Source organism: Pseudomonas sp. NFX98 (genome assembly GCF_047784845.1).
In the GTDB taxonomy this organism is placed as follows: Bacteria; Pseudomonadota; Gammaproteobacteria; order Pseudomonadales; family Pseudomonadaceae; genus Aquipseudomonas.
In genome coordinates this window covers 110,666-168,336 of record NZ_JBLNNF010000012.1, presented here as the reverse complement: position 1 = coordinate 168,336, position 57,671 = coordinate 110,666, and the positions used below count along the sequence as shown (strand labels likewise).

General features: G+C 57.3%; 54 protein-coding genes and 1 pseudogene (2 of these 55 running past the window's edge). 20 read left to right on the top strand and 35 right to left on the bottom strand.

Translation table 11 applies throughout. The features are described from left to right. From ACM110_RS17775 to ACM110_RS17750, 6 genes are all read left to right on the top strand, one after another. Positions 1 to 989, top strand: partial view of a YcaO-like family protein gene (locus tag ACM110_RS17775; RefSeq protein WP_416128787.1) — the 3' portion only. 229 nt of this gene lie to the left of the window's left edge; only the last 989 of its 1,218 coding nucleotides appear in the window; its start codon lies off the left edge, out of view; it ends in the stop codon at positions 987 to 989. Beyond that, positions 970 to 1,671 (top strand): TfuA-like protein, encoded by a 702-nt coding sequence (locus ACM110_RS17770; protein WP_416128786.1) that lies wholly within the window; start codon positions 970 to 972, stop codon positions 1,669 to 1,671. Before ACM110_RS17775 ends, ACM110_RS17770 begins: the two co-directional genes overlap by 20 nt. Further along, positions 1,646 to 2,416 carry a hypothetical protein gene (locus tag ACM110_RS17765; protein WP_416128785.1) on the top strand — a complete coding sequence of 257 codons (771 nt, stop codon included), beginning with the start codon at positions 1,646 to 1,648 and terminating at the stop codon, positions 2,414 to 2,416. The genes ACM110_RS17770 and ACM110_RS17765 overlap by 26 nt, the downstream gene beginning before the upstream one ends. Positions 2,417 to 2,693: 277 nt before the next feature. Next, positions 2,694 to 3,821 carry a molybdopterin-synthase adenylyltransferase MoeB gene (gene moeB, locus ACM110_RS17760; RefSeq protein ID WP_416128784.1) on the top strand — a complete coding sequence of 376 codons (1,128 nt, stop codon included), beginning with the start codon at positions 2,694 to 2,696 and terminating at the stop codon, positions 3,819 to 3,821. Between the two features lie 46 nt (positions 3,822 to 3,867). Continuing rightward, the gene (locus ACM110_RS17755) at positions 3,868 to 5,172 is read left to right on the top strand and encodes an MFS transporter (protein WP_416128783.1); all 1,305 of its coding nucleotides are present in this window, start codon (positions 3,868 to 3,870) and stop codon (positions 5,170 to 5,172) included. 44 nt (positions 5,173 to 5,216) lie between these two features. Further along, positions 5,217 to 6,386: a spermidine synthase gene (locus tag ACM110_RS17750; protein WP_416128782.1), complete on the top strand. Its 1,170-nt coding sequence runs from the start codon at positions 5,217 to 5,219 to the stop codon at positions 6,384 to 6,386. Positions 6,387 to 6,471: 85 nt separating this feature from the next. Here ACM110_RS17750 and glmS read toward each other — a convergent pair whose 3' ends face one another. The 21 genes from glmS to rpmH form a co-directional block, all read right to left on the bottom strand. Next, positions 6,472 to 8,304 carry a glutamine--fructose-6-phosphate transaminase (isomerizing) gene (gene glmS, locus ACM110_RS17745; RefSeq protein WP_416128781.1) on the bottom strand — a complete coding sequence of 611 codons (1,833 nt, stop codon included), beginning with the start codon at positions 8,302 to 8,304 and terminating at the stop codon, positions 6,472 to 6,474. A 1-nt stretch (position 8,305) separates the two neighbouring features. Beyond that, positions 8,306 to 9,082 (bottom strand): DeoR/GlpR family DNA-binding transcription regulator, encoded by a 777-nt coding sequence (locus tag ACM110_RS17740; protein WP_416128780.1) that lies wholly within the window; start codon positions 9,080 to 9,082, stop codon positions 8,306 to 8,308. A 201-nt stretch (positions 9,083 to 9,283) separates the two neighbouring features. Beyond that, complete coding sequence (gene glmU / locus ACM110_RS17735) at positions 9,284 to 10,651, bottom strand: bifunctional UDP-N-acetylglucosamine diphosphorylase/glucosamine-1-phosphate N-acetyltransferase GlmU (RefSeq protein ID WP_416128779.1); 1,368 nt, start codon at positions 10,649 to 10,651, stop codon at positions 9,284 to 9,286. Positions 10,652 to 10,765: 114 nt separating this feature from the next. Next, entirely contained in the window at positions 10,766 to 11,191 is a 426-nt protein-coding gene (locus ACM110_RS17730) for a F0F1 ATP synthase subunit epsilon (protein ID WP_007969909.1), read from the bottom strand. A 45-nt stretch (positions 11,192 to 11,236) separates the two neighbouring features. Continuing rightward, on the bottom strand, positions 11,237 to 12,616 hold the full coding sequence (gene atpD / locus ACM110_RS17725; protein WP_060540274.1) for a F0F1 ATP synthase subunit beta: 1,380 nt from the start codon (positions 12,614 to 12,616) through the stop codon (positions 11,237 to 11,239). A 27-nt stretch (positions 12,617 to 12,643) separates the two neighbouring features. Further along, positions 12,644 to 13,504, bottom strand: a complete 861-nt coding sequence (atpG, locus tag ACM110_RS17720) for a F0F1 ATP synthase subunit gamma (RefSeq protein WP_008045673.1) — start codon at positions 13,502 to 13,504, stop codon at positions 12,644 to 12,646. Positions 13,505 to 13,554: 50 nt separating this feature from the next. Next, entirely contained in the window at positions 13,555 to 15,099 is a 1,545-nt protein-coding gene (gene atpA, locus ACM110_RS17715; protein WP_030132553.1) for a F0F1 ATP synthase subunit alpha, read from the bottom strand. 21 nt (positions 15,100 to 15,120) lie between these two features. Next, entirely contained in the window at positions 15,121 to 15,657 is a 537-nt protein-coding gene (locus tag ACM110_RS17710; protein ID WP_008045680.1) for a F0F1 ATP synthase subunit delta, read from the bottom strand. Between the two features lie 12 nt (positions 15,658 to 15,669). Continuing rightward, positions 15,670 to 16,140 (bottom strand): F0F1 ATP synthase subunit B, encoded by a 471-nt coding sequence (locus tag ACM110_RS17705; RefSeq protein WP_008064601.1) that lies wholly within the window; start codon positions 16,138 to 16,140, stop codon positions 15,670 to 15,672. Positions 16,141 to 16,198: 58 nt separating this feature from the next. Then, positions 16,199 to 16,456 (bottom strand): F0F1 ATP synthase subunit C, encoded by a 258-nt coding sequence (atpE, locus tag ACM110_RS17700; protein WP_003097235.1) that lies wholly within the window; start codon positions 16,454 to 16,456, stop codon positions 16,199 to 16,201. A gap of 134 nt (positions 16,457 to 16,590) precedes the next feature. Beyond that, entirely contained in the window at positions 16,591 to 17,460 is an 870-nt protein-coding gene (gene atpB, locus ACM110_RS17695) for a F0F1 ATP synthase subunit A (protein ID WP_416128778.1), read from the bottom strand. Between the two features lie 16 nt (positions 17,461 to 17,476). Then, the gene (locus ACM110_RS17690) at positions 17,477 to 17,884 is read right to left on the bottom strand and encodes a F0F1 ATP synthase subunit I (protein WP_416128777.1); all 408 of its coding nucleotides are present in this window, start codon (positions 17,882 to 17,884) and stop codon (positions 17,477 to 17,479) included. 148 nt (positions 17,885 to 18,032) lie between these two features. Further along, a complete protein-coding gene (locus tag ACM110_RS17685; protein WP_075946952.1) occupies positions 18,033 to 18,905 on the bottom strand; it encodes a ParB/RepB/Spo0J family partition protein in 873 nt (290 codons plus the stop codon). Positions 18,906 to 18,914: 9 nt separating this feature from the next. Next, the gene (locus ACM110_RS17680) at positions 18,915 to 19,712 is read right to left on the bottom strand and encodes a ParA family protein (RefSeq protein WP_150702276.1); all 798 of its coding nucleotides are present in this window, start codon (positions 19,710 to 19,712) and stop codon (positions 18,915 to 18,917) included. Positions 19,713 to 19,730: 18 nt separating this feature from the next. Continuing rightward, positions 19,731 to 20,375, bottom strand: coding sequence for a 16S rRNA (guanine(527)-N(7))-methyltransferase RsmG (gene rsmG / locus ACM110_RS17675; RefSeq protein ID WP_416128776.1), 645 nt, complete (start codon positions 20,373 to 20,375; stop codon positions 19,731 to 19,733). Then, positions 20,372 to 22,270: a tRNA uridine-5-carboxymethylaminomethyl(34) synthesis enzyme MnmG gene (mnmG, locus tag ACM110_RS17670; RefSeq protein WP_416128775.1), complete on the bottom strand. Its 1,899-nt coding sequence runs from the start codon at positions 22,268 to 22,270 to the stop codon at positions 20,372 to 20,374. The genes rsmG and mnmG overlap by 4 nt, the downstream gene beginning before the upstream one ends. A 550-nt stretch (positions 22,271 to 22,820) precedes the next feature. Further along, on the bottom strand, positions 22,821 to 24,191 hold the full coding sequence (gene mnmE, locus ACM110_RS17665; RefSeq protein ID WP_416128774.1) for a tRNA uridine-5-carboxymethylaminomethyl(34) synthesis GTPase MnmE: 1,371 nt from the start codon (positions 24,189 to 24,191) through the stop codon (positions 22,821 to 22,823). 79 nt (positions 24,192 to 24,270) lie between these two features. Continuing rightward, positions 24,271 to 25,950, bottom strand: a complete 1,680-nt coding sequence (yidC, locus tag ACM110_RS17660) for a membrane protein insertase YidC (protein ID WP_338583961.1) — start codon at positions 25,948 to 25,950, stop codon at positions 24,271 to 24,273. Between the two features lie 2 nt (positions 25,951 to 25,952). Then, positions 25,953 to 26,198, bottom strand: a complete 246-nt coding sequence (gene yidD / locus ACM110_RS17655; RefSeq protein WP_010207715.1) for a membrane protein insertion efficiency factor YidD — start codon at positions 26,196 to 26,198, stop codon at positions 25,953 to 25,955. After that, positions 26,191 to 26,592: a ribonuclease P protein component gene (gene rnpA / locus ACM110_RS17650; protein WP_197677877.1), complete on the bottom strand. Its 402-nt coding sequence runs from the start codon at positions 26,590 to 26,592 to the stop codon at positions 26,191 to 26,193. The genes yidD and rnpA overlap by 8 nt, the downstream gene beginning before the upstream one ends. 16 nt (positions 26,593 to 26,608) lie before the next feature. Next, complete coding sequence (gene rpmH / locus ACM110_RS17645) at positions 26,609 to 26,743, bottom strand: 50S ribosomal protein L34 (protein WP_003213577.1); 135 nt, start codon at positions 26,741 to 26,743, stop codon at positions 26,609 to 26,611. 568 nt (positions 26,744 to 27,311) lie between these two features. On the opposite strand from rpmH, the gene dnaA reads away from it, so the two are divergent. The 4 genes from dnaA to gyrB are packed head-to-tail and all read left to right on the top strand — an operon-like array spanning position 27,312 to position 33,531. Then, entirely contained in the window at positions 27,312 to 28,841 is a 1,530-nt protein-coding gene (gene dnaA, locus ACM110_RS17640) for a chromosomal replication initiator protein DnaA (RefSeq protein WP_416128773.1), read from the top strand. Between the two features lie 39 nt (positions 28,842 to 28,880). Further along, positions 28,881 to 29,984 carry a DNA polymerase III subunit beta gene (dnaN, locus tag ACM110_RS17635; protein WP_338583963.1) on the top strand — a complete coding sequence of 368 codons (1,104 nt, stop codon included), beginning with the start codon at positions 28,881 to 28,883 and terminating at the stop codon, positions 29,982 to 29,984. A gap of 20 nt (positions 29,985 to 30,004) precedes the next feature. Next, entirely contained in the window at positions 30,005 to 31,108 is a 1,104-nt protein-coding gene (gene recF, locus ACM110_RS17630; protein ID WP_416128772.1) for a DNA replication/repair protein RecF, read from the top strand. Positions 31,109 to 31,113: 5 nt separating this feature from the next. Continuing rightward, positions 31,114 to 33,531: a DNA topoisomerase (ATP-hydrolyzing) subunit B gene (gene gyrB / locus ACM110_RS17625; RefSeq protein WP_223489412.1), complete on the top strand. Its 2,418-nt coding sequence runs from the start codon at positions 31,114 to 31,116 to the stop codon at positions 33,529 to 33,531. 80 nt (positions 33,532 to 33,611) lie between these two features. On the opposite strand, the gene ACM110_RS17620 is transcribed toward gyrB, so the two are convergent. After that, complete coding sequence (locus tag ACM110_RS17620; protein ID WP_416128771.1) at positions 33,612 to 34,331, bottom strand: response regulator transcription factor; 720 nt, start codon at positions 34,329 to 34,331, stop codon at positions 33,612 to 33,614. 175 nt (positions 34,332 to 34,506) lie between these two features. On the opposite strand from ACM110_RS17620, the gene ACM110_RS17615 reads away from it, so the two are divergent. Then, positions 34,507 to 36,039, top strand: a complete 1,533-nt coding sequence (locus tag ACM110_RS17615; protein WP_416128770.1) for an ATP-binding protein — start codon at positions 34,507 to 34,509, stop codon at positions 36,037 to 36,039. 179 nt (positions 36,040 to 36,218) lie between these two features. On the opposite strand, the gene ACM110_RS17610 is transcribed toward ACM110_RS17615, so the two are convergent. The 4 genes from ACM110_RS17610 to glyQ all read right to left on the bottom strand — a co-directional run bounded on the left by ACM110_RS17610 (position 36,219) and on the right by glyQ (position 40,610). Further along, entirely contained in the window at positions 36,219 to 36,998 is a 780-nt protein-coding gene (locus ACM110_RS17610; RefSeq protein ID WP_416128769.1) for a lysophospholipid acyltransferase family protein, read from the bottom strand. Between the two features lie 67 nt (positions 36,999 to 37,065). Then, entirely contained in the window at positions 37,066 to 37,599 is a 534-nt protein-coding gene (gmhB, locus tag ACM110_RS17605; RefSeq protein ID WP_416128768.1) for a D-glycero-beta-D-manno-heptose 1,7-bisphosphate 7-phosphatase, read from the bottom strand. A gap of 6 nt (positions 37,600 to 37,605) precedes the next feature. After that, positions 37,606 to 39,660: a glycine--tRNA ligase subunit beta gene (glyS, locus tag ACM110_RS17600; protein WP_338583969.1), complete on the bottom strand. Its 2,055-nt coding sequence runs from the start codon at positions 39,658 to 39,660 to the stop codon at positions 37,606 to 37,608. Continuing rightward, positions 39,657 to 40,610: a glycine--tRNA ligase subunit alpha gene (glyQ, locus tag ACM110_RS17595; RefSeq protein ID WP_003213601.1), complete on the bottom strand. Its 954-nt coding sequence runs from the start codon at positions 40,608 to 40,610 to the stop codon at positions 39,657 to 39,659. The genes glyS and glyQ overlap by 4 nt, the downstream gene beginning before the upstream one ends. 81 nt (positions 40,611 to 40,691) lie before the next feature. Here glyQ and tag point away from each other — a divergent pair, with 81 nt between their 5' ends. From tag to ACM110_RS17580, 3 genes are all read left to right on the top strand, one after another. After that, positions 40,692 to 41,249: a DNA-3-methyladenine glycosylase I gene (gene tag / locus ACM110_RS17590; RefSeq protein WP_416128767.1), complete on the top strand. Its 558-nt coding sequence runs from the start codon at positions 40,692 to 40,694 to the stop codon at positions 41,247 to 41,249. A 40-nt stretch (positions 41,250 to 41,289) separates the two neighbouring features. Further along, positions 41,290 to 42,177: a lysophospholipid acyltransferase gene (locus tag ACM110_RS17585; protein WP_338583971.1), complete on the top strand. Its 888-nt coding sequence runs from the start codon at positions 41,290 to 41,292 to the stop codon at positions 42,175 to 42,177. 71 nt (positions 42,178 to 42,248) lie between these two features. Next, positions 42,249 to 42,488, top strand: coding sequence for a PilZ domain-containing protein (locus ACM110_RS17580; RefSeq protein ID WP_416128766.1), 240 nt, complete (start codon positions 42,249 to 42,251; stop codon positions 42,486 to 42,488). Here the strand turns inward: ACM110_RS17580 and ACM110_RS17575 are convergent. The 5 genes from ACM110_RS17575 to def all read right to left on the bottom strand — a co-directional run bounded on the left by ACM110_RS17575 (position 42,479) and on the right by def (position 47,166). Next, entirely contained in the window at positions 42,479 to 42,799 is a 321-nt protein-coding gene (locus ACM110_RS17575) for a tetratricopeptide repeat protein (protein WP_416128822.1), read from the bottom strand. The two genes, ACM110_RS17580 and ACM110_RS17575, sit on opposite strands and share 10 nt — an antisense overlap. Positions 42,800 to 42,937: 138 nt before the next feature. Beyond that, entirely contained in the window at positions 42,938 to 44,314 is a 1,377-nt protein-coding gene (gene trkA, locus ACM110_RS17570; protein ID WP_338583973.1) for a Trk system potassium transporter TrkA, read from the bottom strand. A gap of 21 nt (positions 44,315 to 44,335) precedes the next feature. Continuing rightward, entirely contained in the window at positions 44,336 to 45,646 is a 1,311-nt protein-coding gene (rsmB, locus tag ACM110_RS17565; RefSeq protein ID WP_416128765.1) for a 16S rRNA (cytosine(967)-C(5))-methyltransferase RsmB, read from the bottom strand. After that, positions 45,643 to 46,602, bottom strand: coding sequence for a methionyl-tRNA formyltransferase (gene fmt, locus ACM110_RS17560; protein WP_416128764.1), 960 nt, complete (start codon positions 46,600 to 46,602; stop codon positions 45,643 to 45,645). The genes rsmB and fmt overlap by 4 nt, the downstream gene beginning before the upstream one ends. A 57-nt stretch (positions 46,603 to 46,659) precedes the next feature. Beyond that, on the bottom strand, positions 46,660 to 47,166 hold the full coding sequence (gene def / locus ACM110_RS17555; RefSeq protein ID WP_007969867.1) for a peptide deformylase: 507 nt from the start codon (positions 47,164 to 47,166) through the stop codon (positions 46,660 to 46,662). A 255-nt stretch (positions 47,167 to 47,421) separates the two neighbouring features. Here def and ACM110_RS17550 point away from each other — a divergent pair. From ACM110_RS17550 to ACM110_RS17540, 3 genes and pseudogenes are all read left to right on the top strand, one after another. Beyond that, positions 47,422 to 48,162, top strand: a pseudogene (locus tag ACM110_RS17550) (peptidoglycan-binding protein); the annotation flags it as partial. An 81-nt stretch (positions 48,163 to 48,243) separates the two neighbouring features. Then, positions 48,244 to 49,350, top strand: a complete 1,107-nt coding sequence (gene dprA / locus ACM110_RS17545; RefSeq protein WP_416128763.1) for a DNA-processing protein DprA — start codon at positions 48,244 to 48,246, stop codon at positions 49,348 to 49,350. 54 nt (positions 49,351 to 49,404) lie between these two features. Continuing rightward, complete coding sequence (locus tag ACM110_RS17540; protein ID WP_416128762.1) at positions 49,405 to 49,962, top strand: L-threonylcarbamoyladenylate synthase; 558 nt, start codon at positions 49,405 to 49,407, stop codon at positions 49,960 to 49,962. Positions 49,963 to 50,094: 132 nt separating this feature from the next. On the opposite strand, the gene ACM110_RS17535 is transcribed toward ACM110_RS17540, so the two are convergent. After that, on the bottom strand, positions 50,095 to 51,072 hold the full coding sequence (locus tag ACM110_RS17535; RefSeq protein ID WP_338583979.1) for an NADPH:quinone reductase: 978 nt from the start codon (positions 51,070 to 51,072) through the stop codon (positions 50,095 to 50,097). Between the two features lie 171 nt (positions 51,073 to 51,243). Here ACM110_RS17535 and hemF point away from each other — a divergent pair, with 171 nt between their 5' ends. Both hemF and aroE read left to right on the top strand, forming a co-directional pair. Continuing rightward, positions 51,244 to 52,158: an oxygen-dependent coproporphyrinogen oxidase gene (gene hemF, locus ACM110_RS17530; RefSeq protein ID WP_416128761.1), complete on the top strand. Its 915-nt coding sequence runs from the start codon at positions 51,244 to 51,246 to the stop codon at positions 52,156 to 52,158. Between the two features lie 11 nt (positions 52,159 to 52,169). Further along, positions 52,170 to 52,991: a shikimate dehydrogenase gene (gene aroE / locus ACM110_RS17525; protein ID WP_416128760.1), complete on the top strand. Its 822-nt coding sequence runs from the start codon at positions 52,170 to 52,172 to the stop codon at positions 52,989 to 52,991. Between the two features lie 81 nt (positions 52,992 to 53,072). Here the strand turns inward: aroE and ACM110_RS17520 are convergent, their stop codons facing one another. The 3 genes from ACM110_RS17520 to betC form a co-directional block, all read right to left on the bottom strand. Next, on the bottom strand, positions 53,073 to 54,641 hold the full coding sequence (locus tag ACM110_RS17520) for a SulP family inorganic anion transporter (RefSeq protein WP_416128759.1): 1,569 nt from the start codon (positions 54,639 to 54,641) through the stop codon (positions 53,073 to 53,075). Positions 54,642 to 54,712: 71 nt separating this feature from the next. Then, positions 54,713 to 55,630, bottom strand: coding sequence for a choline ABC transporter substrate-binding protein (gene choX, locus ACM110_RS17515; protein ID WP_416128758.1), 918 nt, complete (start codon positions 55,628 to 55,630; stop codon positions 54,713 to 54,715). 16 nt (positions 55,631 to 55,646) lie between these two features. Next, on the bottom strand, positions 55,647 to 57,161 hold the full coding sequence (gene betC, locus ACM110_RS17510) for a choline-sulfatase (RefSeq protein WP_416128757.1): 1,515 nt from the start codon (positions 57,159 to 57,161) through the stop codon (positions 55,647 to 55,649). A gap of 114 nt (positions 57,162 to 57,275) precedes the next feature. Here betC and ACM110_RS17505 point away from each other — a divergent pair, with 114 nt between their 5' ends. Then, positions 57,276 to 57,671 carry the beginning of a choline sulfate utilization transcriptional regulator gene (locus tag ACM110_RS17505; protein ID WP_416128756.1) on the top strand. 555 nt of this gene lie beyond the right edge of the window, so 396 of the gene's 951 nt are visible here — the first part of the coding sequence; it begins with the start codon at positions 57,276 to 57,278; its stop codon lies off the right edge, out of view.

Sequence of the window (57,671 nt, the reverse complement as noted above, 5' to 3'; positions counted from 1 at the left end):
ACATGGAGGCAATAGAATTCAGCCTTGCGCAATATAACACCGCACAACTTGAGCTATTAAAGACCACACCGAGACAACTCATAAAAAGCCATGCAGGACGAATAAACTTCAATCAGTTATGCATGTTGTATGGCTCCTCGGCCGACCCGGATTCGCTCATCATGGCAGTCGAAGTTCAGGATGTATTGCAAAATCAAAAAGTGCTTGCGCCTGCTGAGTTGGTATTCATCCCCTATCCCGAAAACCCCGGGCAACGACTCTTCGGAGAAAGCTCCAGTGGCTTGGCATCGGGCAATGACTTGGTGGAGGCATCTGTACACGCTATTTGCGAGCTCATGGAGCGCGACGTTCAAGCCTTTAATTTTTTGAATGATAGTTCCTGCCTGGTAAATCTGGACGATTTCAGCGCGGAAACCGAAGCCCTGATCAATAAAGTAAAAAACGCGAATTTGAACTTATCGGTGCGTTATACGGAGAACTGTTTTGGCCTAGCCTACTTTCAGGCTTTCATTATGGAAGAGTCCCCCCACGCACCTATCTCTGTGGCCACTGGCTCAGGTTTGCATCCTATAAAAGAAATTGCCTTGATCCGAGCTATCTGCGAGGCGGCTCAAAGCCGTTTAAGCCACATCCACGGAGGCCGGGACGACATCATCGAGCGCGTAAAATACTTCGAAAAAAAGGGCCGTTTGGTCGAGTTGCAGGCTGTATCACGCTTGCGTGCCGAAGCCACCTCACGGACTGAGATGATTGATTATTCCTCGATCAACTGCCAGGAAGTGGCGATTACCACGATCGAGTCGGCCTGGGAATTACTCATTGAGTGTTTGCGACATATAGGCCTTGGTACCGTGTTGAGAGTCTTACTCAGTAAACCAACTGACGACATCACTGTGGTCAGAATCATTATTCCGGGTCTTGAAACCTTTGAGCCCGGCTTGAAAAGGGTCGGCCCGAGGTTGCTTGCGTATGTCAAACAAAGCGCTTGAATTATGCACGCTGTTTGCGGGCCCTTCCCTACAAGGGATCGACAAAAAATTATTGTGCGTTAGCGGTCTGGTGTTATGCCCACCCATCAAACGCGGCGATATAGAACACCTAGTGGCGCATTCGGCACCGTCGAACCTAGCCATTGTCGATGGCGTGTTCCATGCGCATCCTGCCGTCGGCCACTCCGAAATTTTAGACGCCCTGAAAGCGGGTTGGCGTATTTGGGGATTGTCGTCCATGGGTGCTATTCGCGCATGCGAGATGGAAAAGCTGGGAATGAAAGGCTTTGGTGAAGTATATCGACTATTTGCGAGCGATCCGGAGCTGTCCGACGACGAAGTAACGCTGCTACACCAAGCCCAAGAGCCTTATTTGTCACTTAGCGAACCACTGATTCATATCAGGCAGTTTTTAAGACAGTGGACATCTGAACAAATCATTACGCAAACACAAGAAGAACACATACTTTGCTATCTAAAAAATATGTGGTATGGATATAGAACGTTAGATCTCTTGAAAAAATCGTTGTTGACACTCTCTATTGATGAAAAGCAAATAGACAGTGCTATAGCTAATTTTTCTGCCCACAGAATAAAAACTCGGGACCTGACAAATTTTCTTGTGCTGCAACCATGGACAAGGACGCTAAAAGAAAATGACGCCATTAAACATATTAGATGAAATAAACGGCCTGCCTTTTGTAAATCCCGATTTCAACAGTAAAAAACTTTTAACTCTCGTCGCTGTCGTACGCAAAAATATCTCTGGAGAAAATTTACATTTAACCGCTTATCTTCAGCCAGATTTCGCCACTGCTTTATATAACCGGAACGTCGAAGGCGCACCAGAACTACCACCTCATAAAAAACTCAGTAACGCTGAGAAATTCATGTTGACTGAAGCAACAAAAAATCTAAAATTCATGCTGCCAGAATGGGAGAGTTTGCTGGATATACCGGTCAACATACATAAAATTTTGAATCATCAGGTTAGCCTGACGAATCCCGTGCTTCCACAGCAAATGTTTTTAGGAGAAGCCGCATTTACCAGCATTACCGATCTTGAAGAGTTGCTCGTTCACGAACTATCCCATATCTGGTCAAGTTTAATCGCCGAGATTTACGACTTCCAGATCAAAGATAGTTCGAATGATTACATACTGCCGTCGGGGACCGGAGGTAAAAACCCTAGAGGCGTCTTGCTGGCTTGCCTGTTTGCGGTCAGCGCATTGAACTACCATCAGCGGCTGCTAACCACTGGCTCCATGAGAGCTCGTCCCGAGCGAATCGACTACTTAAATCAGTATTTCCTCAGAAGTCTGATAACTCTCAAGAATTCGACCGAACTGTCGGAAATCGGAAAACTGATCACCTCTAGGCTGGATGTGTTTTCTATCGACCTTACAACAAACGCTGTTCGAGGATGACCCATGGCAGTCGTACATTTTCCCCGGCAATTCATGCGCTATACCGAGCAACATAAAACATACCCTACAGAGGGCTCGTGTCTCAGCGATGTAATAAATAATCTGATCGTACGGTTTCCAGACCTGGTTGGGCCAGTCTTCACTGAGGACCTGCGCCCGCTGCCGTTCGTTGGGCTATTCGTCGACGGAAACCCTGTGACCAGTGAGCACGACCGCTGCCGTCCTCTGGAGAGCAACGCGCAATTGATTCTAATCAACGCAGTGGCGGGTGGCTGACATGCAATGCCATATAAAGATGGATACCTCTCGTTACACCCGTCAAATAATCCTCAACGAAGTTGGCGCCCAAGGGCAGCAGCGCCTCAAAGACAGTAAGGTGCTAGTGGTTGGCGCAGGTGGGCTTGGATGCCCAGTACTCCTATACCTGGCAGGTGCCGGTGTCGGGACGATCGGTATCGTTGATAACGACACCGTCGACTTGAGCAATCTGCACCGACAAATTCTCTATGCAAGTGCCGATATAGGCGACCTAAAAGTGTTGGCAGCTAAGCGCCGCATCAAAATGCTAAATCCGGACATTTTGGTTTATACCATTGCCACCACGCTAACCCCGGATAACGTCCTTTCGCTGCTGGCGGAATACGACATCATCGTCGACGCCACTGATAATTTCGACGCCAAATACCTCATCAGTGACGCCTGCATTGAATCCGAAAAGCCGATGGTCTACGCCTCGATTAGTCAGTTCGAGGGGCAGGTGTCGGTATTTAATTATTACAACCGGCACACCAACAAGCGAGGGCCGTGCTTCCGGGATCTATTTGAAACACCGCCCCCCCCGCACTTGACACAAAACTGCTCGGAAGCAGGCGTTCTTGGAGTTATACCCGGATTACTCGGTTGCTTTCAGGCAAATGAAGTACTCAAGCTCATCCTCCACGCCGGGGAGCCTTTGAGCGGACAATTGTTGTCTATCGATTGCCTCGACAACACTTTCCGCCTGTTGAACATCAACAAAAAAACACGTGCCCCCCTCATTGCTAAAACGCTCGGTGCTATGACGACATCTACATGGCATGACAATGATTGGCTCTCGCCTGACACACTGCATGAGTGGATAGCTACGAAGGAGCAGTTTCAATTGGTTGATGTACGCGACATCAGTGAACACCAACAAGATTCGCTAGGCGGCAAACTAATTCCGCTTAAAGACATCATCAAGCGCCAGGACGAACTCGATGCTTCCCTCCGTATAGTTTTTTATTGCAAATCCGGCGTCAGGAGCAAAGCTGCCCTGCTGACACTTCGCAGCCTCAACCAGAAAGCAGAACTGTATAGCCTTGAGGGCGGTATCGAGCGATATCGGACGATTTACCCTGATGAGCTTTATTCCTTCGTTTCTTGAACGCCTCTGGTTACGCAGTCATCTTATCTGTATTAAAGGAACGTCAATGAGTGCCCATTTTTCAGGTAATGCGTGGGGCTTCCCCGGCACCGATCGGCGTTTGCTGAAAGTACAATTCAGCTTTTTGCTAATGGTTCTTGGCGGGCGGTGCAATCAACTCGCGATAGCCTGGTGGACCTTACAGGAAACAGGCTCTGCGCTCTATTTTGCCAACATGATTGCCTGCTCCATCGCAACAGAGGTGTTAGCTAGACCCCTACTGGGATGGCTGGGAGACAAATATAACAAACTCCTGATCATCAAACTGGCGTCGTGTATCAGCTTGATGACTGCGTTTTTGATGGTGGTACTGTGCTCTACGGGGTTGTTCGATCCTTGGACAGTGGGCGCATTAATGATGATCAGCAGTGCGATTGTTGGTGTGCGCGACCCTCTCCAAGCGTCAATCATTCCTTTGTTTGCAGCCGATGATAAGGTCTCTTTGGCCTTTCGGACCAAAAGCGTAATGTCATCTTTTTCGATTCTGCTGGGGCCAGCACTGGCAAGCGGGTTGATTTACAGCTTTGGTGTTACGTTCGCCTTTGCCGCCGATTTTTTTGCGATTCTGATTGCCGGGGTGCTGATCACCAGCATCCCGACCCACATCGGTGCCACCGACCAAGGCGAAAAAATTTCAGGAGCCGGCGGCTTCACCATGATCTATTCCGGTTTCAAAGTAGTTTACGGGGTGAAGGTTGAATTCTATTTGGCCATCATCGCAATGCTGATCAACTTTGCCCTGTTTCCATTCTTCACCATCCTAATTCCGCTTTACGTTAAGGACGTCATCCAGTACCCCGTCACTTATATAGGGCTTCTGGATTCCTGTTTCGGGCTAGGCATTTTGGCGGGCAGTTATAAAATAATCGGCTGGTTATCTGACCGAGTACCCCGTGATATGTGTGTATCCGCCGGCTTTGCATTATTGGGATGCAATCTCTTGGCGGTTGGAACAATTTCATTCTCACTCATCATACCTATTGCCTTTTTCTGCGGTGGTATTGGCTTGATGTTGATCAACATCCCCACCTCGGCAGTAAGGTTGCTGGCGACACCGAAGCTCCACCGCAACCGGATATTTGCCACGGTTTCATTTCTGTCTGCCGCGGCCAGTCCGTTGGGCAGTTTTGCTATGAATACCCTGATCGCCTATTTGGGCGTCGCTATGACAATCACGCTTCTAGGCGCCATGGTCGTGATGTTGTCTCTGTTGGTCTTTCTGATTCCCGATTTCAGAATTTTCATGCGCTCCCAAGATACGCAGCTCAATGATGCTTACCTCAAAAAATACCCTGAAGCATTTGAGCATTGAAGTACTTGGCCGCGCCCTGCCTCTTACAAACGGAGTTGCCTTTCATGAAATTCGACTTCAAGGATCGACCTGAATCTGTACGAAACGAGCAGATTTTTTGCGGACAATATTATGACGACATGGGCTGTACAGGTTTCTTGGGGGATACTTCCAAGGATCGTATTTCGGTTCTGATGCTGGGTCTTTCGGATGGTGTGGCGCTGGCGCCGATCGGAGCCAGCACCAGAGTGAAAAGTCTGCTGGCCGTTGATCTGGACGAGACAGCTCTCGTGCGCAGCCTCGACAACCAGAAACGACTTTCAGACAGTATCGACTTCGAGAGTGTGGTCGCAGATGCTGCGGACTTCCTAGTTGTCACCCCCGATACATATGACGTCATTATTGTCGACCTTTATACCCGAAACGGTTACGCCCCGATCGTGTTCGAACATGGGTTCCACCAACTATTGAAGAGCCGGCTTACTCCCCTCGGTCATGTGGTGTTCAACGGTTTTGGCGTCCCCATGAATTTGGACCCGTTCAACGGCCCCACGCCCCAGGCTTGGCTCTCTCATTGCCTGAACGAAAGCTGGGGAGACATTCATTACCTACCCCACCGACGCAATGCCACGTTCATTATCGGCCCACCGCTGACAACCGCACTGGGCTCCGCTCCTACCAGGGAGTTTTTATGCGCCAGTGACCAGTGCTTTATGGACATCATGAACCTTCGCCTGCGCTGTCTGACACCCGCGGTTATCCGTAACGCATCGCTCGCGCCGCCAGCGCTGGACTTCGTCGGGATTGATTTGGAAGTAAGAAAACGATGGGGAGACTCTTTAGCAACCTTGTCTACATTGCTTCCGGCCTCGCTGAGGCTAAAGAAACCCAACGATCTTCGCGTATTACTTGATAACCCGGATGCTTGCCAGGCATTGCAAGAGCGATTGTTCAAGGAAAAGTCGCCACTGCGCACCACTTTGGCGCTGCTGATCGCAGGCGAAGTCAACTTCTCGGATCGAGATGTATCTTGGCTACCAGACTGGGTCGTATCGACACTGGAGAACAGTGTAGAGATCCACCCCCGTGAGTGGCTGGATGGTTTACTTCCTTACGCCTATGGCGTCATAACCCACAGAACCCGAGGAGATATTTCTAAAGTAAAAGGATTCCAACAGGCGCTAATTCGCTTGTCACAAAGCTTCTCCTCCACACAAGGCGACAAGATAATTTAATAGTCGACGCCAGCCGCCACGAGTCATTGAGCTGACGGTTTCGAAATACTTTTTCGAAGCATCAACTCAACGACCTGTGGATAACTTATTCCACAGTCACCGATTTCGCCAGGTTGCGTGGCTGGTCGACGTCAGTGCCTTTCAGCACAGCCACGTAATACGAGAGCAACTGCAGCGGGATGGTGTAGAGGATCGGCGACAGGATGTTGTGGATGTGCGGCATTTGCACAACGTGCGTGCCTTCACCGTTGGTCATGCCGGCTTTCTCGTCGGCGAAGACGACTAGCTGACCACCACGAGCGCGGACTTCCTGAAGGTTGGACTTCAGCTTCTCCAGCAGCTCGTTGTTTGGCGCCACAGTGACCACAGGCATGTCGTTATCCACAAGCGCCAGCGGGCCGTGTTTGAGTTCGCCGGCCGGGTAGGCTTCGGCGTGGATGTAGGAGATTTCCTTGAGCTTGAGCGCTCCTTCCATCGCCACCGGGAATTGCGCGCCACGGCCGAGGAACAGCGTGTGGTTCTTCTCGGCAAACAGCTCGGCGATTTTCTCGACGGTGCTGTCCATCGCCAGCGCTTCACCCAGGCGAGTCGGCAGGCGACGGAGTTCCTCGACCAGCGTGGCTTCGACACCAGCAGCCAACGTGCCGCGAACCTGACCCAGCGACAGGGTCAGCAACAGCAGGCCAACCAGTTGCGTGGTGAACGCTTTGGTCGAAGCCACGCCGATTTCGCGACCGGCCTGGGTCAGCAGGGTCAGGTCGGATTCACGCACCAGAGAACTGATGCCAACGTTGCAGATCGCCAGGCTGGCGAGGAAGCCCAGTTCCTTGGCGTTACGCAGCGCAGCCAGGGTGTCGGCGGTTTCGCCGGACTGGGAAATGGTGACGAACAGCGTGTCAGGCTGCACCACGACTTTGCGATAGCGGAACTCGCTGGCGACTTCGACCTGGCACGGGATGCCGGCCAGCTCTTCGAGCCAGTAACGGGCGACCATACCGGCGTGATAACTGGTGCCGCACGCGACGATTTGCACGTTGCGCACCTTGGCAAACAGCTCTGCAGCCTGTGGGCCGAACGCTTGCACCAGCACTTGGTTCTGGCTCAAGCGACCTTCCAGCGTGCGTTGCACCACAGACGGTTGCTCGTGGATTTCCTTGAGCATGTAGTGGCGGAATTCGCCTTTGTCGGCAGCTTCGGCGCCATCGCTGTACTGCACTGTCTGGCGCTCAACCGCTTGGCCGCTCACGTCCCAGATCTGCACGCTGTCGCGACGGATCTCGGCGATATCGCCTTCTTCCAGGTACATGAAGCGGTCGGTGACCTGACGCAGGGCCAACTGGTCGGACGCGAGGAAATTTTCCCCCAGGCCCAGGCCGATCACCAGCGGGCTACCGCTACGGGCTGCAACCAGGCGATCCGGTTGTTGCGCACTGATCACTGCCAGACCGTAAGCGCCATGCAGTTCTTTAACGGTTGCCTTGAGGGCCACGGTCAGGTCGCGCAGGTCTTTGAGCTTGTGATTGAGCAAGTGGGCGATGACTTCGGTGTCGGTGTCCGAGGTGAACACGTAACCCAAAGCCTTGAGCTGTTCGCGCAGAGCTTCGTGGTTTTCGATGATGCCGTTGTGCACCACCGCCAGATCACCGGAAAAATGCGGGTGCGCATTGCGCTCGCACGGTGCACCGTGAGTCGCCCAGCGGGTGTGGGCGATGCCCAGCCGACCGGCCAGCGCCTCTTCGGCCAGTGCCTGCTCCAATTCGCTGACCTTGCCCGGGCGACGCAGGCGCTCGAGCTTCTCGTCGTTGGTGTAGACCGCCACGCCGGCGCTGTCATACCCACGGTACTCCAGACGCTTCAGGCCTTCGACCAGGATGGCGGTGATATTACGTTCTGCAACTGCGCCGACAATTCCACACATGCTATTTCTCCTGACTGACGGCCGCGCAAATCAACGTGATGCCGCGGGCCTGAATCTGATCGCGAGCTTCAAGCGGCAGGCGATCATCGGTAATAAGGGTATGGACACTGCTCCAGGGCAGTTCCAGGTTGGGAATCTTGCGGCCAATCTTGTCGGCCTCCACCATCACGACCACTTCACGGGCGACTTCAGCCATGACGCGGCTCAGCCCGAGCAATTCATTGAAAGTGGTCGTACCGCGAACCAGATCGATGCCATCGGCACCGATGAACAATTGATCAAAGTCGTAAGAGCGTAGTACCTGCTCGGCAACCTGCCCCTGAAAGGACTCGGAATGCGGGTCCCACGTGCCACCCGTCATCAACAGCACGGGTTCGTGTTCGAGTTCGCTGAGCGCGTTGGCGACATGCAGCGAGTTGGTCATCACCACCAGACCCGGTTGTTGACCGAGTTCCGGAATCATCGAGGCGGTGGTACTGCCGCTGTCGATGATGATTCGCGCATGTTCGCGTATACGCGTGACTGCAGCGCGGGCGATGGCTTGCTTGTACTTGGATACCGGTTGACCGAGGTCAGCCACCAGTTCCTGAGGCATGGTGATCGCGCCGCCATAACGACGCAGCAACAGACCGTTGCTTTCCAGTGCCGCAAGATCCTTGCGAATCGTAACTTCCGATGTTTCGAAGCGCTTGGCCAGCTCGTCCACACTGACTTCGCCCTGCTCATTGAGCAAGGCGAGGATGTTGTGACGACGTTGAGGTGTGTTGCGCTTCGACATGGCGGGGTAAGTTTCGATTCGAAAGATAACGGAAGCAATCAAAACCTATTGGCGAAACTTCGTCAAGCGCGCAGCGATAAAAATATCTGTGGATAAACCAAAAAAGATCGCAGCCTGCGGCAGTTCCTACACGGGATTTGTGATCACTCTGTAGGAGCTGCCGAAGGATGCGATCTTTTGATTTTATGAACTGTGGATAACTCAGTCCTTCTTGATCTTCTCCGGCCGCTTCCAGCCATCGATGTTCTTCTGACGAGCACGACCTACCGCCAACTGGGCTTTATCCACAGTCGAAGTAATGGTCGATCCGGCCGCAGTCGTTGCACCGTCCAGGATATCCACAGGTGCCACCAACGAGTTGTTGGAGCCGATGAACACGTCTTCACCCAACACGGTTTTCCACTTATTGGCGCCGTCGTAATTGCAGGTGATGGTGCCAGCACCAATGTTGGTGCGTGCACCAATTTCGGCATCGCCTAGATAAGTCAGGTGACCTGCCTTGGCGCCTTCACCCAGGTGAGCATTTTTCAGCTCGACGAAGTTACCCACATGCGCCCGTGCTTCCAGCACGGTGCCTGGGCGCAAACGTGCGAACGGACCGGCATCGCTGCCTTCACCGAGAATCGCGCCTTCGATGTGGCTGCTCGCCTTGATCACCACGCCTTTGCGCAAGGTGCTGTCCTTGATCACACAATTCGGGCCGATCACCACGTCGTCTTCAATGACGACTTTGCCTTCGAGGATCACGTTGATATCAATCAGCACATCGCGGCCAACGGTGACTTCACCGCGCACATCGAAACGCGCCGGGTCGCGCAATGTCACGCCTTGTGCCATCAAGCGGCGACCAGCGCGCAGTTGATAGTGCCGCTCAAGCTCGGAAAGCTGCTTGCGGTCGTTGGCGCCCTGCACTTCCATCGCATCGTGAGGCTGTTCGGTGGCAACCACCAGACCATCGTTGACCGCCATTTCGATCACGTCGGTCAGGTAGTACTCGCCCTGCACGTTGTTGTTCGACAGACGCCCCGTCCAGTCGGCCAGGCGATCGGCCGGGACCGCGAGGATACCGGTGTTGCCTTCGTTGATGGCGCGTTGAGCTTCGGTCGCGTCCTTGTGCTCGACGATGGCAGCGACTTTGCCGTCGGTGCCGCGAACGATACGGCCATAACCGGTTGCGTCGTCCAGCTCCACGGTAAGCAGACCCATCTGCCCGGGCACGACCAGCTTGAGCAAGCGCTGCAGGGTTTCAACTTCGATCAATGGCACGTCACCGTAAAGAACCAACACGGTGTCGGCTTTGATGAACGGTACAGCCTGGGCAACGGCATGGCCGGTCCCCAGTTGTTTGTCCTGAAGGACGAAATTCAGATCGTCAGCGGCCAGACGCTCACGCACAGCATCGGCACCATGGCCGATCACCACGTGGATGCGCTGTGGATCAAGTTGTCGGGCGCTGTGGATAACATGGCCGAGCATGGAGTTGCCGGCAATCGGGTGCAGTACTTTCGGCAAAGCGGAACGCATGCGCGTGCCTTGGCCAGCAGCGAGAATAACGATTTCAAGAGACATGACTGGCTACCAATCCTGGGTGGTCAGCGGCTGCGACCATCGTGATGAATATCGGAAAAGAAAAAAGGGTAGCCGAGGCTACCCTTTTTAATCAATCACACAACAAGCTCAACCTTAGTGGCCAAACTTCTTGCGGATCTGCTGGACGGTGCGCAGCTGAGCTGCGGCCTCGGCCAGACGTGCGGCAGCAGAACCGTAATCGAATTCCGCGCCCCGCTCATGCAAGGCCTTCTCGGCAGCCTTAACGGCTTCCTGAGCGGAGGCTTCGTCCAGGTCGGCAGCACGTTGCACGGTGTCGGCAAGAACCTTGACCATGTTCGGCTGAACCTCGAGGAAACCACCGGAGATGTAATACACCTCCTCTTCCCCGCCCTGCTTGACCAGGCGGATCGGGCCCGGCTTGAGATTGGTGATCAGCGGCGCGTGACCCAGAGCGATACCAAGATCACCCAGTGCACCGTGCGCAATCACCATCTCGACCAGACCGGAAAAGATTTCCCCTTCCGCGCTGACGATATCGCAATGGACTGTCATAGCCATCTGATTGCCTCAACCTAAATTAGCGCCCGTTTCCGGGCGCCGGGATTACAGTTTCTTGGCTTTCTCGATCGCTTCTTCGATGCCGCCAACCATGTAGAACGCTTGTTCTGGCAGGTGGTCGTAGTCACCGTTGAGGATGCCTTTGAAGCCAGCAATGGTGTCTTTCAGGGAAACGTATTTACCCGAAGCACCGGTGAAGACTTCAGCCACGAAGAACGGCTGCGACAAGAAACGCTGGATCTTACGAGCACGGTTTACCAACTGCTTGTCGGCTTCCGACAGCTCGTCCATACCCAGGATCGCAATGATGTCCTTCAGTTCTTTGTAACGCTGCAGAACGTACTGAACGCCGCGAGCGGTGTCGTAGTGGTCCTGGCCGATTACGTTCGGGTCCAGCTGGCGCGAAGTCGAGTCGAGTGGATCGACCGCTGGGTAGATACCCAGGGAAGCGATGTCACGGGACAGAACGACGGTGGCGTCCAAGTGGGCGAAGGTGGTCGCTGGCGACGGGTCGGTCAAGTCATCCGCAGGTACGTATACCGCTTGGATCGAAGTGATCGAACCTTCCTTGGTCGAAGTGATACGTTCTTGCAGAACGCCCATCTCTTCAGCCAGGGTCGGCTGGTAACCTACTGCGGAAGGCATACGGCCCAGCAGTGCGGATACTTCAGTACCGGCCAGGGTGTAACGATAGATGTTGTCGACGAACAGCAGAACGTCGTTACCTTCGTCACGGAACTTCTCGGCCATGGTCAGGCCGGTCAGTGCTACGCGCAGACGGTTACCCGGCGGCTCGTTCATCTGACCGTAAACCAGTGCCACTTTGTCCAGAACGTTGGAATCCTTCATCTCGTGGTAGAAGTCGTTACCCTCACGAGTACGCTCACCCACACCGGCGAACACGGAATAACCGCTGTGCTCGATGGCGATGTTACGGATCAGTTCCATCATGTTTACGGTTTTGCCTACACCGGCACCACCGAACAGACCGACTTTACCGCCTTTGGCGAACGGGCAAACCAGGTCGATAACCTTGATGCCGGTTTCCAGCAGGTCGTTGCCGCCTGCTTGTTCGGCGAACGAAGGCGCTGGACGGTGAATGCCCCAACGCTCGTCGGTATCGATTGGACCTGCTTCGTCGATCGGGTTGCCCAGAACGTCCATGATCCGGCCCAGAGTTGCTTTACCAACCGGTACGGAGATGGCTGCGCCAGAGTCGACAACGTCCAGACCGCGCTTCAAGCCTTCGGTGGAACCCATCGCAATGGTACGAACCACGCCGTCGCCCAGCTGCTGCTGAACTTCCAGGGTGGTCCCGGCCGCGCTTTGTACAGTCAGCGCGTTGTAGATGCTCGGTACGCTGTCGCGTGGAAATTCCACGTCGATAACGGCGCCGATGATTTGAACGATACGTCCGCTACTCATAGCTGGATCCTCTGAATATTTGAACCGTTAAACCGCGGCAGCGCCGCCGACGATTTCCGAGATCTCTTGGGTGATCGCAGCCTGACGCGCCTTGTTGTAGACCAGCTGCAAATCGCTGATCAAATCACCGGCGTTGTCGGTAGCGTTCTTCATCGCGATCATCCGCGCAGCTTGTTCAGCCGCGTTGTTCTCGACCACGGCCTGGTAGACCTGCGACTCCACGTAACGGACCATCAAGCCGTCCAGCAGCTCCTTGGCATCCGGTTCGTAGAGATAGTCCCAGTGGTGCTTGAGGTCTTGATCCGGGGTTGCCACCAGTGGAATCAATTGCTCCACGGTAGGCTGTTGCGTCATGGTGTTGATGAACTTGTTGGACACCACGGACAGGCGGTCAATACGGCCGTCCAGGTAGGCATCCAGCATCACCTTGACGCTGCCGATCAGATCATTGATCGACGGCTCTTCACCCAGGTGGCTGATAGCTGCAACGACGTTACCGCCGAAGTTGCGGAAAAAGGCCGCACCCTTGCTACCAACGACACACAGATCGATCTCGACGCCGTTTTCGCGGTTTACCGCCATGTCCTTGACCAGGGCCTTGAACAGGTTGGTGTTCAAGCCGCCGCACAGACCACGGTCACTGCTCACTACGACATAACCGACACGCTTGATTTCACGGTCGATCATGAACGGGTGGCGGTATTCCGGGTTGGCGTTGGCCAGATGCCCAATTACCTGGCGGATACGCTCCGCATAAGGACGGCTAGCAGCCATGCGCATTTGTGCCTTGCGCATTTTGCTGACCGCCACTTTTTCCATGGCGCTGGTAATCTTTTGCGTGCTTTTGATGCTCGCAATCTTACTGCGAATCTCTTTTGCGCCTGCCATGTAACACCTATCAGGTTAGCAAGCGGGAGCCGCTAGGCTCCCGCTGCGGCTTACCAGGTTTGGGTGGCCTTGAACTTCTCGATACCGGCTTTCATGCCAGCATCGATTTCGTCATTGAAGTCACCCTTCACGTTGATCTTCGCCATCAAATCGGCGTGATCGCGGTTGAAGAAAGCAATCAGCGCTTGCTCGAAGCTGCCGATCTTGGCGATTTCAACGTCAGTCAGGAACCCACGCTCAGCGGCATACAGCGACAGCGCCATGTCAGCGATCGACATTGGAGCGTATTGCTTCTGCTTCATCAGCTCGGTAACGCGCTGACCATGCTCAAGTTGCTTACGGGTCGCTTCGTCCAGGTCAGAAGCGAACTGGGCGAATGCCGCCAGTTCACGGTACTGAGCCAGAGCGGTACGGATACCACCGGACAGCTTCTTGATGATCTTGGTCTGAGCGGCACCACCCACACGGGATACCGAAACACCGGCGTTCACTGCAGGGCGGATGCCCGAGTTGAACATGGCCGATTCCAGGAAGATCTGACCGTCGGTGATGGAAATCACGTTGGTCGGAACGAACGCGGAAACGTCGCCAGCCTGGGTTTCGATGATCGGCAGTGCGGTCAGGGAACCGGTTTTGCCGGTCACTGCGCCGTTGGTGAACTTCTCTACGTATTCTTCCGAAACGCGGGATGCGCGCTCCAGCAGACGGGAGTGGAGATAGAACACGTCGCCTGGGTAAGCTTCACGGCCTGGTGGACGGCGCAGCAACAGGGAAATCTGGCGGTAAGCCACTGCTTGCTTGGACAGATCGTCATAAACGATCAGCGCGTCTTCACCGCGGTCGCGGAAGAATTCACCCATGGTGCAACCGGAGTACGGTGCCAGGAATTGCAGCGCAGGAGATTCCGAAGCACTGGCAGCCACGATGATCGTGTTGGCCAGGGCGCCGTTTTCTTCCAGCTTGCGAACCACGTTGGCGATGGTCGATTGTTTCTGACCGATTGCTACGTAGACGCAGAAAATGCCGCTGTTCTTCTGGTTGATGATCGCGTCGATCGCCAGAGCGGTTTTACCGATCTGACGGTCACCGATGATCAGCTCACGCTGGCCACGGCCGACAGGAATCATGGCATCGACAGCCTTGTAGCCAGTCTGTACAGGCTGGTCTACCGACTTACGCCAGATCACGCCTGGAGCAACTTTCTCGACCGCGTCGGTCTCGGTGTTGCCCAGTGGACCTTTGCCGTCAACAGGGTTACCCAGTGCGTCGACTACGCGACCCAGCAGTTCCTTACCAACCGGAACTTCCAGGATGCGGCCGGTGCATTTGGCGCTCATGCCTTCAGCCAGAGACTGGTATGCGCCCAATACAACGGCACCTACGGAGTCTTGCTCCAGGTTGAGGGCCATACCGAAGACGCCGCCCGGAAACTCGATCATCTCGCCGTACATTACGTCGGCCAGACCGTGAATCCGCACGATACCGTCAGATACGCTGACGACAGTGCCTTCGTTACGGGCTTGGGAGGTCACATCGAGCTTGTCGATGCGGCCCTTGATAATTTCACTTATTTCGGAAGGATTGAGTTGCTGCATTGCTCTGCTGCCCCTTCAAACTCAAGATTTCAATGCTTCGGCAAGTTTCGCGATTTTGCCGCGAATCGAGCCATCGATAACCAGGTCGCCGGCGCGGATGACGACACCACCAATAAGGGCAGCGTCCTCCGCAACTTGCAGGCGCACTTCCCGGTTGAGTCGTGCACTGAGAACCTTGGCGAGTTTGTCTTGCTGTTCTTGGTTCAATGCGAAAGCACTGGTCACTTCTACGTCTACCGACTTCTCTTGTTCGGCCTTGTACAGGTCAAACAGAGCGGCGATCTCCGGCAACAGCGGGAGACGGTCGTTTTCGGCAACGACGTGGATGAAGTTCTGTGCCTTGGCATCAAACTTGTCGCCGCACACGTCAATGAACGTGGCGGCCTTTTCTGCGCTCGTCAGTCGCGGGGCCTTGAGCACGCGCTGCATGGTGTCGTCTTCCGACACCGCTGCAGCCAGGCCGAGCATGGCTGACCAATTGGCCAGTTGCTGGTGGGCCTGAGCGTGCTCGAAGGCCGCCTTAGCGTAAGGTCGGGCCAACGTGGTCAGTTCTGCCATGATCGCCCTCGCTTAGATTTCAGCAGCCAGTTGGTTAACCAGCTCTGCGTGCGCGTTTTGATCGATTGTGGCACCCAGGATCTTCTCGGCGCCGCCGACTGCCAGCAAGCCCACTTGGGCACGCAGCGCGTCTTTGACACTGTTCAGTTCCTGTTCGATCTCGGCTTGAGCCTGAACCTTCACACGGTCAGCGTCGATACGGGCTTTTTCAACAGCCTCTTCAACAATCTGATTACCGCGTTTCTTGGCTTGCTCGATGATTTCAGCTGCCTGAGCTTTCGCTTCGCGCAGTTGCTGACCCGCTTTCTCTTGGGCCAACTCCAGGTCGCGAGCTGCACGGCTGGCAGCGTCCAGACCATCAGCGATCTTCTTTTGACGTTCGTGCAGTGCCGCGATGACCGGAGGCCATACGAACTTCATGCAGAACAGTACAAAAATCAGGAACGCAACGGACTGGCCAATCAGGGTCGCATTAATGTTCACGCCAACACCTCGCAGTTACGTTGTCCATCACACCAAATTACCCGGAAGATCCGAGTAATTAGCCAGCGATCTGACCAACGAACGGGTTCGCAAAGGTGAAGAACAGAGCGATACCAACACCGATCATGGTTACGGCGTCGAGCAGACCGGCAACGATGAACATTTTAACTTGCAGCATTGGAACCATTTCTGGCTGACGCGCTGCGCCTTCCAGGAACTTGCCGCCCAGCAGGCCGAAACCAATTGCGGTACCCAGTGCGCCCAGGCCGATCAACAGTGCAACAGCGATAGCGGTTAGACCAACTACAGTTTCCATCTTTCCTCCCGACTTTTACGTCGTATGGTTTAGGTTTTTTTAATTTAAAGCGGTAAAACAAATCGTTTCAGATGCCCCGTCAGGAGCCCCTTCCCGTTTTACCGGGAAGGACATCAGACTAGTCGAGACTGGTCTTAATGGTTTTCTTCGTGCGCCATCGACAGGTAAACGATGGTCAGCATCATGAAGATGAACGCCTGCAGGGTGATGATCAGGATGTGGAACACAGCCCACGCCCACTGCAGAACTACGCCCAGGCCGCTCAGCCAGAGCAGACCGCTGCCGAACATCACAGCAATCAGAATGAAGACCAGCTCACCGGCATACATGTTGCCGAACAGACGCAGGGCCAGGGAGATCGGCTTGGCGATCAGGGTCACGAATTCCAGCAGGAAGTTCACCGGGATCAGCAGGGCCTGAACGAAGATGTTCTTGCTGCCGAACGGGTGCAGGGTCAGTTCGCCGATGAAGCCGCCGATGCCCTTGACCTTGATGCTATAGAAAATGATCAGCGCGAATACCGACAGGGCCATGCCCAAGGTAGCGTTCGGGTCGGTAGTCGACACGGCGCGGAACGGAATGTGTGCATCGCCGGAGATCAGGATGGCCAGCTGAGGAATCCAGTCGACCGGTACCAGGTCGACGGCGTTCATCAGGAACACCCAGACGAAGATGGTCAGTGCCAGCGGTGCAATCACCGGGCTACGGCCATGGAAGCTGTCTTTCACGCTGCCATCGACGAATTCGACCAAAACTTCAACGAAGTTCTGCAAAGCACCTGGCTGACCGGAAGTCGCCTTCTTTGCCGCCATGCGGAAAAGAAGAATGAAGATCAGACCCAATGCGACCGACCAGCCGAGGGTATCGACGTGGAAAGCCCAGAAGCCCATTTCCTTGGCTTCTGCTGCGGTGTGGGCAAAGCCCCAGCCGCCGGTAGGGTGCTGACCGAAGGTCAGGTTCTGCAAGTGGTGCTGGATATAGCCCGAAGCGGTTGTTTCTGCCATGGTTGCCTCAAACGCCCTAAGGTCTCGAAAGTCTTGTTCTCATCAGCAGGGGAGCGAACCAGCTGACCGACTGAGTCAGCACGAAGGCACCGAATACTGCAATCGGCGCCAATGGCTTCACACCTGCAAACACCAGTGCAAACAGCACTGCCGTCAAAATCAGTTTCCCTGCCTCGCCGGCATAAAATGACCGGACGATGGACTGGGCTGCTCGGGCGCCGGAAAACCGAAATGCCCTGTGAGCGAAATAAACATTGGGCAGCAAGGCTATCAGGCCTCCGCAAAGTCCCGAGTATCCGGCAACGACTCCGTGCCATTGCCAAAGCGCCAAAGCGGCAATGACCAAGACCACGAATTGAGCCATCAACACCGGAAAAACTGCCAGGCGATGGAACGGCAAGCGGTTTGGCGTGCGGGTTTCCATCACTATTGCTCTCCAATGGTCGGCTGCCAGAATTCACTAACTTGGCATAATTTGTGCCGACAAAATGCGCGCAGAGTATAGGGGCGGTTCTGCCCCTATTCAACTGTCAGGTAGTGATTTCCGACTGCGCGCTACATGAGGAAATGTTTCAGCGGATATGTGCGAGTACGCCTTGAAGCTCATCCAGGGAGTTGTAGCCAATCACCAACTGCCCTTTTCCCTTCTTACCGTGGCGGATCTGCACCGCAGAGCCTAGGCGCTCGGCCAGGCGCTGTTCCAGACGGGCGATATCCGGGTCTGGTTTTGCGGGTTCGACAGGCTCCGGTTTGCCACTCAACCACTGGCGAACCAGTGCCTCAGTTTGGCGCACGGTCAGCCCGCGTGCGACAACATGTCGCGCCCCTTCAACCTGTTGATTGTCCGGCAAACCGAGCAAAGCACGGGCATGACCCATTTCCAGGTCGCCGTGGGACAACATGGTCTTGATGACTTCCGGCAAGGAGATCAGGCGCAGCAGGTTAGCTACCGTCACTCGGGACTTGCCCACCGCTTCGGCCACTTGTTGCTGGGTCAGCTGGAATTCCTGCTGCAAACGCTGCAAGGCCACGGCTTCTTCGATCGGGTTGAGGTCTTCGCGCTGGATGTTCTCGATCAGCGCAATGGCAATGGCCGTTTCATCCGGCACATCGCGCACCATCGCCGGGATGGTTTCCTGCCCGGCCTGCTGACTGGCGCGCCAGCGGCGTTCACCGGCAATGATTTCAAAGCGGCCACCGCCAATCGGGCGTACCACGATCGGTTGCATCACGCCTTGCGCCTTGATCGACAGTGCCAGCTCTTCGAGGGCCTGAGGATCCATATCGCGACGCGGCTGGTATTTGCCGCGCTGGAGCAAGTCCAGGGGCAAGTGTTGCAGCTCACGGTGATCGGCTTGCGCCGCCTGTTCTTCCAGCGAGCTGACGGTCGGACCACTCAGCAGTGCATCCAGTCCACGTCCGAGACCTCGTTTCTTGACGGCCATGGGGATTCCTTAAGTTGCCTGAGCAGCGGCGATGCGTGAGTTTTTGCGCTGACGACGAACCATTTCGCCCGCCAGAGCCAGATAGGCAACGGCGCCGCGCGATGCTTTGTCGTACGCCAGCGCCGGCATGCCGTAGCTAGGCGCTTCGGCCAGACGGATGTTGCGTGGAATGACGGTATCGTAGAGTTGCTCGCCGAAGTGTTCCTTGAGCTGGGCCGAGACATCGTTCATCAGGCTCAGGCGCGGGTCGTACATCGTACGCAACAAACCTTCGATCTTGAGGTTCGGGTTCAGCAATTCAGCGATACGCTTGATGTTATCCACAAGGTCGCTCAAGCCTTCGAGTGCAAAGTACTCGCACTGCATGGGGATAATTACCCCGTCGGCGGCAACCAGTGCGTTCAACGTCAGCATCGACAGCGACGGTGGGCAGTCGATCAAAATGTAATCGTAGTTTTCACGGATCGGCGCCAGCGCACTGCGCAAGCGGCTTTCCTTCATCTGCATTTCCAGCAGAACCACTTCCGCGGCCGTCAGGTCACGGTTGGCCGGCAACAACTGGTAACCACCATGCTCGGAGTAGTGCATGGCCTGGGCCAGGTCGCATTCACCGATCAACAGGTCGTAGACCGAGTTTTCCAGGCCGTGTTTATCCACACCGCTACCCATGGTGGCGTTGCCCTGTGGATCGAGATCAATCAACAACACCCGGCGCTTGGTGGCGACGAGGGATGCTGCGAGGTTGATGCAGGTGGTGGTCTTGCCCACACCACCCTTTTGGTTCGCAATCGCGAATACCTTAGCCATTCTTGCTTGTGTTCCCAATCATGCCGTGCGGCGCAGTATCAGCAGATGGCGTTGGCCTTGGCAACCGGGTACGGCCAGGGCGTGTTCGCTATCGAGGTGGAAGTCTGCCGGCAATGCTACCAGCTCATCGGCGGGATGAACGCCCTTCATTGCCAGCCAACGCGTATCGGTGTCGCCGAGGTGGCGAGTCCAGTTGGTGAAGTTCTCCATGCTGCTGAACGCCCGGGAGATGATCCCGTTGAACGGCTGCGCAGGCTGGAACGCTTCGACGCGACTGTGGATAACTTGCAGGTTATCCAGTTTGAGTTCGAGTTTGACCTGGGTCAGGAAGCGGGTTTTCTTGCCGTTGCTGTCCAGACAGGTCACTTGGGACGCAGGGAACAGGATGGCCAGAGGGATGCCGGGCATGCCGCCACCGCTGCCAACATCCAGCCAACGGCCGTTTTCGATGAACGACATCACGCTCAGACTATCGAGCAAATGACGAGAGACCATTTCATCCGGATCACGAACCGCAGTCAGGTTGTAAGCCTTGTTCCATTTGATCAACAGAGCCAGATAGCCCAGCAGCTGCGCGTGCTGGGTTTCTGTCAGCGTGACACCAAGCTGGCGGGCACCTGTGGATAACTCTTCTGCGTGTTGCGAAGTGACCAACGAACTCAAGCGCTTTGCTCCAACTGACGGCCCGCGCCGCGTTTTTTCAAATGAATCATCAACAGCGAAATGGCTGCGGGCGTAACACCCGGGATGCGCGACGCCTGGCCCAATGTCTCTGGACGGGTCGCACCGAGCTTGCTCTGGATCTCTTTGGAGAGTCCGGAAATGTTTGTGTAATCGATATCCACAGGCAATTTCGTGTCTTCACTTGCGCGCAGACGAGCGATTTCATCCTGTTGACGATCGATGTAGCCGGCGTACTTGGTCTTGATTTCGACCTGTTCGGCGACCTGTGGATCTTCTGCGCCCCCACCGGTCACGGCGATCAGACCATCGTAGTCGATTTCCGGACGGCTCAAGAGGTTGAGCAGGTTGTATTCGTGGGTCAGCGGTGTGCCGAATTTTTCGGAAATCGCATCGCCTTGCTCAGTACCCGGGCGGACCCAGGTGCTTTTCAGGCGCTGCTCTTCCAGCTCGATGCTTTCGCGTTTTTTGCAGAAAGCCGCCCAGCGCGCATCATCCACCAGCCCCAGTTCGCGACCTTTCTCGGTCAAGCGCAGGTCGGCGTTGTCTTCGCGCAGGATCAAACGGTATTCGGCGCGGGAGGTGAACATCCGGTACGGCTCTTGGGTACCGAGAGTAATCAGGTCGTCGACCAACACCCCGATATACGCTTCATCGCGGCGCGGACACCAGGCGTCTTTGCCCTGTGCACGCAGCGCGGCGTTGGTTCCGGCCAGCAAACCCTGGGCGCCGGCTTCTTCGTAACCGGTGGTGCCGTTGATTTGCCCGGCGAAGAACAGACCGCCGATGACTTTGGTTTCCAGGCTGTATTTCAGGTCGCGCGGATCGAAGTAGTCGTACTCGATCGCATAACCCGGACGCACGATGTGCGCGTTCTCCATGCCGCGGATCGATTGCACGATCAGCAATTGCACGTCGAACGGCAAGCTTGTGGATATCCCGTTCGGGTACAGCTCGTTTGTCGTCAAACCTTCCGGTTCGATGAAGACCTGGTGGCTTTCCTTGTCGGCAAAGCGATGAATTTTGTCTTCGATCGATGGGCAGTAACGCGGGCCGATGCCTTCGATCTCACCGGCAGCGGAATACATCGGCGAACGATCGAGGTTCGCGGCAATGATTTCGTGGGTGCGCGCATTCGTGTGGGTAATCCAGCAGCTGACTTGCTTCGGATGCTGCTCCTTGGAGCCCATGAACGACATGACCGGAATCGGCGTATCGCCCGCTTGCTCGGTCATCACCGAGAAATCCACAGACCGGGCATCAATACGCGGCGGCGTACCGGTTTTCAGGCGACCCACGCGCAGTGGTAATTCACGCAAACGGTGAGCCAGGGCAATCGACGGTGGATCACCGGCGCGACCGCCGGAAAAATTCTGCAAACCGATGTGGATAAGTCCACCGAGGAACGTGCCGGTGGTCAACACCACGGAATCGGCGAGGAAACGCAGACCCATTTGGGTGACAACACCACGGACTTGTTCCTGCTCGACGATCAGATCGTCAGCGGCCTGTTGAAATATCCACAGGTTCGGTTGGTTTTCCAGGATTTCGCGGACAGCGGCCTTGTACAGAACCCGGTCTGCCTGTGCGCGAGTTGCCCGCACGGCCGGGCCTTTGCGGCTGTTCAATACGCGAAACTGGATGCCACCTTTATCGGTAGCGATGGCCATCGCGCCGCCAAGGGCATCGATTTCCTTGACCAAGTGGCTTTTGCCGATCCCGCCAATGGCCGGGTTGCAACTCATGGCGCCGAGGGTTTCCACGTTATGCGTCAGCAACAGGGTTTTCACCCCCATACGTGCTGAGGCCAGTGCTGCCTCGGTACCGGCATGACCGCCGCCGATGACGATCACTTCAAAACGGGAAGGGAAATCCACCACGCACCTCGTGCCTGCTTAAGTAGGTAATTCAGGAATAGTTTGAGCTCAGGTTTTTGGACCTGGTCGACAAGTATAGGGACTTCGCCCTTCCTAAAGAACCCTTTGCACAAAATTTAACCAGCTGTGGAGAAGTCGGGGTTATAGAAATTAAAAAGAGAGAAATTTATTAAATCTTTGTTTTTATGTTTATTTCTACTGAGGCACATTTCTGTGGATAGATTGCTACAGGCCTTAATTTACGATATGTACAGAGATTCAAAACCCTGTGACCATGTGCCAATGAGGCCCTTGGATAACCGGTCTAAGCCTGTGGATGAAAGAGGTGGTTATCCACAGAGGCAGTTATGTTCAGTTTTAAGGCCCTGTTATCAACTGCCCTTAGCCGCGGTTATTCACAGGGCTTAATCCACAGAAAAGCGCCAGGGGAACAAAATCCGGACACAAAAAAACGCCAGGCAGACAGAATCCGCATAGCGTTCGAGTACTGGTTTCAGAAAGATGGAGGCAGACAGGCCACGAAAGGCCTGTCTGTGGAACTGCGGAAGGACTATTTACCGATGCAGAAACTGGAGAAAATTCGCCCCAAAAGGTCATCGGAGCTAAATGCACCGGTGATTTCCCCCAGCGATTGCTGTGCCTGTCGCAGATCCTCGGCCAACAGTTCGCCGGCTCCGGCCTGGGTCAGTTGGGCACGGCCGTGTTCCAGGGAGTCGCTGGCATGGCGCAAGGCTTCCAGGTGACGTCTGCGTGCGCTGAAGCTGCTTTCGGACGTCTGTTCATAACCCATGCAGGCTTTCAGATGTTCGCGCAGTAGCTCAAGACCAACGCCGCCAGACTTCGCGCTCAGGCTGATGGTGACATGACCATCCTCGCTGACTTCCAGAGCAATGGCTTCACCCGTAAGGTCTGCCTTGTTGCGGATAAGCGTGACTTTGGCAGGATCTGGACGGGTTTCGAGGAATTCCGGCCACAAGGCGAACGGGTCAAGCGCTTCAGGAGCAGTGGCATCCACAACCAACAGCACGCGATCGGCCTCGCCAATCGCTTTCAATGCCCGTTCGACGCCAATCTTTTCCACATGATCATCGGTGTCACGTAAGCCAGCGGTGTCGACGACGTGCAGCGGCATGCCGTCAATGTGGATATGTTCGCGCAGGACATCGCGGGTCGTGCCGGCAATCTCGGTCACAATCGCGGCTTCCCGCCCGGCCAGCGCATTGAGCAAACTGGATTTGCCGGCATTCGGACGGCCGGTAATCACCACCGTCATGCCATCGCGCAACAAAGCACCCTGCCCGGCTTCGCGCATGACGGTGGATAACTCATCACGAACCTTGTCGAGCATGCTGAGCACGTGGCCATCAGCGAGGAAGTCGATTTCTTCTTCCGGAAAGTCGATTGCGGCTTCGACATAAATCCGCAGACCGATCAGTTGCTCCGTGAGGTTATGCACACGTGTGGAAAATGCGCCTTGCAAGGAGCGCAGTGCATTTCGGGCTGCCTGTGCAGAGCTGGCTTCGATCAGGTCGGCGATGGCTTCGGCCTGCGCCAGGTCGAGTTTGTCATTGAGAAATGCACGTTCACTGAATTCCCCCGGTCGGGCGAGACGGCAACCCAGTCCAAGGCAGCGTTGAAGCAACATATCCAGGACGATCGGACCGCCATGACCCTGTAATTCCAATACATCTTCGCCGGTAAAGGAATTGGGTCCAGGAAAATACAATGCGATGCCTTGATCGAGCACCTCGTCGTTTTCACCGAGGAACGGACCGTAGTGAGCGAAACGCGGCTTGAGTTCGCGACCGCTGAAGGCCTTGGCTGCAACGCTGGCCAACGGCCCGGAAATACGAACGATGCCGACACCGCCGCGACCTTGAGCGGTGGCGACGGCGGCGATGGTTTCACGAGGAGCGCTCATAAACCGGTATCCATACAAAAGTGACAGATAGCAAAACGCCCCACTAGGGGGCGTTTTGAGTGGTTATCCACAGTGTAAATCAGGCAGCTGCTTTGGTAGCCGCTTCGATCTTACGAGTGATGTACCACTGTTGTGCGATCGACAGGCAGTTGTTCACTACCCAGTACAGCACCAGACCGGCCGGGAACCACAGGAAGAAGAAGGTGAAGATGATTGGCATCATTTTCATGACCTTCGCTTGCATCGGATCCGGAGGAGTCGGGTTCAGCTGCTGCTGGATGAACATGGTTGCGCCCATGATGATCGGCAGAATGAAGAACGGATCCTTGATCGACAGGTCAGTGATCCACAGCATGAACGGCGCTTGACGCATTTCAACGCTTTCCAGCAGAACCCAGTACAAGGACAGGAAAACCGGCATCTGCACGAGGATTGGCAAGCAACCACCCAGCGGATTGATCTTCTCTTTCTTGTACAGCTCCATCATGGCTTGCGACATTTTCTGCCGGTCGTCGCCATGTTGCTCTTTCAGCGCGGCCAGTTTCGGCGCCACTGCACGCATGCGCGCCATGGATTTGTAGCTGGCAGCCGACAGCGGGAAGAAGATCCCTTTGATCAGCATGGTCAGGAAGATGATCGACCAGCCCCAGTTACCCACAAGAGCGTGAATATGTTGCAACAACCAGAAGATCGGTTGAGCGATGAACCACAGAATGCCGTAGTCGACAGTCAGTTCCAGACCTGGGGACAACTCTTTCAGCACCGCCTGGCTTTTCGGACCGGCGTACAGAATGGCGCTGGTTTCAGCCTTGGCACCCGGCGCAACGGTCAGTGAAGGGCCGGTGTAGCCGATAATGTAGTTGCCTTTGCTGTCTTTACGGGTCTGGACGACATTGTTCTCGCCCTTTTCCGGAATCCACGCAGTCACGAAGTAGTGTTGCAGCCAGGCAACCCAACCACCGGTGACGGTTTCTTTCAGCGCGGCCTTGTCCATGTCCTTCATGGACACTTTCTTGTACGGCTCCGAACTTGTCCACAGGGCGGCGCCCAGGTAAGTCGCGGTCCCGGTGGCGGTGCTGGAAGAAGGATCGGAGCTGGCGTCACGCTTCAATTGCGCGAACATTGCACCGGACCAGGGCTGAGCGCTCTGGTTGTCGATCAGGTAGGAAACGGTTACGTCATACAAACCACGTTTCAGGGTGAAACGCTTGATGTAGTTGACGCCGTCCTTGCTGAACTTCAGGTCCACGACCAATTGGTCTTGGCCGTCAGCCAGTTGATAAATTTTCTTCTCCGAGGAGTAAACCGGACGACCGGCAGGACTTGCGTCCGGGCCGTTGGTGCCGATCAAGCCACTCTGAGCCAGATAAGTGCGCTCGTTGCCGTTGTCGAACAACTGGAACGGAATTTCCGGATGGTCCTGGCGACGTGGATACAGCGGCAGTTTCAGCTGTGCAACATCACCACCTTGTGGATCGATGGCCAGATCGAGCACATCCGTTTTGATCTGGATGAGGTCGGTGCTCGCCGCTACCGGAGTTTCGGCAGGTGCGCTGGTATCGTTTGCGGCGTGTGGAATGTCGTCACTGACGGACGCTTTATTGCCAGTTGCCGTATCCGGGAGGCCCGGGGCGGTCGTACTGGAAGCAACATTCTGAGTCGGCAAGGCAGCCTGGCCATAGTCCTGGTTCCATTTAAGAACCATAACGTAGGACACGATTGCCAGGGCGACGATCAGGATCGTGCGTTTGATATCCATGATTACTCGGCCATCGAAGAAGAACGGGAGGTAGGGATAGGTGGAACCGGGTCATAACCACCGGGATTCCACGGATGACAGCGACCTAAACGACGAAAGGTCAGCCAGCCACCGCGTAGAAGGCCATGATTTTCGATGGCTTCCAACGCGTAGCAGGAACAACTGGGGTAGAAACGACAGTGACTGGCCATCAGGGGACTAATGGCATAGCGGTAAAACTGGATCGGAACGAGTGCCAGTTTACGCATCTGGACTGTCTACCCCTACAGTTTCGGTTTTGACTGCTGGTACCGGCGTGCTGCGTGCCAGACGCTTCCAGAGTTTGCCGAAATGCTGAATCAATTCGGGGTTTTCTACGTCCCCCAAACCTTTGCGCGCGACGATAACAATGTCCCAGCCGACCAGTAAATCCTGGTTCAGGCGAAACGATTCGCGCATCAGACGTTTGAGGCGATTGCGCTCGACGGAGAGCTTTACGCTCTTTTTCCCGATAACCAACCCGAGACGGGGGTGATCAAGATCGTTGTTGCGCGCAAGGAGCAGGAGATTTTTCCCCGGAACCTTGCCGGTAGGGGAGTCAAAGACTGCCTTGAAATGCCGGGGGGTAAGCAGACGCTTTTCCCGACTGAAGTCCTGACTCACCTCCAGTGCCGGCTTATCAAACTGCCAGACGCGCACGACCTTTGGCGCGACGACGCGACAGAACGGCACGACCGTTCTTGGTAGCCATGCGAGCACGGAAACCGTGGGTACGAGCGCGTTTGATAGTGCTTGGTTGGAAAGTACGTTTCATTGTCGTGTTACCTGGTTCGTCCACAACGGGCCGGAATGGCCCCCGTTTTAAGAGACCGGGGATTCTAGAGAAAGCAAGCCTCTAGGTCAATTTCCAACCAACGTTTCCTTATAAATAGATCTCCGGACGTTTTGGCCGGGCATCGGTCATTCGCTAAATATAAAAATAAAGAAGGAAAGTATTTAAAGCTTTTCTGTAAAGCTTATAAAAGCTAGGGACACGTTCTTCTGTGGATAAGTACATCTAGCCCTTTGATTACGTGATGTACAGAGAATGACAACTACAGTGGAAAACCGTGTTAAGCCTGTGCTGCGCTGTCGGAAAACCTGTGTGTGAAAGGTCGGTTTATCCACAGGCAGGTTATCCACCGAGTTTCACCCCCAGTTGTGCAATGAGCTTAACCACGGTTATCCACAGAGCTTATACACAGACCATTGGTCGTCTTTTTTGCGTATAAAACGGTGATTCTTCTTGGTCGATGAGCCACCTACGTGTGGATAAGTCAGCGTCTGGTCGCTACAATGGCCGCTTGTTTTTGCCTCACCGGCTTTCAACTTAGGGGATATCCGTGTCAGTGGAACTTTGGCAGCAGTGCGTGGAGCTTTTGCGCGATGAGCTGCCTGCCCAACAATTCAACACTTGGATCCGTCCACTACAGGTCGAAGCCGAAGGCGACGAGTTGCGTGTCTACGCGCCCAATCGTTTTGTCCTGGACTGGGTCAACGAGAAGTACCTGGGCCGCGTCCTGGAATTGCTCGATGAACATGGCAATGGGATGGCGCCAGCGCTTTCCTTATTAATAGGCAGCAAACGCAGCTCAGCGCCGCGTGCCGCGCCGAATGCTCCGTTGGCTGCTGCCGCGGCTGCGTCCCAGGTTCAGGCAACGTCGGCACCGGTCAGTGCTCCGGCGCAAGCATCGGTCGCCGCACCCAGCAAGCGCGCAACGCAAAAAGTCGCAGAGGTCATTGAAGAAGAGCCGTCGCGAGACAGTTTCGACCCAATGGCTGGCGCCAGCTCGCAGCAGGCTCCCATTCGCTCCGAACAACGCACCGTGCAGGTAGAAGGCGCGCTCAAGCACACTAGCTATCTGAACCGCACCTTTACCTTCGAAAACTTCGTCGAGGGCAAGTCCAACCAACTGGCCCGGGCTGCGGCCTGGCAAGTGGCGGACAACCCAAAGCACGGTTACAACCCGCTCTTCCTTTATGGTGGCGTGGGTCTGGGTAAAACCCACTTGATGCATGCTGTGGGTAACCATCTATTAAAGAAGAACCCGAACGCCAAGGTTGTGTACCTGCATTCCGAGCGTTTTGTGGCCGACATGGTCAAGGCCTTGCAGCTGAACGCGATCAACGAGTTCAAGCGTTTCTACCGTTCGGTAGACGCCTTGCTCATCGATGACATTCAGTTCTTCGCCCGCAAGGAGCGTTCTCAGGAAGAGTTCTTCCACACCTTCAACGCCCTGCTTGAAGGTGGCCAGCAAGTCATTCTCACCAGTGACCGCTATCCGAAAGAAATCGAAGGCCTTGAAGAGCGCCTGAAATCCCGCTTCGGTTGGGGTCTGACGGTAGCCGTCGAGCCGCCGGAGCTGGAGACTCGTGTCGCGATCCTGATGAAGAAGGCCGACCAGGCCAAAGTCGACCTGCCCCATGACGCGGCGTTCTTCATTGCCCAGCGCATTCGCTCCAACGTCCGCGAACTGGAAGGCGCGCTAAAACGCGTGATCGCTCACTCGCACTTCATGGGCCGCGACATCACCATCGAGTTGATTCGCGAATCCCTGAAGGACCTGTTGGCGTTGCAAGATAAACTGGTCTCTGTGGATAACATTCAGCGCACCGTCGCCGAGTACTACAAGATCAAGATCTCCGATTTGCTGTCCAAACGCCGTTCGCGTTCGGTTGCCCGTCCGCGTCAGGTCGCCATGGCATTGTCCAAGGAATTGACCAACCACAGCTTGCCGGAAATCGGCGACGTGTTTGGCGGACGAGACCACACGACGGTTTTGCACGCCTGCCGCAAGATCAATGAACTTAAGGAATCCGACGCGGACATCCGCGAGGACTACAAGAACCTGCTGCGTACACTGACCACTTGATGCACACCAGCGCAGCTTATTAAGGCAAGGGACTAGACCATGCATTTCACCATTCAACGCGAAGCCCTGTTGAAACCCCTGCAACTGGTCGCAGGCGTCGTCGAGCGCCGACAGACCTTGCCGGTGCTCTCCAACGTGCTGCTGGTTGTCGAAGGCCAGCAATTGTCGCTGACCGGTACCGACCTGGAAGTCGAGCTGGTCGGTCGTGTTCAGCTCGAAGAGCCTGCCGAGCCGGGTTCCATCACTGTGCCTGCGCGCAAACTGATGGACATCTGCAAAAGCTTGCCGGGCGATGCGCTGATCGACATCAAGGTCGACGAACAGAAACTCGTAGTGAAGGCCGGCCGTAGCCGCTTCACCTTATCGACCTTGCCGGCCAATGATTTCCCTACTGTAGAAGAAGGTCCGGGATCGCTGACTTGCAGTCTCGAGCAAAGCAAGCTGCGCCGTTTGATCGAGCGCACCAGCTTCGCCATGGCTCAGCAGGACGTGCGTTACTACCTCAACGGCATGTTGCTGGAAGTTTCTGCCGGGATCATCCGTGCCGTGGCCACCGACGGTCACCGCTTGGCGATGTGTTCCATGCAAGCCGATATCGGTCAGCCGGATCGCCACCAGGTCATCGTGCCGCGCAAAGGTATTCTGGAGCTGGCACGTCTGCTGACCGAACCGGATGGCAACGTCAGCATCGTGCTGGGTCAGCACCACATTCGCGCCACCACCGGCGAATTTACCTTCACCTCGAAACTGGTAGACGGCAAATTCCCGGACTACGAGCGCGTTCTGCCGAAGGGCGGTGACAAGCTGGTACTTGGCGACCGTCAGGCGTTGCGCGAAGCCTTCAGCCGTACCGCGATCCTGTCCAACGAGAAATACCGTGGTATCCGCCTGCAATTGGCCAATGGTCAGCTGAAGATCCAGGCAAACAACCCGGAGCAGGAAGAAGCGGAAGAAGAAGTGGGTGTTGAATACAACGGCGGCTCCCTGGAAATCGGCTTCAACGTGAGCTACCTGCTCGACGTGCTGGGCGTGATGACCACTGAGCAGGTTCGCCTGATCCTGTCCGACTCCAACAGCAGTGCGCTGGTGCAAGAGTCCGACAACGACGACTCGGCTTACGTTGTCATGCCGATGCGTCTGTAATCATGTTCAGCGGAAGCTAGATGTCCTTAAGTCGCGTCTCGGTCACCGCGGTGCGCAATCTGCACCCGGTGACCTTCTCCCCCTCCCCCCGAATCAACATTCTTTACGGCGCCAACGGCAGCGGCAAAACCAGTGTTCTGGAAGCCATTCATCTGCTGGGGCTTGCCCGTTCGTTTCGCAGCGCCCGCCTGTTGCCGGTCATTCAATACGAGCAATTGGCATGCACGGTGTTTGGCCAAGTCGAGTTGGCGGAGGGTGGGCACAGCGCACTCGGTATTTCGCGAGACCGCCAAGGGGAGTTCCAAATCCGCATTGACGGGCAAAACGCCCGTAGCGCCGCGCAATTAGCGGAAATCCTGCCATTGCAGCTGATCAACCCAGACAGCTTTCGCTTGTTGGAGGGCGCGCCGAAAATTCGCCGGCAGTTTCTCGACTGGGGTGTGTTCCACGTGGAACCACGCTTCATGTCCACATGGCAACGCTTGCAGAAGGCCCTGCGCCAGAGAAACTCTTGGCTGCGGCATGGTACACTTGACGCCGTTTCGCAAGCGGTTTGGGACAGGGAACTGTGCCAGGCCAGCGCTGAAATCGATGAATACCGCCGCGCTTATATCAAAGCCTTGAAGCCAGTCTTTGAACAGACCTTGAGCGAACTGGTTGAGCTTGAGGGCTTAACGCTCAGCTATTACCGAGGTTGGGACAAAGACCGTGAGTTGAGCGCAGTGCTCGCCGGGTCCCTTCAGCGGGATCAGCAAATGGGTCATACCCAGGCCGGACCACAACGTGCTGATTTGCGCCTCAGATTGGGCGCACACAATGCCGCGGATATCTTGTCTCGTGGACAGCAGAAGTTAGTGGTCTGCGCATTGAGGATTGCCCAAGGGCACTTGGTAAGCCAGGCCCGACGCGGTCAGTGTATTTATCTGGTGGATGACTTGCCGTCCGAACTTGACGAGCAACACCGCCGTGCGCTTTGCCGCTTGCTGGAAGACTTACGCTGCCAGGTGTTTATCACCTGTGTAGATCACGAATTATTGAGGGAAGGCTGGCAGACGGAAACGCCAGTCGCTCTGTTCCACGTGGAACAGGGCCGTATCACCCAGACCCACGACCATCGGGAGTGAAGGCATTGAGCGAAGAAAATACGTACGACTCAACGAGCATTAAAGTGCTGAAAGGCCTGGATGCCGTACGCAAACGTCCCGGTATGTACATTGGTGACACCGACGATGGCAGCGGTCTGCACCACATGGTGTTCGAAGTGGTCGATAACTCGATCGACGAAGCTCTCGCCGGCCACTGCGACGACATCAGCATCATCATTCACCCGGATGAATCCATCACCGTTCGCGACAACGGCCGTGGCATCCCGGTAGACGTGCACAAAGAAGAAGGCGTTTCGGCAGCCGAGGTCATCATGACCGTGCTGCACGCCGGCGGTAAGTTCGACGATAACTCCTACAAAGTATCCGGCGGTCTGCACGGTGTAGGTGTGTCGGTGGTGAACGCACTGTCAAAAGAACTGGTCCTGACCGTTCGTCGCAGCGGCAAAATCTGGGAACAGACCTACGTCCACGGTGTTCCACAAGAACCGATGAAAATCGTTGGTGAGAGTGAAACTACCGGTACCCAGATTCACTTCAAGCCGTCGGCCGAGACGTTCAAGAACATCCATTTCAGCTGGGACATCCTGGCCAAGCGGATTCGTGAACTGTCCTTCCTCAACTCCGGTGTTGGCATCGTCCTTAAGGATGAGCGCAGCGGTAAGGAAGAGTTGTTCAAATACGAAGGCGGCCTGCGTGCGTTCGTTGAATACCTGAATACCAACAAGACTGCGGTCAACCAGGTGTTTCACTTCAACATTCAGCGTGAAGACGGCATTGGCGTGGAAATCGCCCTGCAGTGGAACGACAGCTTCAACGAGAACCTGTTGTGCTTCACCAACAACATTCCACAGCGCGATGGTGGTACTCACCTGGTGGGTTTCCGTTCCGCGCTGACGCGTAACCTGAACACCTACATTGAAGCTGAAGGCCTGGCGAAGAAACACAAGGTCGCGACCACCGGTGACGATGCCCGTGAAGGCCTGACCGCGATCATTTCGGTAAAAGTGCCGGATCCCAAGTTCAGCTCCCAGACTAAAGACAAGCTGGTTTCTTCCGAAGTGAAGACCGCGGTCGAACAGGAAATGGGTAAGTACTTCTCGGACTTCCTGCTGGAAAACCCGAACGAAGCCAAGCTGGTTGTTGGCAAGATGATCGACGCGGCCCGTGCCCGTGAAGCGGCGCGCAAGGCCCGTGAAATGACTCGCCGAAAAGGCGCGCTGGATATCGCTGGCCTGCCGGGCAAACTGGCTGACTGCCAGGAAAAAGACCCTGCCCTGTCCGAACTGTACCTCGTGGAAGGTGACTCTGCTGGTGGCTCCGCCAAGCAGGGACGCAACCGCCGGACCCAGGCTATCTTGCCGTTGAAGGGCAAGATTCTGAACGTCGAGAAGGCGCGCTTCGACAAGATGATCTCTTCGCAAGAAGTGGGCACTTTGATCACCGCGCTGGGCTGTGGCATCGGCCGCGACGAGTACAACATCGACAAGCTGCGTTACCACAACATCATCATCATGACCGATGCTGACGTCGACGGTTCACACATCCGTACCCTGCTGCTGACCTTCTTTTTCCGTCAGTTACCGGAGCTGATCGAGCGCGGTTACATCTATATCGCCCAACCGCCGCTGTACAAAGTCAAGAAAGGCAAGCAAGAGCAGTACATCAAAGACGACGACGCCATGGAAGAGTACATGACGCAGTCGGCCCTGGAAGACGCGAGCCTGCACCTGAACGAAGAAGCGCCGGGTATTTCCGGTGAAGCCCTTGAGCGTCTGGTCAATGACTTCCGCCTCGTGATGAAGACCCTCAAGCGTCTGTCACGCCTGTACCCACAGGAACTGACCGAGCACTTCATCTACCTGCCAGCGGTGAGCATGGAACAACTGTCCGACCACGCAGCGATGCAGGATTGGATGGCTCAGTTCGAAGTACGTCTACGCACCGTTGAGAAGTCCGGTCTGGTTTACAAAGCCAGCCTGCGCGAAGACCGTGAACGTAACGTCTGGCTGCCAGAAGTCGAGCTGATCTCTCACGGCCTGTCGAACTACATCACCTTCAACCGTGACTTCTTCGGCAGCAACGATTACAAGACTGTTGTGTCGTTGGGCGCTCAATTGAGCACCTTGCTGGACGAGGGCGCGTACATCCAGCGTGGCGAACGCAAGAAGCCGGTGACCGAGTTCAAGGAAGCCCTTGAATGGCTGATGGCTGAAAGCACCAAGCGTCACACCATCCAGCGATACAAAGGACTGGGTGAGATGAACCCGGACCAGCTGTGGGAAACCACCATGGACCCAAGCCAGCGCCGGATGCTCAAAGTGACCATCGAAGACGCCATTGGCGCAGACCAGATCTTCAACACCCTGATGGGTGATGCGGTCGAACCTCGTCGTGACTTCATCGAAAGCAACGCCCTGGCGGTTTCCAACCTGGACTTCTGATTCAGGCCTCCCGCCAAACGAAAAGGCCAACGCTCATGCGTTGGCCTTTTTTATTGTCGATGGATTAACGATCGACAGCCCTATTCGATCGTTGCAGCCACACTCTCCAACCGATACCCATATCCATAGATGGTCAGCAACTGCCAGCCACGGTCGGCGGTCAATCCCAGCTTATTGCGCAACCGGTAGATGTGGGTATCCAGAGGACGGGAAGAAACCATCTCTTCATGCGTCCAGAACCGTTGATAAAGATATTCGCGGGACAACGGCCGGCCCAGATTGGTGAACAGGCAGCGAGCCAGACGGTATTCCCGTTCTGTCATCACGATGGGGCTGCCGGCGCGATTGACGGTGAGTTCGGCATCGTCGAACACCAGGTCGTTGAAACTCAGCACTTCGGTTGCTGCGCTGCGTTGTTGACTGTGTCGGCGCAACACCGCAGCGACACGCGCTTTCAACTCATTGGGACGGAAGGGTTTGCTGACGTAGTCATCGGCTCCGGCATTCAAGGCCTGGACGATGTCGTTTTCGCCATCACGGCTGGTGAGCATGATGGCTGGGGGTGGGACTTCCATGTGTTCGCGGGTCCAGCGCAAGAGTTCTATTCCGCTGAGGTCCGGCAGCTGCCAGTCGAGGATCAACAGGTCGAAGGTGTTCCGACGCAGTTCCCGCAACAGGTCTTCTCCCCTCTCAAAGCTGTGCAGGGACCAGTCATCTTCCTCAGGCTGGCTCATCTGATGGAGAGTCTGTTCCACCCGGCGCAATTCAGCCGGTTCGTCGTCCAGTATCGCAACACGCATGTGCGGTGATTCCTTGGGCTCAGGGAGCATTCCGCTATGACTAGACAATAGCGACTAGCAGGGGAGAGTCAAAGCAAGCGGCTCGCCGTTGGTCGACGTCCGCTATGATTCTTCTCATCCATGTCCTCCTCAGACCAGTGGCCTATGAAACCATTCACCCTTCTCAGCCCTTTCCATGAATAGCCCGCGTTCCCACGAAAGTCGCGAACCGAGTCAGGTTCAGGGATTGTTTCGGCAGCTGGTGCGCGAATGGCTGTGGATAAGCCTGGTGCTGCTGCCATTGACCGCGCTGTTGTCATATCGCACGCAAATCAACCTGCGCGACGCAACGCCAAGCCTGAGCGCAGCGCTTTCGGTGCTGATGGTGATTTTCGTACTTGGGCTATTGCTGTGGCGTCCGCGTCTGGCGCTTTGGGTGACATTGCTGGGCATGGCTGCGGCGTTACTGACCAGCTTCGGTCTGGCAGAGTCGCGAAGGTGGTGGTCACCCACGCCCGCTGTGCTGGGCATACTGTTTGGATACTTGATCTGGAACTGGCGGCGACTGAGCGTAGTTTTGACCTATTTCGGCTGGGAACTGGCGCGCCTGGACAGCGAGCCGAAAGTATTTCCCGAGCGTCGCCGTGCACAGTTTTCCGGCGCCGACCACTTGCAGGGACAAATCATGGCCCTTGAGCAAGCCTTGAGTCGCACCCGCGACACCCGACGTTTTATCGCCGATGGGCTGGAATACCTACCGGTCGCTACCCTGATCAGTGATCCACGGGGCCGCATTCTATTGGGCAACCGCAACGCACGGGAGCTGTTCGGCAGCGATCTGGTTGGCGCCGATGTGCTTGATCAGTTGGCACAACTCGGTTATCCACGCATCAGCGGCGATTCAGCCCCGCAGTTATCCACCCTGCCGCTGCTGGAGTTTCGCGATCACAAGGAGCGCAGCCTGCGTTTGGAGCGCGCGGCGTTGCTGCCGGTAGATGGCGAGATGCCGATTGGTTGGCTGTTTAGCCTGACTGATCTGAGTGCTGAACGCGTCGCCGAAGAACAACGTGGCGTGTTATTGCGCTTTCTTTCGCATGACCTACGGGCGCCGCATTCGGCGATTCTCGCCTTGCTCGATGTGCATCGCCATCAAGTGGGGGGCAATACACAACTGTTCGACCAGATAGAACGGCAAGTGCGTCGTGCGCTGGACCTGACCGATGGTTTCGTCCAACTGGCGAAAGCCGAGTCCGAGGCGTATGAGTTCCAGCCGAGTCTGTTTGCGATGTTGGTGCTGGACGTATTGGATCAGGCATTGCCGATTGCCCAGCAGAAGCAGATCGAATTGCTTCAGCAGATTGATGAGCAAGCGCAGGAAACTTTGATCCTGGCCGATCAGGCTTTGCTGACCCGGGCACTATTCAATCTGCTGGAGAACGCGATCAAGTACAGCGCCAGCGGGACCTGCGTTCGTTTGCAGATCAAGTGCAGCGAGGGATGGCTGATCTGCGAATTGATCGACCAGGGCAAGGGCATCGCCGCAGAGGAATTACCTGCGCTGTTCACTCAATACCGACGCTTTTCCTCGGCTCAAGGCATCGATGGCGTGGGTTTGGGACTGTCGATGGTCAAGGCCGTGATGGATCGCCATGGCGGAAGAATCGAGTGCCGGAGCGTGGTGGGAAAAGGCACGTGTTTCAGTTTGCACTTCCCCTTGTTAGAAGAGTGAAACAACGGATCACGGGCATAAAAAAACCGGCTATATCTGCCGGTTTTTTTGCGCCCGAAAAAAACTTATGCACGTTTTCAGTATTTTTATCAGTTTAAGAAATATCTATGAAAATCATTAGGTTAGTAAATAATTACGCCGTTTTTACACTAAACGGTACACAGGTTATCCACAGAATCTCAGACAGCCACCTGATCGTTGGAAACAGGCGCTTGCGGCGCTGGTGGCAGCGAGCCCATTTCCCGTTGCATCTGCTCGTTCCAGGCCTGGACCCGATCGTTCAGATCGGCGATGGCGCGCGGTCCGCTACCTTCGGCATACATCGGTGCACCGATGATTACGGTGATGACGCCCTGCTTCTTCGCCCAACCGGTTTTCGGCCAGAACTTGCCGGCATTGTGTGCTACCGGCAGGACCGGTAGCTCGGCATTGACCGCCAATGCGGTTCCGCCTCGGGAAAACTTGCCGATGGTGCCATAAGGAACGCGCGTGCCTTCAGGAAAGATCAGCACCCAAACGTTGTCTTTAAGCAGTTCATCGCCCTTCTTTGCCACATGCTTGAGCGCTGCTTTCGGGTTGTCACGGTCGATGGCGATCGGTCGCAGCATGGCCATGGCCCAGCCAAAGAACGGTACAAACAGCAATGAGCGCTTGAGCACCTGGCTCAAAGGCTCGAAGTACGCCGAGAGGAAGAACGTTTCCCAGGTGCTTTGGTGGTTCGACTGAATCACGCAAGGCCGATCCGGTACATTTTCGGCGCCCTTCACTTCGTAGCGGATACCGAGGAACACCTTGCTCAGCCACAAGGCGCAACGGCACCAGTAGACGTTGATGAAGCGATAACGCGCCTTGAACGGCAGAAAGGGCGCGATAAAAAAACTCAGGCTGCACCACAGCAGGGAGCTGGTGCCCAGCAGCAGGTAAAAAAGAAAGGTCCTGATGGCCTGCAGTATCGACATGGCGACGTTTACCGTTACGGTTCAAGCGCACTCCCGAACATTCCTTGGTCAGGATTTCGAAAGAGCTCTAATTGTGGATAAGTTCTGCGGCAATCGCCGCCAGATCGTCGAAAATCAATGTGCCTACCGGGAGGGTCTTGCCCAAAGTCTTTTCGCCTTTCCCGGTCTTTACCAAAACTGGCTGAGAATCGACGGCTTTGGCGGCTTCCAGGTCACCGAGACTATCGCCGACGAACCATAGATTAGTCAGCGATACGTTGTAATGAGCGGCGATGTTTTTCAACATCCCGGGTTTTGGCTTGCGGCAATCGCAGCCATCGTCCGGCCCGTGCGGGCAGTAGACGACCAGGCCAACTTCACCGCCCTGCTCTGCCACCAGTGAGCGCAGGCGCTCGTGCATGGCGTCCAGAGTGGCGATGTCGTAATAGCCGCGAGCGATGCCCGACTGGTTGGTAGCGACCGCTACCGTCCAGCCGGCCTTGCTCAACTGCGCGATGGCTTCGATCGAACCGGGAAGTGGAATCCACTCCTCCACCGACTTGATGTAAGCGTCGGAGTCGTAATTGATCACTCCGTCCCGATCGAGAATCAGCAGTTTCAAACAGTCTTACCCCAGCAACGAAATATCGGCGACGCCGAGGAACAACCCACGCAGACGCGCCAGCAAGGCGTAACGGTTGGCGCGGACCTTGGCATCTTCCGCATTGACCATCACGGCTTCGAAGAACGCATCCACCGGCTCGCGCAGGGCAGCCAGGCGTGCCAGCGATTCGCTGTACTGACGCGCTGCAGCCATAGGCTGCACAGCCTGGTCTGCCTGCTGGATCGCCGAGTACAGGGAGAACTCGTTGGCATTATCGAAGTACTTGGCTTCCACGACCGTAGGCACCGAGCCTTCGACCTTGCTCAGCAGGTTCGACACACGCTTGTTCACAGCGGCCAGGGCAGCGGCTTCCGGCAACTTGCGGAACGCTTCTACCGCTTGCACGCGCTGGTCGAAGTCCAGGGCCGAACCCGGCTTCAGGGCACGTACCGACAGATAGGTCGCCACATCGACGCCTTCGTCTTCGTAACGGGCACGCAGACGGTCGAAGATGAATTCCAGCACCGAGTCGTTCAGGCCGGCAGCCTTGACCTTGGCACCGAACGCAGCGACGGCGAAAGCCACGGCGTCGTTCAGGTCCAGATCGAGTTGTTTCTCGATCAGGATGCGCAGTACGCCAAGTGCTGCACGGCGCAGGGCGTACGGGTCTTTGCTGCCGGTTGGCAGCATGCCGATGCCGAAGATGCCGACCAGGGTGTCGAGCTTGTCGGCGATGGCCACGGCCGCACCGGTCAGGGTGGACGGCAGTTCGGCGCCGGCACCGCGCGGCATGTACTGCTCGTTCAGCGCCAGTGCGACGTCTTCCGGCTCGCCATCGTTGAGGGCGTAGTAGTAACCGGCGACACCTTGCATCTCCGGGAACTCACCGACCATTTCGGTCGCCAGGTCGCACTTCGACAGCAGGCCTGCGCGAGCAGCCCACGAAGCGTTGCCGCCAATGCGCGCGGCGATGTAGGCGGCCAGTTTGGAAACGCGTTCGGCCTTGTCGTAGACGCTGCCGAGTTTTTCCTGGAACACCACGTTTTGCAGGCGCAGGTTGAAGTCTTCGAGTTTCTGCTTCTTGTCTTGCTTGAAGAAGAACTCGGCGTCGGTCAGGCGTGGGCGAACCACTTTCTCGTTACCGGCGATGATTTGCTGCGGGTCCTTGCTCTCGATGTTGGCCACGGTAATGAAACGTGGCAGCAACTTGCCGTCGGCATCCAGCAGGCAGAAGTACTTCTGGTTGTCCTGCATGGTGGTGATCAGCGCTTCTTGCGGCACGTCGAGGAAACGTTCCTCGAACGAGCACACCAGCGGCACTGGCCATTCGACCAGCGCAGTCACTTCGTCGAGCAGGGCCGGCGGCACGATCGCGGTGCCTTCCTGGCGGGTCGCCAGTTCTTCGGTGCGCTTGCTGATGATTTCGCGACGCTCGTTGGCATCGGCCAGTACATAAGCGGCACGCAGATCAGACAGGTAGCTCGACGGCGAACCGATGCGCACGTTTTCCGGATGATGGAAGCGGTGACCACGGGAATCGCGACCGGCCTTCTGGGCGAGGATGGTGCAGTCGACGACCTGGTCGCCGAGCAGCATGACCAGCCACTGGGTCGGACGCACGAACTCTTCCTTGCGAGCGCCCCAACGCATGCGTTTCGGGATCGGCAGGTCGTTCAGCGAATCTTCGACGATGGTCGGCAGCAGGCTCGCGGTCGGCTTGCCGGCGATGCTTTGGCTGTAGCGCAGTTTCGGGCCGCTCTGATCTATTTCGCTCAGGTCGACGCCGCACTTCTTGGCAAAGCCCAGTGCCGCTTGGGTCGGGTTGCCTTCGGCATCGAACGCGGCCTGACGTGGCGGGCCATCGAGGTTGATGCTGCGATCTGGCTGCTGGGTGGCCAGCGAGGTGATCAGCACGGCCAGTCGGCGCGGCGCGGCATAAACGGTTTTGGTCTCGTAGTTCAGGCCGGCAGCTTGCAGGCCCTTGTCGATACCGGCGAGAAACGCCTCGGCCAGCGTATTCAGGGCCTTGGGTGGCAGTTCTTCAGTGCCCAGTTCAACCAGGAAATCCAGAGCACTCATTGTGCAGCCTCCAGCTTGGCCAGTACTTCGTCACGCAGGTCCGGGGTCGCCATCGGGAAGCCCAGCTTGGCGCGAGCCAGCAGGTAGGCTTGCGCAACGGAACGCGCCAGGGTGCGCACACGCAGGATGTATTGCTGACGCGCAGTCACGGAAATCGCCCGGCGCGCATCCAGCAGGTTGAAGGTATGGGAGGCCTTCAACACCATTTCGTAGCTCGGCAACGGCAGCGGCTGGTCGAGTTCGATCAGGCGCTTGGCTTCGCTTTCGTAGAAATCGAACAGCTCGAACAGCTTCTCGACATTGGCGTGTTCGAAGTTGTAAGTGGACTGCTCCACTTCGTTCTGGTGGAACACGTCGCCGTAGGTCACTTTGCCGAACGGACCGTCAGCCCAGACAAGGTCGTAGACCGAGTCCACGCCTTGCAGGTACATGGCCAGACGCTCAAGACCGTAAGTGATCTCGCCGGTCACCGGGTAGCACTCGATGCCGCCCGCTTGCTGGAAGTAAGTGAACTGCGTCACTTCCATGCCGTTGAGCCAGACTTCCCAGCCCAGACCCCAGGCGCCGAGGGTCGGCGATTCCCAGTTGTCTTCGACGAAACGGATGTCGTGGACCAACGGGTCCAGACCGACGTGCTTGAGCGAGCCCAGGTACAGTTCCTGGAAGTTGTCCGGGTTCGGCTTCAGGACTACCTGGAACTGATAGTAGTGCTGCAGACGGTTCGGGTTTTCGCCGTAGCGGCCGTCAGTCGGACGACGGCTTGGCTGCACGTAGGCGGCGTTCCAGGTTTCCGGGCCAATGGCGCGCAGGAATGTTGCAGTGTGGAAAGTGCCGGCGCCTACTTCCATATCGTAGGGCTGAAGTACCACACAACCTTGCTCGGCCCAGTATTGCTGGAGGGCGAGGATCAAGTCTTGGAAGGTACGCACGGCTGGCGTAGGCTGGCTCACGAAATTCACCTGTTTCTTGGGCTGCGATTTAAAGAGCGGGAGTATACCCGATTCATTGCTGCGCACGCCCCCTGGAGCCTTATGCCACGCTGCTTTTGGTGTTCCGAAGATCCGCTGTACATGGCTTATCACGATCAGGAGTGGGGCACGCCGCTACGCGATGCGCAGGGTTTGTTCGAGTTGCTTTTGCTCGAAGGGTTCCAGGCCGGGCTGTCCTGGATCACTGTGCTGCGCAAACGTGAGCACTATCGTCAGGTGATGTTTGGCTTCGACGTGCAGCGCGTGGCGCAGATGAGCGATGCGGAAATCGATGAATTGATGCTCGATCCGGGCATCATCCGCAACCGCCTCAAGCTCAACGCCGCCCGCCGCAACGCCCAGGCCTGGCTGGCGCTGGAGGACCCGGTGGCGTTTCTCTGGTCCTTCGTCGGCGGTACGCCCGTGATCAATCATTTCAAGGATCGCAGCGAAGTCCCTGCCGTCACGCCGACCGCCGTGGAGATGAGCAAAGGTTTGAAAAAGGCCGGCTTCACGTTTGTCGGACCGACCATTTGCTACGCGTTGATGCAGGCCTCGGGCATGGTCATTGACCACACGCAGGATTGCGACCGCTACGCGCAGCTGGCGAACGGCGGTTAGAATGGCCGGTTCACGCACAGCACAAGATCAGGAGTGACCTGTGGATAAGTTTAAAGGCGCCTTGCTGGTAGGCGCTCTGCGGCTGTTTGCCCTGCTCCCGTGGCGGGCCGTGCAGGCCGTGGGCTCGGCGATTGGCTGGATGATGTGGAAATTCCCCAACCGTTCCCGCGACGTGGTGCGGATCAATCTGTCCAAATGCTTTCCGGACATGGACCCTGCCGAGCGCGAACGTCTGGTAGGCCAGAGTCTGAAGGACATCGGCAAGTCCCTGACCGAAAGCGCCTGCGCCTGGATCTGGCCGGCCCAGCGTTCCATCGATCTGGTGCGCGAAGTCGAAGGTCTCGATGTATTGAAAGACGCCCTCGCCTCCGGCAAAGGCGTGGTCGGCATCACCAGCCACCTGGGCAACTGGGAAGTGCTCAACCACTTCTATTGCAGCCAGTGCAAACCGATCATTTTCTACCGCCCACCAAAATTGAAGGCGGTCGACGAGTTGCTGCAAAAGCAGCGGGTACAGCTTGGCAACAAAGTGGCCGCGTCCACCAAGGAAGGCATCCTCAGCGTCATCAAGGAAGTGCGCAAAGGTGGTGCAGTGGGCATTCCCGCTGACCCGGAACCAGCCGAATCCGCCGGGATCTTCGTGCCGTTCTTCGCCACTCAAGCGCTGACCAGCAAGTTCGTACCGAACATGCTCGCCGGCGGTAAAGCGGTCGGCGTGTTCCTGCATGCGCTGCGCCTGCCGGATGGCTCTGGGTATAAGGTGATTCTGGAAGCCGCGCCCGAAGCCATGTACAGCACCGACACCGCCGAATCCTGTGCAGCCATGAGTAAAGTGGTCGAGCGCTATGTGCGGGCGTATCCAAGCCAGTACATGTGGAGCATGAAGCGCTTCAAGAAGCGTCCACCGGGTGAAGAACGCTGGTATTGAGTTGGTTGGCATGATCTGTGGATAACCTTGACTCGAGGTTATCCACAACCGTTCATTCAAGGGCGCAGTAGATGTCCGAACATCGCAAATCATTTCGCATCAAGATTACACACGAAAGCCTTGGCGAATGCTTGGGCCAGACGCGCAATCTTTCGACCACGGGTGTCTACGTCAAACATCCGGCATTGTCCTCTCTACCCAGAGGCGCGGTGGTCTACGGTCAGGTTCAGGACTTACCCACAGGCGCGCCGCAAGTGCGTATGGAAGTGGTGCAGGTGGACGCCGAGGGTATCGGTTTGCGTTATCTCTGATCAGCGCGATCAAGCTTCTTCAGAAACACCATCATTTCCTTCTCTGCCTGCTTGTCGCCATGGTTGCGGGCGGCTTCCAGACCCTGCTCCCAGGCCAGGCGCGCGGCTGCATGATTCGCCAGCGCCAGATGGGCCTTGCCCAGTAGTTTCCACGCCGCTGAATACTTCGGATCGATCTCGACGCAGCGCTGGAAATGCTCGGCAGCCTTGGCATTTTCACCCTGATCCAGATAACCCTTGCCCAGGCCGAAGCGCAGCAATGAGTTATCCACACCCTTGGCGAGCATTTTTTCCAGGGATTCGATCATCAATTTTTCCTTCAAGTGATAGGGCAACCTCGAGATTGCTATCGCGGGCAAGCCTTGCTCCTACAGATTCGAGTCGTTCGACGCTTGTGTGTACGACCCAGTCCTGTAGGAGCAAGGCTTGCCCGCGATGAGGCCCTTGGATCAGAAGAAGCTCAGCCCCACATGGAACAGCTTCTCCACATCGCGAATATGCTTTTTATCCACAAGGAACAAAATCACATGGTCGCCGGTTTCGATCACGGTGTCGTCATGGGCGATAATCACTTCTTCGTCGCGAATGATCGCACCGATGGTGGTGCCCGGCGGCAGGCCGATGTTCTCGATGGCCTTGCCGATGACCTTGCTGGATTTTGAATCGCCGTGGGCAATGGCCTCGATGGCCTCCGCCGCGCCCCGGCGTAGTGAGTGCACGCTGACGATATCGCCACGGCGCACGTGGGCCAGCAAGGTGCCGATGGTCGCCAGTTGCGGGCTGATGGCGATGTCGATGTCGCCGCCCTGGATCAGATCGACGTAGGCCGGGTTGTTGATGATGGTCATCACCTTCTTCGCACCCAGACGCTTGGCCAGCAGCGACGACATGATGTTGGCTTCGTCATCGTTGGTCAGGGCCAGGAACAGGTCGGCGTCGGCGATGTTCTCTTCCAGCAGCAGGTCACGATCCGAGGCGCTGCCCTGCAACACCACGGTGCTGTCGAGGTGGTCCGAGAGATGGCGGCAACGTGCCGGGTTCATCTCGATGATCTTCACCTGGTAACGGCTTTCGATGGCCTCGGCCAGACGTTCACCGATCTGCCCGCCACCGGCGATGACGATGCGTTTGTAGGTCTCGTCGAGGCGACGCATTTCGCTCATCACTGCGCGAATGTTCGCTTTGGCGGCGATGAAAAATACTTCGTCGTCGGCCTCGATCACCGTATCGCCTTGCGGCAGGATCGGCCGGTCGCGACGGAAAATCGCCGCGACGCGGGTTTCGACGTTCGGCATGTGCTCGCGCAACTGCCGCAGCTGCTGGCCCACCAACGGCCCGCCGTAGTAAGCCCGCACCGCCACCAGTTGCGCCTTGCCTTCGGCGAAGTCGATCACCTGCAAGGCGCCCGGATGCTGGATCAGGCGCTTGATGTAGTTGGTCACCACTTGTTCCGGGCTGATCAGCACGTCCACCGGAATCGCTTCGTTCTGGAACAGCTGTTCTTCGCGGGTCAGGTACGCGGCTTCGCGAACCCGGGCGATTTTGGTCGGGGTGTGGAACAAGGTGTGGGCGACCTGACAAGCAACCATGTTGGTTTCATCGCTGTTGGTCACGGCGACCAGCATGTCGGCGTCATCGGCCCCGGCTTGGCGCAGCACGGTCGGGAACGAGCCGCGACCTTGTACGGTGCGGATATCCAGCCGATCGCCGAGATCACGCAGGCGTTCGCCATCGGTGTCGACCACGGTGATGTCGTTGGCCTCGCTGGCCAAATGTTCCGCCAGCGAACCGCCGACCTGCCCTGCGCCGAGGATGATGATTTTCATCCAGTCACTCCCTTAAACCGGTTAACCGCGCGCGGCGGCAATCTTGATCAGCTTGGCGTAGTAGAACCCGTCGTGGCCGCCTTCCTGGGCCAGCAACTGGCGACCATGGGGCTGCTTGATGCCGGCCGCCGTGGCGAGGTCCAGTTCACGGGCGCCCGGTGTGCGGGCGAGAAAGGCTTCGATGACTTCGGTGTTCTCGGTCGGCAATGTGGAGCACGTGGCGTAGAGCAGAATGCCGCCCACTTCCAGAGTTATCCACATGGCGTCGAGCAGCTCGCCTTGCAGCACGGCGAGTGCGGCAATGTCGTCGGGTTGGCGGGTCAGCTTGATGTCCGGGTGACGGCGAATCACGCCGGTGGCCGAGCATGGCGCGTCGAGCAGGATGCGCTGGAACGGTTTGCCATCCCACCATGCCTGGGTGTCGCGGCCGTCGGCGGCAATCAGTTCGGCGCTCAGTTTCAGGCGTTCGAGGTTCTCGCGGACTCGCACCAGACGCTTGGCTTCCAGGTCCACCGCCACCACGCCGGCCAGTTTTGGTTCGGCTTCGAGGATGTGGCAAGTCTTGCCACCCGGTGCACAGCAGGCGTCGAGTACTCGCTGGTCCGGCGCCAGATCAAGCAGATCGGCGGCCAGTTGCGCAGCTTCGTCCTGCACGCTGATCCAGCCTTCGGCGAAACCCGGCAGGCTGCGCACGTCGGCGGCGGCTTCGAGGACGATGCCGTCGCGGCTGTAGACGCACGGTGTGGCGGCGATGCCAGCGTCGGTCAGCAAGCCGAGATAAGCATCGCGGCTGTGATGACGGCGGTTGACCCGCAGGATCATCGGCGGATGCGCGTTGTTCGCCGCGCAGATGGCTTCCCATTGCTCTGGCCAGAATGCTTTCAGGGATTTTTGCAGCCAGCGCGGGTGGGCGGTGCGCACCACGGGATCGCGTTCCAGTTCGGCGAAAATCGTTTCGCTTTCGCGCTGAGCGTTACGCAGCACAGCGTTGAGCAAGGCTTTGGCCCAAGGTTTTTTAAGCTTGTCGGCACAACCGACAGTCTCACCGATAGCGGCATGGGCCGGGACACGGGTGTAGAGCAATTGGTAGAGGCCAACCAGCAGCAGCGCCTCGACATCGGCGTCGGCAGCCTTGAATGGTTTTTGCAGCAACTTGGCCGCCAGCGCCGACAAACGCGGCTGCCAGCGAGCGGTGCCGAACGCCAGATCCTGGGTGAAACCGCGATCACGGTCCTCGACCTTGTCCAGTTGCGTGGGTAGCGAGCTGTTGAGCGAAGCTTTTCCGTTCAGGACAGCGGCGAGTGCCTTGGCGGCGGCCAGACGCGGGTTCATTGAGCGTCCGCCGCTTGACCGAGCACGGTTCCGGTGGCGAATTTCTCACGACGGCTGTTGAACAGGTCAGCGAAGTTCAGCGCCTTGCCGCCGGGCAATTGCAGGCGAGTCAGGCACAAAGCCTGTTCGCCGCAAGCGACGATCAGGCCGTCCTTGCTGGCGCTGAGGATTTCACCGGGTGCGCCTTTGTCTTCGGCCAGGTTCGCCGCCAGCACCTTCAGGGCTTCGCCGTTCAGCGTGCTGTGGGTAATCGGCCACGGGTTGAAGGCGCGGACCAGATGCTCCAGCTCAACCGCCGGGCGAGTCCAGTCGATGCGCGCTTCTTCCTTGTTCAATTTGTGCGCGTAGGTGGCGAGGCTGTCGTCCTGCACTTCGCCTTCCAGCGTCCCGGCAGCGAGGCCGGCAATCGCCTGAACTACCGCCGGTGGACCCATTTCGGCCAGACGGTCGTGGAGGCTGCCGCCAGTGTCTTCGGCGCTGATCGGCGTGGTGACTTTCAGCAGCATCGGCCCGGTATCCAGGCCTGCTTCCATGCGCATCACGGTCACGCCACTTTCAGCGTCGCCCGCTTCCACGGCACGCTGGATCGGCGCCGCACCGCGCCAGCGCGGCAGCAGCGAAGCATGGCTGTTGATGCAACCCAGGCGCGGAATATCCAGTACGACTTGCGGCAGGATCAGGCCGTAGGCGACCACCACCATCAAGTCCGGCTTAAGCGCCGCGAGTTCAGCCTGAGCATCTTCGTTGCGCAGGGTTGGCGGTTGCAGCACCGGGATATTGTTTTCCAGGGCCAACTGCTTGACCGGGCTCGGCATCAGTTTTTGCCCGCGACCGGCCGGACGATCCGGTTGGGTGTAGACCGCGACGATCTCGTAAGGGCTGCTCAGCAGGGCCTTGAGGTGTTCGGCGGCGAATTCCGGGGTGCCGGCAAAGACAATGCGCAGTGGCTCAGTCATTCATGAAGTCTCTTGAAAAGAAAAAGGCTTGCCGCAGCAAGCCTTTGAAGATGGGCATCAAGCGTTCTGGCGATGAAGCTTTTCCAGTTTCTTCTTGATGCGGTCGCGTTTGAGCGTGGACAGGTAATCGACGAACAATTTGCCATTGAGGTGGTCGCATTCGTGCTGGATGCACACCGCGAGCAAATCTTCGGCGATCAGTTCGTAAGGCTTGCCGTCGCGGTCCAGCGCCTTGACCTTGACCCGTTGCGGGCGATCGACGTTTTCATAGAAGCCCGGCACGGAAAGGCAGCCTTCCTGATACTGGCCCATGTCGTCGGTCAGCGGTTCGAGCTCGGGGTTGATGAACACTCGCGGCTCGGTGCGGTCTTCGGAAAGGTCCATCACGACGATACGTTTGTGCACGTTGACCTGGGTCGCGGCGAGGCCGATGCCCGGTGCCTCATACATTGTTTCAAACATGTCGTCGACCAACTGACGCACTTCGTCGTCCACTACGGCCACCGGTTTGGCGATAGTGCGCAGGCGCGGGTCAGGGAATTCGAGGATGTTCAAAATGGCCATAAGCTTGATGACTGCACGTGTGAAGTAAGGTCGGGGCGGTGGCCTGGCGGGTCCGAAGATGCAGGCTACCTTTGTAAAACGTAGCTCCCTTCTCTTCATAAGCAAGCCGGGAGCGAGCCACTGACGGCTCTGGCGTTTCACGCGAACGTACATAATAAAGGGATTCACCGCATGAGGAAATCACTACTCGCCCTGCTCCTTCTGGCCTCGGCAGGTTGGGCGCACGGGCAAGTGCCACCGAAGGAACATATTCCGACCATAAAACTGTCGCCACAGGTGCGCACCAGCCCGGTAACCGAGGCCATCCCGAGCATTGCGCTGAAGTCGATCAACAGCTTTCTGCTCAGCAACCGCATCGTCGACAAGGCCGAGGATTTCGACAAGGCGCCCTACATCGTGGCCGGTGATGCCGAACGGGTGCTCAGCGGCGCCGGGGATCGCGTCTTTGCCCGCGGCCACTTCGACCCGGCACAACCTGTGTACGGCATCTTCCGTCAGGGCAAGGTCTATACCGATCCGCAGACCCGGGAGTTTCTGGGGATCAACGCCGATGACATCGGTGGTGGCGAGATCATTGCCACCGAAGGCGACGTCGCTACGCTGAGTTTGCGACGCACAACCCAGGAAGTGCGCCTCGGCGACCGTTTGTTCAGCGGCGAAGAACGTTCGATCAATTCGACGTTCACGCCCAGCGAACCGGGCAGCGAAATCAATGGCCTGATCATCGATGTACCGCGCGGCGTGACGCAGATCGGTGCCATGGACGTGGTCACGTTGAACAAGGGGCAACGTGATGGCCTCGCTGAAGGCAATATGCTGGTGGTGATGAAGACCGGCGAAACCGTGCGTGACCGGATCACTGGCCAGCCGCTCAAGGTTCCGGATGAACGTGCCGGCCTGCTGATGGTTTTCCGCACCTACGACAAGCTCAGTTACGGACTGGTGCTCAACGCTTCGCGCTCGCTGGCGGTGATGGACAAGGTGCGAAATCCGTAAGCTTGCTTCACAAGTTACCAACAGAGTTATCCACAGCTTATTCCCGCTTCGACGGGTGCTTATAACGATCAAGGACGATCCATGCCACTGCCTACTGTTGCACCGGTTTCCCCTGCGGAACTGGAAGCTCGTTTACGCTTGCACCGGTTGCCGGAACTCGGCCCGGCGCGGTTCAAGAAGTTGCTGGAAGCCTTCGGCTCGGCGTCCAAAGCCATCAGCGCGCCGGCCAGTGCCTGGCGTGCCCTGGGTTTGCCGCTGGCATGTTCCGAAGCCAGGCGCTGCGCTGAAGTTCGTGATGGTGCGAGCCATGCATTGGCCTGGCTAGAGCGTCCGGCCCAGCATTTATTGATGTGGGACCAGCCTGACTACCCGGCGCTGCTCGCAGAAATCAGCGATGCCCCGCCGATGTTATTCGTGGCGGGCGATCCGGGCATCCTGGAAAAACCACAGCTGGCGATGGTAGGCAGTCGCCGCGCTTCAAGACCGGGCATGGACACTGCCGCCGCATTTTCCCGCAGTCTGGCCGGTGCCGGTTTTGTCATCACCAGCGGTCTGGCGCTGGGCATCGACGCCGCCGCGCATCAGGCGGCGCTGGACGTTGGCGCGCAAACGATCGGCGTGCTCGGCACGGGGCTGGAAAAGTTTTATCCACAGCGCAATCGACGACTGGCAGACGCCATGATCGCGTCGGGCAGCGCGGTGCTTTCGGAGTTCCCGCTGGACACCGGCCCCAGCGCCAGCAACTTCCCGCGACGCAATCGCATCATCAGTGGTTTGTCCCTGGGCGTGCTGGTGGTCGAGGCCAGTGTCGCCAGCGGTTCGTTGATCACCGCAAGGCTGGCGGCGGAACAGGGGCGCGAGGTGTATGCGATTCCGGGGTCGATCCATCACCCGGGCGCCAAGGGTTGCCATCAGTTGATCCGCGACGGCGCGGTGCTGGTGGAGACTGTCGAGCATATCCTCGAAGCGCTACGTGGCTGGCAACAACTGTCGTCATCCACAGAAACGTCTGTCGTGGATACGCGTCATCCCCTATTGAAGTTGCTCCACGCCGCGCCCCACACCAGCGAAGCCTTGGCCGATGCCAGCGGCTGGACGTTGCCCAAGGTGCTGGTGGCGCTGACCGAACTGGAAATGGACGGCAGCGCCGTGTGTGAAAACGGGCGCTGGTTTGCGCGGGTGAGCTAGGTTTTATAAGGAAGATCGGTAAACTGCGCAGAGCCTTATTCTGGAGAGTTTTTCATGGTCAACAGTTGGCGTGTGCAACAAGCCGCACGAGCCATTCGCGCAGGGGCGGTGCTTGCCTACCCAACCGAAGCCGTCTGGGGTCTGGGTTGCGACCCGTGGGACGAAGAAGCAGTCGAGCGGCTGCTGCTGATCAAGGGTCGGTCTGTGGATAAGGGCCTGATCCTGGTCGCGGACAACATTCGCCAGTTCGACTTCCTCTTCGAAGACTTCCCTGAACTGTGGATGGATCGCATGGCCAGCACCTGGCCGGGGCCGAACACATGGCTGGTGCCGCATCAGAACCTGTTGCCGCAGTGGATTACCGGCGTGCATGAAACGGTGGCGCTGCGGGTCAGTGATCATCCGCAAGTGCGGGAATTGTGCGCGCTGGTCGGGCCATTGGTGTCGACTTCCGCCAACCCGCAAGGCCGGCCGGCGGCGCGTACGCGGATTCGCGTCGAGCAGTACTTCCGTGGTCAGGTTGATATGGTGCTCGGCGGGATGCTGGGCGGGCGCAAGAATCCGAGTGTGATTCGGGATCTGGCGACGGGCCACGTTGTGCGCCCGGATTGAGACCGAGGCGCGCCCAATCGCGGGCAAGCCCGCTCCCACAAGGATTAGCGGTGAACACAAGTTTTGTGAGCACCAGCAGCCACTGTGGGAGCGGGCTTGCCCGCGATGAGGCCCAACCAGGTGATGGAAATATCAGGGCAATAAAACAACCGAGCCAGTCGTACGCCGTGCCGACAACTCGGTCTGTGCCTTCGCTGCATCCGCCAGTGAAAACGTCTGGCTGATATCCACCTTCACCTTGCCGCTGATGATCATCTCGAACAATTCATCAGCCATGCGCTGCAAGTTCTCGGCGTTGTTGGCGTAGGTTCCCAGCGTCGGCCGGGTGACGTACAACGAGCCCTTCCCCGCCAGAATCCCCAGGTTCACCCCGTCCACCGCACCCGACGCATTGCCGAAGCTCACCACCAATCCCCGTGGCGCAGCGCTGTCGAGTGACGTCAGCCAGGTGTCCTTGCCGACGCCGTCGTACACCACCGGGACTTTTTTGCCGTCAGTCAATTCCAGTACGCGTTGTGCGACGTTTTCATGGCTGTAGTCGATGGTTGCCCATGCACCGTTGGCCTTCGCCAGCGCGGCTTTCTCCGCAGAACTCACCGTGCCGATCAACTTCACGCCCAAGGCCTTGGCCCATTGGCAGGCCAGGGAGCCGACGCCGCCGGCAGCGGCGTGGAACAGGATGGTTTCGCCACCCTTGAGTTCATAGGTCTGACGCAACAGGTACTGCACAGTCAGGCCTTTGAGCATGACGCCGGCAGCCTGTTCGAAACTGATGGCGTCCGGCAGTTTCACCAGATTGGCTTCGGGCAAAACGTGAATCTCGCTGTAGGCACCCAACGGGCCGCTGCCATACGCCACGCGATCACCGACCTTAAAGCGAGTGACATCGCTGCCGACCGCTTCGACCACGCCTGCGCCTTCCGAACCCACGCCCGATGGCAAGGACGGTGGCGGATAGAGACCGCTGCGGTAATAGGTATCGATGAAGTTCAGGCCGATGGCCTTGTTGCTCACGCGGACTTCCTTCGGACCCGGCGCGGCGGGTTGGTAATCCACATACTCAAGCACTTCGGGGCCGCCGTGGGCACGGAACTGGATACGCTTTGCCATCTGCACTCTCCTGGGATCGTTGCTGATTGTGTAAATGCGAAGCGCCCTATCGGACTCCTAAGCTTGATCTTCGTCAACTGCGACGGAACAAGGTGCAGTGTTATCCTACGCAGCAATTTGCTGCCGGCCTTGTAAACCGCCGCGTAGCTTCGCCCGATTCAAGGTGATGACATGACGACCCGCACCGAGGCCGTAAAAGCCTACCTGCTCGACCTGCAAGACCGAATCTGTGCCGCCCTGGAAGCCGAAGACGTTGGCACGCGCTTCGTCGAAGACGCCTGGACCCGGCCTGCCGGCGGTGGCGGTCGCACCCGCGTAATCGAAAACGGTACGGTCATCGAAAAGGGCGGCGTCAACTTTTCCCATGTCTTCGGCAGCGGTCTTCCACCGTCCGCCAGCGCCCATCGGCCGGAATTGGCCGGGCGCGGCTTCGAAGCCCTGGGCGTGTCGCTGGTGATCCACCCGCACAACCCGCATGTGCCGACTTCCCACGCCAACGTGCGATTTTTCATCGCTGAAAAGGAAGGCGAAGAGCCGGTCTGGTGGTTCGGCGGCGGCTTCGACCTGACGCCTTACTACGGCAATGAAGAAGATTGCATTCACTGGCACCGTGTCGCCGAGCAGGCCTGCGCGCCGTTCGGCGCGGACGTCTACTCGCGTTACAAAGCCTGGTGCGACAGTTACTTCCACATCAAGCATCGCCACGAGCCACGGGGCATCGGTGGCCTGTTTTTCGATGACCTGAACGAGTGGGACTTCGACACCAGTTTCGCCTTCATGCGCGCCATCGGTGACGCGTACATCGATGCGTACCTGCCGATCCTGCAGCGGCGCAAGCACGAGGCATTCACCGCGAAACAGCGGGAATTCCAGGAGTATCGCCGCGGGCGCTACGTCGAGTTCAACCTGGTCTACGACCGCGGCACGCTGTTCGGCCTGCAATCGGGCGGGCGTACCGAGTCGATCCTCATGTCCCTGCCGCCGCAAGTACGCTGGGGTTATGACTGGAAAGCCGAACCTGGCAGCGCAGAAGCGCGCCTGACCGAGTATTTCCTGCAAGACCGCGACTGGTTGGCTGAGGCCTGAGAGGAATGTTGATGGACCGTTATGTCGTTTTCGGTAACCCGATTGGCCACAGCAAATCACCGCTGATTCATCGCCTGTTTGCCGAGCAGACCGCACAGAAACTCGACTACAGCACTTTGCTGGCGCCCCTCGACGATTTTTCCGGCTGTGCCCGGGCATTTTTCCTCGAGGGTCGTGGGGCGAATGTGACGGTGCCGTTCAAGGAAGAGGCCTATCGTCTGGCCAACAACCTGACCGCGCGGGCGCAACGAGCCGGCGCGGTGAACACTCTGAGCAAACTGGACGATGGCACTCTGTTGGGTGACAACACCGACGGCGCCGGACTGGTGCGGGACCTGACGGTCAACGCCGGGTTCAGCCTCAAGGGCAAACGCATCCTGTTGTTGGGCGCCGGTGGCGCGGTGCGCGGTGCACTGGAACCGTTGCTCGCCGAGCAACCGGCGTCGGTGATCATCGCCAACCGTACAGTGGACAAGGCCGAGCTGCTGGCGGAATTGTTTTGCGATCTGGGGCCGGTGTCGGCCAGTGGTTACGACTGGTTGCAGGAGTCGGTGGACCTGATCATCAACGCGACCTCCGCAAGCCTGGCGGGCGATGTGCCGCCGATTGCCGCCAGCCTGATCGAACCGGGCAAAACGGTTTGCTACGACATGATGTACGGCAAGGAACCGACCTCGTTCTGCCGTTGGGCCAGCGAACATGGCGCGGCGGTGTCGATGGATGGGTTGGGGATGCTCGCTGAGCAAGCGGCGGAAGCGTTCTTCCTGTGGCGCGAAGTACGGCCGGATACGGCGCCGGTGTTGGCCGAACTTCGCCGGCAACTCGCCCTTTAAAATCGAAAGATCGCAGCCTTCGGCAGCTCCTACAGGATGGGTACAAATCTCATGTAGGAGCTGCCGAAGGCTGCGATCTTTTCAATCCTCAAACCGAATCGGGCATTTCTCCGCCCCTTCCAGCTTCCTCAATTCATCCACCACCTGCGGCCGAGCCTGGCGCAAGGTCAGGCTGCGATCCTGGCGCAATAACCGCCGTGCTTCCTGATGCAGCATCTCCACGCCTGAATAGTCGATGAAGTTGATCTGCTGCGCCTCGATCACCACGCGTGCGCCGTGCATGCGTTGCAGGCGTACTTGCAGGTAATGGCTGGCGCCGAAAAAGATCGAACCGCCGACTCGCAGAATGTCTTCATCGCCGTCGCGCAGATGTTGTACCCGCGGTTGCGAGGTGCGTTTGAGGTAGAAAAACAGCGAGGCCAACACCCCGGCGTAGATCGCCGTCTGCAATTCCAGCAGCAGCGTAGCGACACAGGTCAGGGCCATGACCACGAACTCGGCGCGGCTGACCCGCAGTAATGCGCGAATGCCGCGATGGTCCACCAGGCCCCAGGCGATCAGCAGAATACTGCCGGCCATGGCCGGAATCGGGATATGCGCGATCAGGCTGGCGCCGAAAATAGCGAACAGCGCCACCCACAGCGCCGAAAAAATCCCAGCCAGTGGCGAACATGCGCCCGCTTCGTAACTCAGGCCCGACCGGGTGAAGGAGCCTGCCGACAGCGATCCGGAGAAAAACGCACCGACGATATTCGACAGGCCTTGGGCGCGAACTTCCTGGTTCGCGTCGAGTAATTGCTGCGAACGTGCAGAAATTGAGCGGGCGATCGACAAACTTGTCACCAACCCGAGCATGCCCACTGCCACGGCGCTCGGCAGCAGACGCAGGATCAGATCGAGATCGAGCGGTAATGGGCTAAAAGGCGGCAGTTTTCCGGTGAATGCGCTGACCAATTGCACATGGCCGAACATCGATGGCCAGAGCCAGACCAGCAATGCGCCCAGCACCAGCGTGATCAGCAGCGTCGGCCAGCGCGGTAGCCACAGCTTGAGGACTATGCCCACCACCACCGTCGCCAGCCCTAGCACCAGCGAGGGTTTGTCCACTTCGCTGAGATGGCGCAACAGCGTGATGAAACTGTCCAGCGCCGTGGCCTGGCTGGGCAAGTCGAGCCCCAGCAGATTGGGCAGTTGGCCGACGGCAATCACCACCGCCGCGCCGAGGGTGAAACCGAGTACCACCGAATGAGAAACGAAATTCACCAGCGCACCAAAGCGCAGTAATCCCAACAACCACTGGAAAATCCCGGCCAGGAACGTCAGCAGCAGGATCAACATCACGTAGTCCTGCGTCGCCGGCACGGCCAGAGGACTGACGCTGGCGTACAGGACAATGGAGATGGCCGCCGTAGGACCGCAGATCAAATGCCACGATGAACCCCAAAGACAAGCGATCAGCACCGGAATGATTGCCGCGTACAGACCGTACTCCGGTGGGAGACCGGCAATCAGTGCGTAGGCAATGGATTGCGGCAACGCGAGAATCGCGCCGCTGAGACCGACGATCAGGTCACGCCCGACGCTGGCGCGGGTTTGCCGGGGCAACCAGGAAAGGAAGGGGAAGAGTGAATGGCGGCTGGGGAAGGCCATGGGTCCTCTCGGTTGGGGTTTTACGAAAGAGTATCAGGACGTAATGCAATCTGTAGCAGCTTGCATGGGTTCTAGAGCTTGGCTTTTACGGCCGGCAACGCATCCTTGCCATCCACGGTCTTCACGCCATCCAGCCATTTATCCAGCACCGCCGGGTTGGCCTTGATCCACGCTTTGGCGGCGTCAGCATTGCTGACTTTCTTGTTCACCACCTCGGCCATGATGCTGTTTTCCATCTCCTGGGTGAAATTCAGGTTGGTCAGCAGCTTGCCAACGTTCGGGCAGGCCTGTGCATAACCTTTGCGGGTCAGGGTGTGAACGCTGCCGGTGTCGCCGAAGTATTTTTCGCCGCCCTTCAGGTAGTGCATTTTCAGCTGCACGTTCATCGGGTGCGGGGTCCAGCCGAGGAAGGTCACGAACTTCTGTTTCTTCACCGCGCGGGCCACTTCGGCCAGCATTGCCTGTTCGCTGGACTCAACCAGTTTCCACTGACCCATGTCGAAATCGTTTTTCTTGATGATCTCTTGCAGCGAGATGTTCGCCGGTGCGCCGGAGCCGATGCCGTAGATCTTGTGATCGAACTTGTCAGCGTATTTGTTCAGGTCGGCAAAGTTATGCACACCCGCGTCCCATACATAGTCCGGGACAGCGAGGGTGAATTCGGTGCCGTCGAGGTTTTTCGCCAATTGCGTGACATCGCCGGTGGCCACGAACTTGTCATAGAAGCCCTGCTGCGCCGGCATCCAGTTACCCAGGAACACATCGACCTGGCCGTCCTTGAGCCCGCCAAAGGTGATCGGCACCGCGAGGGTATCCACCTTGGCCTTGTAGCCCATGCCGTCCAGCAGAAACCCGGTGATGGCGTTGGTCGCGGCGATGTCGCTCCAGCCTGGATCGGCCATTTTCACCGTCTCGCATTGATCGGCGAAAGCCGATGCACTGCCCAGAGCCAAGAGCCCGACCGTCAGTACTGTGGATAACCTTTGCATGGACTTCCCCTTAACATTATTGGTTTTGGCAGGGTTGTGGATAACGTGCTTTACGCTCCAGATCGTCGAGGTCGATGTGGTTACGCATGTATTGCTGACTGGCGTCCACCAGCGGCTGGTGATCCCAGCTCTTCAGCTTGCCGATGGTCAGGGCGTCGGCGACGAAACGTCGACGCCGCTGGCTCGCGAGCACCTGTTGGTGGATCGCCGGAATATCCCATTTAGCCCGCGCTTCGGCGAGAAAATCGTCGAAAAGCTGACGATGTTGTGGCGACTGACTGAGTTCTTCCAGTTCGCGCGGGTCATTGTGTACGTCGAAGAGTAGGCAAGGGTCGTCTTCGCTGTAGATGAATTTGTAGGCGCCCCGGCGAATCATCATCAATGGGCTGATGGTACCTTCGGCCATGTACTCGCCAAACACTTCGTCGTGCCCACCCTGCCCCTGCAAATGCGGCACCAGCGATCGACCGTCGAGCGGCAGGCCTGGTTCCAGTGTGCCGCCCGCCAGTTCAACGAAGGTCGGCAGCAGGTCGGCGGTGGATACCGAGGCGCTGACCCGTCCAGCGCCGAATTGCCCTGGCGCACTTATCAACAGGGGGACTCGCGCGGCCATTTCATACCAGTGCATTTTGTACCAGAGGCCACGCTCGCCGAGCATGTCACCGTGGTCGCCGGAGAAGACGATGATGGTGTCGTCGATCAGCCCGGTATCCTCGAGAGTTTGCAGGAGTTTGCCGACGTTGCTATCGATATAGCTGCAAGCACCGAAGTAAGCGCGGCGCGCATCGCGAATCTTATCCACAGGCAACGGTTTATCCCACAGGTCGTAAACCTTGAGCAAACGTTGGGAATGCGGATCGAGTTCATGTTGATTTGGCGTTGTAGGCAATGGGATATCGGCATCGTCGTACAGATCCCAGAATGCCTTGGGAATCGTGTACGGGTCGTGTGGGTGCGTCATCGAAACGGTCAGACAGAACGGCTGGTCGCCATCCTCGCGAATGTGATCGAACAGGTATTGCTGGGCCTTGAACACCACCTCTTCGTCGAAATCCAGCTGATTGGTGCGTACGCACGGCCCGGCTTGCAGCACCGACGACATGTTGTGATACCAGCTCGGACGCACATCCGGCTCATCCCAGTTCACCGCCCAACCGTAGTCGGCCGGATAGATATCGCTGGTCAGACGTTCCTCATAGCCATGCAACTGGTCCGGGCCGCAAAAATGCATCTTGCCCGACAGCGCGGTGCGGTAGCCGAGACGCCGCAGGTAGTGTGCATAAGTCGGCACATCGGCGGGGAAATCCGCCGCGTTGTCGTAGGCGCCGATCTTGCTCGGCAACTGGCCGCTGACCAGGGTAAAACGCGACGGCGCGCACAACGGGCTATTGCAGTAAGCGGCGTCGAACACCACGCCTTGTACGGCGAGGCGGCTCAAATTCGGTAGTTTGATGGGCGATGGGCCGTAGAACGGCAACATTGGCGCGGCCATTTGATCGGCCATGATGAAAAGAATGTTCTTGCGCTTCATGTGATCGCGGCATTCCATAGTGGATGTTTATGCGAGAGTGCTGGGATCGAGGATGAAACCCACAACTTTTGCGGTAAAGCCCATGCGCGGCAATGACTAGGATAAGCACAGCTTATGTATGACGCCCTCGGTGACCTGTCTCTGGATTTGCTCCGCGCTTTCGAATCGGCGGCGCGACAACGCAGCTTCACGGCAGCGGCGATTGAACTGGGTACGACGCAACCGGCCATCAGCCAGCAGATCAAGCGGTTGGAGGAACAACTCGCCACTCGACTGTTCGACCGCATCTACCGCGGTATCGAGTTGACGGAAGTCGGGACGATCCTTTTCGAGCAGGTTCAACTCGGATTGCAGCAAATCGACTCTGGATTGAGTGCGATCAGTGCACAGCATCAACACGAAGTGCTGCAAGTCGCGACCGATTTCGCCTTCGCCGCCTATTGGCTGATGCCACGGCTGCACCGCTTCCACGCGGCCAATCCTCAGGTCGACGTCAGCCTCGTTACCAGC

Coding starts and splice junctions, on each gene's coding strand:
- ACM110_RS17770 (WP_416128786.1), top strand. CDS start 970: ATGTCAAACAAAGCGCTTGAATTATGCACGCTGTTTGCGGGCCCTTCC.
- ACM110_RS17765 (WP_416128785.1), top strand. CDS start 1,646: ATGACGCCATTAAACATATTAGATGAAATAAACGGCCTGCCTTTTGTA.
- moeB (WP_416128784.1), top strand. CDS start 2,694: ATGCAATGCCATATAAAGATGGATACCTCTCGTTACACCCGTCAAATA.
- ACM110_RS17755 (WP_416128783.1), top strand. CDS start 3,868: ATGAGTGCCCATTTTTCAGGTAATGCGTGGGGCTTCCCCGGCACCGAT.
- ACM110_RS17750 (WP_416128782.1), top strand. CDS start 5,217: ATGAAATTCGACTTCAAGGATCGACCTGAATCTGTACGAAACGAGCAG.
- glmS (WP_416128781.1), bottom strand. CDS start 8,304: ATGTGTGGAATTGTCGGCGCAGTTGCAGAACGTAATATCACCGCCATC.
- ACM110_RS17740 (WP_416128780.1), bottom strand. CDS start 9,082: ATGTCGAAGCGCAACACACCTCAACGTCGTCACAACATCCTCGCCTTG.
- glmU (WP_416128779.1), bottom strand. CDS start 10,651: ATGTCTCTTGAAATCGTTATTCTCGCTGCTGGCCAAGGCACGCGCATG.
- ACM110_RS17730 (WP_007969909.1), bottom strand. CDS start 11,191: ATGGCTATGACAGTCCATTGCGATATCGTCAGCGCGGAAGGGGAAATC.
- atpD (WP_060540274.1), bottom strand. CDS start 12,616: ATGAGTAGCGGACGTATCGTTCAAATCATCGGCGCCGTTATCGACGTG.
- atpG (WP_008045673.1), bottom strand. CDS start 13,504: ATGGCAGGCGCAAAAGAGATTCGCAGTAAGATTGCGAGCATCAAAAGC.
- atpA (WP_030132553.1), bottom strand. CDS start 15,099: ATGCAGCAACTCAATCCTTCCGAAATAAGTGAAATTATCAAGGGCCGC.
- ACM110_RS17710 (WP_008045680.1), bottom strand. CDS start 15,657: ATGGCAGAACTGACCACGTTGGCCCGACCTTACGCTAAGGCGGCCTTC.
- atpE (WP_003097235.1), bottom strand. CDS start 16,456: ATGGAAACTGTAGTTGGTCTAACCGCTATCGCTGTTGCACTGTTGATC.
- atpB (WP_416128778.1), bottom strand. CDS start 17,460: ATGGCAGAAACAACCGCTTCGGGCTATATCCAGCACCACTTGCAGAAC.
- ACM110_RS17690 (WP_416128777.1), bottom strand. CDS start 17,884: ATGGAAACCCGCACGCCAAACCGCTTGCCGTTCCATCGCCTGGCAGTT.
- ACM110_RS17685 (WP_075946952.1), bottom strand. CDS start 18,905: ATGGCCGTCAAGAAACGAGGTCTCGGACGTGGACTGGATGCACTGCTG.
- ACM110_RS17680 (WP_150702276.1), bottom strand. CDS start 19,712: ATGGCTAAGGTATTCGCGATTGCGAACCAAAAGGGTGGTGTGGGCAAG.
- mnmE (WP_416128774.1), bottom strand. CDS start 24,191: ATGAGCGCTCCTCGTGAAACCATCGCCGCCGTCGCCACCGCTCAAGGT.
- yidC (WP_338583961.1), bottom strand. CDS start 25,950: ATGGATATCAAACGCACGATCCTGATCGTCGCCCTGGCAATCGTGTCC.
- yidD (WP_010207715.1), bottom strand. CDS start 26,198: ATGCGTAAACTGGCACTCGTTCCGATCCAGTTTTACCGCTATGCCATT.
- rpmH (WP_003213577.1), bottom strand. CDS start 26,743: ATGAAACGTACTTTCCAACCAAGCACTATCAAACGCGCTCGTACCCAC.
- dnaN (WP_338583963.1), top strand. CDS start 28,881: ATGCATTTCACCATTCAACGCGAAGCCCTGTTGAAACCCCTGCAACTG.
- recF (WP_416128772.1), top strand. CDS start 30,005: ATGTCCTTAAGTCGCGTCTCGGTCACCGCGGTGCGCAATCTGCACCCG.
- ACM110_RS17620 (WP_416128771.1), bottom strand. CDS start 34,331: ATGCGTGTTGCGATACTGGACGACGAACCGGCTGAATTGCGCCGGGTG.
- ACM110_RS17615 (WP_416128770.1), top strand. CDS start 34,507: ATGAATAGCCCGCGTTCCCACGAAAGTCGCGAACCGAGTCAGGTTCAG.
- ACM110_RS17610 (WP_416128769.1), bottom strand. CDS start 36,998: ATGTCGATACTGCAGGCCATCAGGACCTTTCTTTTTTACCTGCTGCTG.
- glyS (WP_338583969.1), bottom strand. CDS start 39,660: ATGAGTGCTCTGGATTTCCTGGTTGAACTGGGCACTGAAGAACTGCCA.
- tag (WP_416128767.1), top strand. CDS start 40,692: ATGCCACGCTGCTTTTGGTGTTCCGAAGATCCGCTGTACATGGCTTAT.
- ACM110_RS17580 (WP_416128766.1), top strand. CDS start 42,249: ATGTCCGAACATCGCAAATCATTTCGCATCAAGATTACACACGAAAGC.
- trkA (WP_338583973.1), bottom strand. CDS start 44,314: ATGAAAATCATCATCCTCGGCGCAGGGCAGGTCGGCGGTTCGCTGGCG.
- rsmB (WP_416128765.1), bottom strand. CDS start 45,646: ATGAACCCGCGTCTGGCCGCCGCCAAGGCACTCGCCGCTGTCCTGAAC.
- fmt (WP_416128764.1), bottom strand. CDS start 46,602: ATGACTGAGCCACTGCGCATTGTCTTTGCCGGCACCCCGGAATTCGCC.
- def (WP_007969867.1), bottom strand. CDS start 47,166: ATGGCCATTTTGAACATCCTCGAATTCCCTGACCCGCGCCTGCGCACT.
- dprA (WP_416128763.1), top strand. CDS start 48,244: ATGCCACTGCCTACTGTTGCACCGGTTTCCCCTGCGGAACTGGAAGCT.
- ACM110_RS17540 (WP_416128762.1), top strand. CDS start 49,405: ATGGTCAACAGTTGGCGTGTGCAACAAGCCGCACGAGCCATTCGCGCA.
- ACM110_RS17535 (WP_338583979.1), bottom strand. CDS start 51,072: ATGGCAAAGCGTATCCAGTTCCGTGCCCACGGCGGCCCCGAAGTGCTT.
- hemF (WP_416128761.1), top strand. CDS start 51,244: ATGACGACCCGCACCGAGGCCGTAAAAGCCTACCTGCTCGACCTGCAA.
- aroE (WP_416128760.1), top strand. CDS start 52,170: ATGGACCGTTATGTCGTTTTCGGTAACCCGATTGGCCACAGCAAATCA.
- ACM110_RS17520 (WP_416128759.1), bottom strand. CDS start 54,641: ATGGCCTTCCCCAGCCGCCATTCACTCTTCCCCTTCCTTTCCTGGTTG.
- choX (WP_416128758.1), bottom strand. CDS start 55,630: ATGCAAAGGTTATCCACAGTACTGACGGTCGGGCTCTTGGCTCTGGGC.
- betC (WP_416128757.1), bottom strand. CDS start 57,161: ATGAAGCGCAAGAACATTCTTTTCATCATGGCCGATCAAATGGCCGCG.